Here is a 57,671-nt window from a genome sequence, read left to right as displayed (position 1 = left end):
TACTGGCTGACCGGCCGGCAACACGAAACAATATATCTTAATAAACAAATCGAATTATTATGTCTCGTATAGGTAAACAGCCGGTCGTTCTTCCCAAGGGTGTGACAGTGACCGTTAGCGCTGAGAATGTGATGACTATAAAGGGCCCGAAGGGTGAACTGAAGCAGAGCATCGACCGCGATATCAAGGTTGAAATAAAGGAAGGTCATCTGGAGATCGTCCGGCCTACGGATCAGATCCGTCACCGTGCGCTGCATGGTCTGTATCGCGCACTGGCTTCCAACATGGTGAAGGGTGTAACGGATGGCTACAAAAGACAACTGGAATTGATCGGGGTAGGTTTCAAGGCATCCAACCAGGGCAATCTCCTGGACCTGGCGCTGGGCTACTCGCACAATATCATCTTCGAAATTCCCAAGGAGCTGAAGCTGCAAACCGAGCAGAATAAAGGGGAGAATCCCAAGATCACGCTGGAAGGGACCGACAAGCAGTTGATCGGAGCGGTTGCCGCAAAGATCCGCAGTCTGCGTAAGCCCGAGCCGTACAAGGGTAAAGGTGTCCGTTATGTGGGTGAAGTGGTACGGAAGAAAGCTGGTAAGGCTGCTGGTAAATAATTTTAAACACTGTCTCCTGGCTGGAATCAGGGGAGTAAATAGAATATCATGGATACGAAAGCACTCAGAAGAGAGAAAATCAAGTTCCGCGTTCGCAAGAAGATTGCAGGATCGGCTCAGCGTCCCCGGCTGTCTGTGTTCAGGAGCAACAACGACATCTATGTTCAGCTGATTGACGATGATGGCGCCAAGACGCTGGCATCCGCCTCTTCCCGCGACAAGGACATTGCTGCCCAGAAGGGTACGAAGTCTGAGAAGGGTAAGATGGTTGGCAGTGCGATCGCCCGGAAGGCTGTCGAGCTGGGGCTGAAGGATGTGGTTTTCGATCGCGGCGGTTATCTGTACCACGGCCGGGTAAAGGCTGTTGCCGATGGCGCCCGTGAAGGTGGACTGAACTTTTAATATTTATAATAAGCTTCGTAAATAATTACAATGTCAAAAGTAATCTTAAACAGAGTTAAAGCCGGTGACCTGGAACTGAAGGAGAAGGTGGTTGCGATCAATCGTGTTGTAAAAACGACAAAAGGCGGCCGGGCATTCAGCTTCTCTGCATTGGTTGTAGTGGGCAATGAGAACGGGGTTGTCGGTCACGGTCTGGGCAAGGCAAAAGAGGTACAGGAAGCGATCACCAAGGGGATCGAGGATGCCAAGAAGAACCTGATCAAAGTTCCGGTGATGCATGGGACGATCCCGCACGACCAGCTGGCCAAGGAAGGTGCTGCGAAGGTGTTGATCAAGCCTGCTGCTCACGGTACGGGTGTGATCGCCGGGGGCTCTATGCGCGCCGTTCTGGAAAGCGCCGGGGTAACCGACGTTCTGGCGAAGTCGCTGGGTTCTGCCAATCCGCATAACGTGGTAAAGGCTACGGTCAAGGCGTTGGCTATGCTGCGTGAGCCGATCCAGGTTTCCCGCACGCGTCATCTCTCATTAAAGAAAGTTTTTAACGGATAAATTGACACGCGCCGCGGGCGAAAGCCTGCGGGGGAGAGTCCAAAAAATAAGTTATGGCAAAGATCAAGATCACGCAAGTAAAGAGCGGCATCGACCGGCCTGAACGTCAAAAGCAGACGCTGAAGGCTCTCGGGCTGAACAAGCTTCACGCTACGAAGGAAGTGGAAGCGACTCCGCAGATCCTGGGTATGGTCCGTAAGGTGGATCACCTGGTTAAAGTGGAAGAGGTAAAATAGTTTTTTGCGGGCCCTGAAGGGCCTGCTCGCGAGGGGCGATTCCCCGTAAGTCAAAATCAAAAACAATGAATTTACACACGATCAAGCCTGCAGAAGGCGCAACACATAAACAAAAGCGTTTGGGCCGTGGGGAAGCATCCGGTAAGGGTGGTACTTCCACCAAGGGTAATAAGGGTGGCCAGAGCCGTGCCGGTTATCAGCGCAAGATGGCTCACGAAGGTGGTCAGATGCCGATCCAGAGAAGGATCCCCAAGCGTGGGTTCAACAATATCCACCGGGTGGAGTTCAAGGTTTTCAACCTGGGTCAGATCGATCATCTGGCGGAAAAGTACAATATCACTGAGTTTTCGCCTGAGAATCTGTATATCAACGGATTAATTAGCCAAAGCGATGTCGTGAAGATATTGGCCAACGGCGAACTGAAGGGTAAGTTCAGTTTCCGGGTGCACGCCGTCAGCGAGAAGGCAAAAACCGCTATTGAAGGGGCGGGCGGAACAATAGAAATTCTGAAATAAATTTTCTGTAACTTGCATGGACGCATCTTTGAGTGCGTCCTTTGTCTTTTTGCTTATCTATTAATTGCATTGATCCGTGAAGAAATTAGTACAGACACTTAGAAATATCTGGAGCATCGAGGATCTGAGAAGTAAGATCCTCGTGACTTTCGGCCTGATCTTCGTTTACCGGCTTGGAACGTTTATCGTATTGCCCGGGATCGATCCGAATAAGCTTAGCGCGTTGAGCGGAGCTCAGAGCGGAGCCCTTGGACTGATCGATGCGTTTTCCGGCGGCGCCTTCTCCCAGGCTTCGATCCTGGCGTTGGGTATCATGCCTTATATCTCCGCTTCGATCTTTATGCAGCTGATGACGATCCTGATCCCGCAGATGCAGAAGATCCAGAAGGAAGGGGCCAGCGGTCAGAAGAAGATCAACCAATACACGCGTTATCTGACGGTGATCGTCACCTTTGTTCAGGCTTATGCTTATGTAACTTATCTGAAAGGACTTGGCAAGGATGCGATCCTCGACTCGTTCAGCGCTTATTTCTGGCTGGTGACGCCGATTGTGCTGACCGCGGGTACGCTGTTTGTCATGTGGCTGGGTGAGAAGATCACGGATAAAGGACTTGGCAACGGGCAGTCGCTGATCATCATGATCGGTATCCTTGCCCGGCTTCCCCGCAGCTTCGTGCAGGAGTGGAATGCCAAGGTCGCTACCGGCAGCGGTGGTATCCTTGTTTTTGTCATCGAGATAGCCGTTCTGGTGGCCATCATCATGGGGCTTATCGTCCTGATCCAGGGCGTTCGCAAGGTGCCGGTCAACTATGCCAAGCAAATCGTCGGCAGCCGCCAGTTTGGTGGCGCGCGGCAGTTCCTGCCTTTGAAGGTCAACTCTTCGGGTGTAATGCCGATCATCTTTGCGCAGGCGATCATGTTCCTGCCGACTATCTTTGCCAGCTTTGATTCCACGAAGGGGATCGCGAGACTGTTCTCCGATCCGCGCGACTATATCCATATGGTTATTTACGGCGTGATCGTTATCGGGTTTACTTTCCTGTATACGGCGCTGATATTTAATCCCAAGCAGATTGCCGACGATCTGAAGCGGAACAACGGTTTCATCCCGGGTGTAAAGCCGGGTCAGCCGACGGCCGACTATATCGGTTCGGTGATGGATAAGATCACGTTGCCCGGCGCCTTTTTGCTGGCTATCGTGGGTATCCTGCCCGGATTTGCGCAACGACTGGGGGTCACGCAGGGGTTTGCCTCTTTCTTTGGCGGCACGTCGCTGTTGATCATGGTGGGTGTTATCCTGGATAGCCTCCAGCAGGTAGAGACCCAGCTGCTGATGCGTCAGTATGACGGGTTGATGAAGAGTGGAAGGATCCAGGGGCGCGCGAATTCGGTTTCGAATGCGGTGATCTAGGGTTTGGGCCGGCGAGGATCGCCGGAACAGAACCGCGGGATCGTAAGAAAGAGCGAATAAACTTTTTACTATAGTGACCTGTTAGGAATTAGACCTCCTGACAGGTCTTTTTATAAGAGCCGCTGGAAGCGGCTCGACCGAAGGTCAGACGTTAGCCTTTTGCGCGAATAGGGCTAATTTGGCTTGCAGACCTATTCGCGCAATTTTACAAGTATGATACACTATAAGACACCGGCGGAGATAGAGTTGATGCGCGACAGCGCGCTGCTGGTCAGCAAGACGCTTACTGAAGTAGCTAAGACCCTGAAGCCAGGGACGACGACGTTGGAACTGGACAAGCTGATCGGGGAGTTTATCCGCGATCATGGGGCCATTCCTTCGTTCCTCAATTACCGGGGTTATCCGTTTAACTCCTGTACTTCGGTGAATGATGTCGTGGTGCATGGGTTTCCCAATGGGCAGGCGCTGAAGGAAGGGGATATCATTTCGGTGGATATCGGGGTGATCAAGAAGGGGTATCATGGGGATCATGCCTATACTTTTGCGATCGGTGATCCGGGGCCGGAGGTGACGCAACTGATCCAGGTGACCAAGGAATCCCTGTACAAGGGGATCGAGAAGGCCATTGCGGGCGGCAGGGTAGGAGATATCTCCTATGCGATAGAGGAGCATACGGCGAGGAAATATGGCTATGGGGTGGTCCGGGAGCTGGTGGGGCATGGATTGGGGAAGAGTCTTCATGAGGACCCGCAGATCCCGAACTATGGCCGCCGGGGTACGGGGGCGAAGCTAAAAGAGGGGATGGTGTTGGCGATCGAGCCGATGATCAACCAGGGGAAGCGGGACGTTTATACGGAGAGTGATGGGTGGACGGTGCGGACGGTGGATCATCAGCCTTCGGTGCATTTTGAGCATGATGTGGCGGTGAAGAAGGGGAAGGCGGATATCCTTTCGGATTATAGTATTATCGAGGCTGCGGAGAAGGCGAATAATCATCTATTTACTGGACAGGCAGCTGCGCTGCCGTCTTAAAGATACCGGCGCCCCTCTCCCGAGGGGCTTTTTTTATGAGTAAACAATTGATCGTTATTGGCGGCGGGGCCGCGGGGATCTTTTGCGCGGTGAATGCGGCGCGGATGAGTCCGGGGCTGCGTGTGACCGTGCTTGAGAAGAGTGGCAAGCTGCTCGGCAAGGTCAAGGTCAGCGGGGGCGGGCGGTGCAATGTGACGCATGCCTGCTTTGAGATTGCCGCGATGGCCGGCCGGTATCCGCGGGGGCAGCATTTTGTCCGCAAGGCTTTTCATCGCTGGTTTACGACGGATACGATCGAGTGGTTTCGGCAGAGAGGGGTGGAATTGAAGAAGGAGGAAGATGGGCGGATGTTTCCGGTGACGGATACGTCGCAGACCATTATCGACTGTTTGATGCGGGAGGTAAATGCCTATGGCGTGGAGATCAGGATGCAGGCGGAGGTGAAGAGGATCGAGATGGTGGGGGGCGGAGATGGGGCAATAGGGGGCGGGGGTGACGTGGATGCGGCAGAGCGGTTTCGGATCGGGCTGGCGGATGGCCGGGTGTTGCCGGCTGACTTTGTGTGTATCGCTTGCGGGGGATATCCCAAATCGGGAATGTTTGACTGGGTCCGGGCGCTTGGGCATTCGATCGAGGAACCGGTACCGTCCCTTTTCACGTTCAATATGCCGGGAGATCCGATTGTGGGGTTGATGGGCGTATCGATGCCGCGGGTGCAGGTGAAGGTCGCCGGGACGAAGCTGGTGGAAAAGGGGCCGGTGCTGATCACGCATTGGGGGCTTAGCGGCCCGGCGGTGCTGAGATTGTCGGCCTGGGGTGCGAGGGAGCTTGCGGAACGGGCGTACTCTTTTGGTATTCAAGTAAATTGGATCGATATGCCGGAGCAGGAGGCGCGGGACGTGATGCAGGATCAGCGGCAGGAGCGGGCGGGGCAAGCTGTTGTCAACCGGAATCCTTTTGGAGTTGCGCAGCGGCTTTGGGAATATTGGCTCGGGGTGGCGGGGATCGGGGCCGGGGTTCGCTGGGCCGACCTGCCGGCCCGGGAGCAGAACAAGCTGGTCACTCTGCTTTGTGCGGGGAGCTTTGCCGTGCGGGGGAAAACGACGTTCAAGGAAGAGTTTGTGACGGCCGGCGGGGTCCGGTTGGCGGAGGTGGATTCGGCAAGTATGCAGAGCCGGAAGGTGGCGGGGCTTTTCTTTGCGGGGGAGATCCTGGATGTGGATGGGGTGACGGGCGGGTTCAATTTCCAGCATGCCTGGACAAGCGGATGGGTAGCTGCGGCGAGTGTTGCGGCAGCCTGCGGCGGGGCGGCGGCCTGCGGTGGGGTGGCGGAGAAGGGTGGATGAAAGGGTGCCCGCCAGGTAGAAATTTCGTGATTTTTCGTATCTTTGCAACCCCGATCAAAAACCCGGGGTTTTATTATGTCTGAAAACAATATTGTTAACTCAAACGCTGAATCACAGGAGACTGCGGGAGTAGCAACGGCTGCACCGGAGGCTACAGCGTCAACAAAAGCACCTGTGCCTGTGCAAACTGCACATGATGATTTTGACTGGAGCATTGACAAGCGCAATGTGGCCGTCTACACCAAGGAAGAAAAATTGAAGTATGACAAGGTGTATGAGGGTACGTTCGTGGCTATCACGGATGGGGAACTGGTAAAAGGCCTTGTAGTAGGTCTGACCAAGACCGACGTGGTAGTGAACATCGGTTTCAAGAGCGATGGGCTTGTATCCCTGAATGAGTTCCGGGACCTCGCCAATCTGCGGACCGGTGATGAAGTAGAAGTAATGGTGGTTGAGAAGGAAGACCGGGAAGGTCATCTGCACCTCAGCCGCAAGCAGGCACGTATTACGCGCGCCTGGGAGAAGATCGTGGAAGTGCACAAGACCGGCGAAGTGGTTACGGGTACCGTTACCAGCAAGACCAAGGGTGGCCTTATCGTCGATGTATTTGGTATGGAAACCTTCTTACCTGGTAGCCAGATCGACGTGAAGCCGGTTACCGATTATGATCAGTTCGTGGGCAAGACGATGGAGTTCAAGGTCGTGAAGATCAACGAAGCCATCAAGAATGCCGTAGTTTCCCACAAGGCGCTTATCGAAAGCGATATCGAAGCACAACGTGCCGAGATTATCAGCAAGCTCGAGAAAGGCCAGGTGTTGGAAGGTACGATCAAGAATATCACCGATTTCGGCGCCTTTATGGACCTCGGTGGTCTGGACGGTCTGCTGTATATCACCGATATCAGCTGGGGACGTATCAGCCATCCGAGCGAGGTGCTGAAGCTGGACCAGAAGCTGCAAGTGGTGGTTCTGGACTTCGACGACGGCAAGAAGCGTATCAGTCTGGGTTTGAAACAGCTGACACCGCATCCGTGGGATGTGCTGCCTGAGACGATCAAGGAAGGTGAGATCGTTAAGGGTAAGGTGGTCAATATCGAAGACTACGGTGCATTTCTGGAGATCATGCCTGGCGTAGAAGGTCTGGTGCACGTGAGTGAGATCACCTGGGCCAATACGCCGATCAATGCGAAGGAATTCTTCAAACTGGGCGACGAGCACCAGGCGAAGGTTGTTACGCTTGACAAGGATGCCCGCAAGATGAGCTTGTCCATCAAGCAGCTGAGCGAGGATCCCTGGAATACGATCGAAACGAAATTCCCGCAGGGCAGCCGTCACAACGGTCTGGTGAAGAATATCACTCCTTATGGCGTATTTGTCGAGCTGGCTCCCGGCATCGGCGGTATGATCCATATCAGCGACCTGAGCTGGTTGAAACGTTTCAATCACCCCTCCGAGTATACGAAAGTTGGACAGCATATCGACGTGATGATCCTTGGCATCGACAAGGACAATCGCAAGCTGCAACTGGGACACAAACAACTGGAAGAAGATCCCTGGAATGCGCTGGAGGAAACTTTCGCTGTCGGCTCCGTGCATGAAGGCCTGGTCATCCGCAAGGATGAGAAGGGTGCTATCGTGCAGCTGCCTTACGGTCTGGAAGGTTTCGCTCCCAACCGTCACCTCAACAAGGAAGACGGCAAGCAGGTGCAGGCTGACGAGACGGCTTCGTTCATGGTGATCGAGTTTGATCGCAATGAGAAGAGGATCGTGTTGTCGCATACCCGGCTTTGGGAACAGTCCCAGCATCAGGAGCGTGAGGCTGTCAAGAAGGAAGCGAGGGTTGATGCCGACAAGACCCGCAAGGCTGTTAAGAACATCCAGCAGAAGGTTGAGAAGCCGACGCTTGGTGATCTGGGCGCCTTAGCTTCTATCAAAGAGAAGCTGAAGCAGGAAGAGAAGGATCAGAATGTTGGTGGTGAGGAGAAGAAATAGTAAGCGCTGAATGCGAAATATAAGGCTTGGTCTTGCGACCAAGCCTTTTTTTATTGGAGCTGTTTTAGATGTTGTTCGGTGAATTCGAGGAGGGAGCCGAGTTGGAGGTCGGCGGCGCCCCATTTTGGCAGGTGGGCCTGGTCATTGACGGGCACCACCACGCATTTCATCCGGGCGGCTTTGGCGGCGATGAGGCCGTTGAAGGAATCTTCGAAGGCGAGGCAGTGGAGCGGGTTGACGGAAAGCGCTTCAGCGCAGTCCATATACACCTGCGGATGGGGTTTCCCATAGGGCAGGTGTTCGGCGGAGGCGATGGCTTCGAAGCAGTTGCCGATCCCGAGTTTGTCGACCACCACCTGTACGAGCGAGAGGGGGGAAGAGGTGGCCAGACCGATGTGGAAGCCGCGGGTTTTGAAGAAATCGATGATGGGTTTGACACCCGGCATGGGCGCGGCATTGGCTTTTATCTTCCCGATAACGTTCCTGTGGAGCGCGGCTTCGGCTGCGGGTATTCCTTCTTTGCCGATGCCGAATTGTGAGAACCAATAATCCAGCCATTCGCGGGTGCGAAGACCGGTGGTGTGGTGGTATTGCACCTGCGAGAGGGTAACTTTGAATTCCAGTAAGGTTTCCATCCCGGCTTCCTGCCAGCAGGGTTCGGAATCGATGAGCAGGCCATCCATGTCGAAGATAACTGTGTTAAGCGCCATAGGGTGCAAAGTTACAGCATGCGGGGTGTCTTTGTTAAGGGTAATTGCGGATTCTTCCGTACATTCGAACCGGTAATCAGTCCTACATACTTTCTACAATGCCATTGAGAGAACGCTTGAAGAATTTCCGGCTGGTGCGGAAGCTGGTTTATGCTGTTGTAGGGATAATCTCCTATCCCGGGTTAACGATTGTGAACCGCCTCACCATCAGCGGAACGGAGCATCTTCGCCGGTTGCCCAAGGGGAACGTACTGTTTGTCAGCAATCATCAGACCTATTTCGCGGATGTGATCACCTTTCTGCATATATTCTGTGCCGTGAAATGGGGGAAGAGGGACAAGTTGGGCATTCCTTATTATCTTTTGAATCCTTTTACGAATGTGTATTATGTCGCCGCGGAGGAAACGATGCGGGCCACCTGGGTGAGCCGGCTGTTCACGATGGGCGGGGCATTAACGGTGAAGCGCACCTGGAACAGGGAGAGCAAGGAAGTGCGCAGGGGGCTCGATCCTTCGGATACGCGGAAGATCTTCCGGGCCCTGGAGAGCAACTGGGTGATCACTTTTCCGCAGGGTACTACCAAGGCCTTTGCTCCGGGCCGGAAGGGTACGGCGCATATCATCAAGCAAACCCGGCCGATCGTCGTGCCGGTGGTAATTGGCGGATTCTGGCGGGCCTTTGACAAGAAGGGGTTGAAGTTCAAGAAAAAGGGCATCCCGCTCTCCGTTACTTTTAAAGAACCGCTGCCTATTGACTACGACGCGCCGGTGGAACGTATCCTGGAACAGGTGATGGATGGTATCGAACAGAGTAAGAAGTTTATGCTGAAGGGGGCCCATCACTGGATCAAGGAACCTATCTAACGACATATGTTTCGACTATTGTTCGTGCTGCTTTTCTTATCCCTCAGTACGGGGACGCGGCAACCTGTTCCTTCCGGCTATGTAAGGAAGGGGGAGATCGTCGATTGTTCATCCGCCGCGGAGACGGACCCGTCGCCGGACGCAGCGGGCCGGGATTCGCCCATTTTTCCCGGATGGGGGCATTATCATTATCCCATTTCCACTACCAATGACAGTGCGCAATATTATTTTGATCAGGGGCTAAGCCTTTACTACGGCTATCACCTGACGGAGTCCCTTGCTTCCTTCCGGGAAGCCTCGTTGAGAGACAGCAGCAGCCTGATGACCTACTGGGGGCAGGCCCTGGCCATGGGACCTTATTATAACAGCACCTTTACTTATAAGATGCCTTCGTGGGTGTTGCCGGTGTTGAAGAAGATGAACCGATTGGCGGGTAATGCACCGCAAAAGGAGAAGGACCTGGCGGCCGTCATGGACCGGCGGTATTCCGATGATGTCTCAGACAGCCACCGCGCCGACCTGAACAGCGCCTATTCGGAAGCCATGAAACGGATGATCGCGAAATATCCCGGCGACCGGGATATCAAGGCATTGTATATCGATGGGGTGATGACCGAACATGCCTGGGATATGTTTGATCCGGCAGGCGAGCCAAAGCCCTGGACGCCCGAGCTGGTGCGGTATTGCGCGGAGATCCTTGCGGCCGATGCCAACCATCCGGCGGCTTTACACTATCAGATCCATTTGCTGGAAGCCTCGCGGCATCCGGAGGCGACGCTGGCCAGCGCAGAGAAGCTGCCTTTGCTGATGCCGGGTGTCCCGCATATGGTGCATATGGCCAGTCATTCTTTTCAGCGGACGGGTCTTTATGTGCGTGGGGTGGCCATTAATGATTCGGCGAGTGAGGCGCAAAGGGAATTCGTCCGGCTGGCGCCGAACCTGCATCTTGGGTCTTCCATTATCCATTATCATGCGGTGGAATCCTTCTGCGCCCTTACCGGCGGGATGTATGACGTGGCCATGCGGGAGGCGGAGGAATGCCGGCGGATAGCGGAGCCTAGGATGCGGCATGAAGAAACCTACCTGCAATACCTGTATACGATGCCGGTTTTTGTCGATATCCGGATGAGGAAATGGCAGTCAATTCTGGACCGGGCCGAGCCGGACAGCGCGTGGACGTATGCCTGGATACTCAACGAATTTGCGCGGGGGATGGCGTTTGTCCGCAAGGGGGATGTCCCGGCGGCGACGGCTTGTCTGGATGGGCTGCGGCTGAAGATGAAGGACCCGGTGCTGACCGAGAGGATCCGGCCACACAATGCGCCGATCGCGGGTGCTTCCGTTGCAGCGGCCCTCCTTGAAGGCGAGATCCTATTTGCACGGGGAAACAACCGCGAGGCGAATACCGCTTTTGAACAGGCGATCCGGCTCGAAGATGCGATGACCTATGGGGAGCCGAAAGATTGGGTTTTGCCGGCGCGGCATTTTGCGGGGGCTTGCCTGCTCAGGCAGAAAAATCCGGTGGAGGCGGAGAAGCTATACCGGGATGACCTGGTCCATAACCCGGGGAACGGGTGGTCGATGCTGGGGCTGGCGCAATGCCTGGAGGCGCAGCATAAGAACGGCGCGGCGGAGTACCGGGCGAAGGCAAACGCGGCGTTCGCCAAGGCGGAGGAGATGCCGGAAGGATCGGCGTATTGACTGCGGCACATCCGGGGCCGGCGGCGACGCGGGCAGGGAGGGCCGACGGGGCGAGGACAGTGGAGGGTAGGCGGTTCTATTTTCCGACGGTGAACGTGCTGACCGCATAGCCGGGGAGGCCATCGGCCGTGATCCCCTGAACTACCAGAACATATTTCCCTTTCCAATCGGAGGTGTACAGTGAGAGCTGTTTTTCGCCGGCGGCGTCGGTATCGACCTCGGGCGACCAGAGCAGCTGGTTGCGGAGATCGGGCAGGGGGCTTTGGTCGCCCGGCTGGTAGATGGGAGAATAGAATTCCTGGTGTTGCTGGAACCCATTATACTGGACCGCTACGGCGGAGGGATCCAGGGTATACCCACCGAGGTCTCCCTGGTAAGAAAGGAAACTGACGATACCATCGGTAAATGAGGGACCGTATTGATACCGGTGGGAGACGACGTCGATCTTATCGATCCTGAGCGGATCGATGGACATCATCTTCGCTCCGTCGAATACAGGAACGCCGTCGACGAGCAGCAGGGGATCGTCGTCAAAGAAATTGTTGAACAGGGCGTTTCGCACGCGGAAATAAGCGCTGCCGGAATTCCTGCGAACGCGTACATCCTGAATATATTCGCGGACCACTTCATCCATCGTTACAAACCGGGTATAGTCGTCGAGGTTATACCGGAGATCGGGATAGCCATAAAACCCTGTCGTGTCTCCCGGCGAGAGGGGCGACAGCCGATGTTTCTCCGCGGTGCGATAGGCATTTTCCGCCTGTACATTTATGCTGCGATACAGGAGTTGGTTCCGGGCTCCGGCGGGGATCAGGGAATCCGTTTCCGGTTGCCAGGCGAACCGGTCGGAGAAAGGGTTCGAGATCTCGATATGGAGATTGCTGTCCGCGCGGTTATCGGCCTGCACGATGATCTCCCTGCTCCCGTAGAAGGGGTTGACGTGAAACAGCAGGCTGCCATCGCTGCGACTGAGGGTCGTTGCCAGGCTAAAGCGTCTACCCGGTACCGAAAGATAGCCGATCGTCGGCGGGGGAGGCAGGTTTGTCCTTCTGTCTATAATCCTTCCGCTGATCTGCAGGCCATCCTTTTCCGGCCGGAAGTCCAGGTTTGACAGTTTATCCCGGAGGATATCCTCCCAGCGGAAGCGAGTCCATCCCTGTGTGAGCATCAGGTTGTCGAGGATGGCACTTGTTGCCGGGTCTGTGTTTTCGAAATAGGAAGCCGGGGATTCTATCCTTCCGCGGAGATCGGAGGTCAGCAGCAGATAGTTGACGATGTTCTCCTCCGGGATAGATTGCAGGGAATCAAGGAGGAATACGGACACGGACAGGTTGGCCCTGGCGGGGCGGTTGTCGGGCCGCGTCGTGGAGAGGCGGACCATTATCTTTTCGCGTGGGTTTGCCGCCGCGGTCATATTTACCCCGATGTGTAATTGCCGGCGGGGTGGTTTGCACCAAAGCCGTTCGCAGACCGGTTGCCGGTTGCTATTGAGGACGGTGAAATGGGATATCCCTTCGTCGAGGCTGTCCGGGTTGACGGAGAAGCTGACCTGGTTGTTATTGAGGTAGCCGGTCCGGACCATCTTTGCCTGGCCGCGGGTATGCACAAAAAGATACACCACCGGAGCGGTGGTGGCGGATGTTGCGGTTACGAGGATGCGAAGATCTTTTCCTTCGGGCCGATCGAGGTGCATTACATAGCCCTGGTCGAATGCCGTGGGGAGTTTTTCCGTCTGGACGGAAGAAGGGGTTTCCACGCGTGCATAGTAGCTGTTCCCTTTTGCGGGTGTCAGCGAGAAGTTTCCCATCCCCAGTTGGTTTGACTGAAAACGGGCGACCGTGTCCTGCTGCTGGGTGACGATCACGCCGTGACAGGTGATACCCCGGCCGGCGGCGTTGACTGCTTTGAAGGCGATGACGGAGGAGATGCCGTTCACGAGGTTACCGCCTTCGGGGAAGAAGCGGATATTATCCTCCCCATGGCGGGAGGAGTCGGGGCCTGCCGATTCGCTAAGGGTGTTGAGGATCGTCAGCTGTTGCTGGTAATACCCGTCGGGGCTAAAGTTCTTCATCCAGTTGGTATAGGCGCGGAAGACATAATGGCCGGAGGGAATGGAGGCGGGTATCCTGAAATAGCCGTCGCCTCTGGCGTTGTCGAGCGCCAGTTTTTCCTGCAACACGGCTTTCTGATCTTTATCCAGGACTTCCACGTAGACCCCGTTTGAGAGGGTAAGGGGAGTATCGGCGACCGCGTCGAGCGAATACAGCTTGAACCAAATGGTTTCCCCGGCGAGGTAAACCGTCTTATCCATGTGTACGAACAGCTTCTCCCGGGGGGTATGCGACTGGTACCGGACGAACGCGCTTTGCAGGCTATCTTTTTCGGCCTGCGCCCAGGCGGCGCCGCAAATGAAAAGCAAGAGGGTCGTAGTGATGATCCGCATATTACCAGAATGAAGGTTTTTGGTTTGTGCCGCCGAACAATCTGCAGTCCAGACAAAATTGTGGAGCCAGTATCAGGACCGTAAAGCCATGAAAATAATAGGGAGCGTAGCCGGAATCCTGCTTTGGTGGATTGAAAGCCGGGAACGTGGACGGATCATAGCCTAATTCGAGGGTATCACACTGATAAACGAGACTTTGGTGCTGCCAGTTGTTGAGCCAGGTCTGATAGACGAAGATCCTTTGTTGTTGTACCGAGGTGGCGCTGAGGAAGCCGATGACGGGTTCGGAAGAGTTGGTGATGCAGTGGATGTTGCTCACGAGTTGGGTGGGCTGGACGTCGAAAAGAGTTCCCAGGTTGTCGGAGGTCTTTTGAATGAGCAGCCAATAATTGTATGCTTCTTCCGTCAGGGCGTATTGGCGGACGAGGATACTATAGCGTTTGGTTATTTTGGAATCGCCGTTTGGGATGGTCCTGACGTTATATCCGGAGACGATGTCCTGCGAAAGTGCGGCATTATTGACCAGCTGGACGTTGGAAGAGTTGACGGTCGTCCAGCAAAACGTCGTTTGATCTGTCGTGTCCAATGCGATGATCTTGCCGTTGGCCACGCCCCAGGGCGTTGAAAAGGTGGCATCGTGCGCCCAGGTTTCGGTATAGTCGTACCGGTAGTAGCGGGTGTTGCCGGTGGGGTCATGAGAGGAAACATAGACGAAGAAATCATTGGGCTGGCGCCAGTAGACGCTGTCGAGCGGGGGGGACTGCTTACAGGGGACCGGGTCGGAAGCATATTTTCGGCCGTCGGAGGTCGTGATCGCGATGCTATAACGATGATTGATGTCGAGCGTGAGGGCAGCGCTGGTATAGGTGCCGTTGCCGGCGGTGTCGGTGAGGGACCAGGTGGCGCCATTGTCGCTTACGATGGAGATCCGGGCGTGCAATTCCGGGATGCCGGTGACGGTCGAGTCACCGAGATTTCTGGTCCGGTTGATCTTAAAGGTGGTGATGCTATTTGTCCCGGTGTTGATAAACCCATCCACCACCAGATAGCTGTTGACGGCCTGGATGGCGGGCGGGGCGTAGGTTTGTCTGCAGCGGATCCCGCCGGCGAGGAGCAGCAACAGGAAAGGGATGATATGTCTTTTTTGGATCCCCATTATTGCCAGAAAGAGGGTCTTTTATTGGAACCGCCGAAGAGCGTGCAATCCAGGCAGATGCGGGAGGCGAGCACCAGGGGACCATTCGTGATGAAATACCAGGGCGCATAGAGGGTATCCGGGTAGGTGTAGATAAGGGCGTCCGCTGGGTTTTTGGGAATACTTATCGAATCGCAGCCATAGGTCAGATCGTTGTGGGGCCAGCTGTTCAGATAATACCGGTAGATGAATATCCGTTGCTCCTGTACCGAAGTGGCGGAGAGATAGCCGATGACCGCTTCGGAGGGATTGCTGGTGCAGTGGATGTTGCCGAGCAACTGAGTGGGCTGCAGGTCGAACAGCGTACCGAGATTGTCGGAGGTTTTCTGAACGAGTAGCCAGTAATTGTAAGCGTCTTCCGACAAGGCGTAATCCCGGACGAGGATGGTGTATTTGATGTTGAACCGGGTGTCGCCGTAGGGGATGGTGGTCAGTGCAAAGCCGTTGATGACATCCGTGGAGAGGGCGGTGGAATTGGCCAGCAGGACATTGCCGGAGGGGACCGTGGTCCAGCACTGGGATCGCTGAGTGAGGGAGTCGGCGGCGGTGATCCTGCCGTTGACGACTATCCAGGGTGTTTGCAGGTTGGCATCGTGTTCCCAGGTTTCGAGATAGTCGAAGCGGTAGTACCGGGTATTGTTGGCGGGATCATGGGTAGTCGCATAGATCGTGAGGTCACCGGGCTGGCGCCAGTAGACGCTGTCGATCGGCGGGGTTCGTTTGCAGGAGACTGCATCGGAAGCATATTTGCGGCCGTCCGAGGTCGTGATCTCGAGGGAATAGCGTTGGTTGATGTCGAGGTTTAACGGGGCGCTTGTGTAGGTGCCGTTGCCGGCGGTATCGGTGAGGGGATAGCCGGCGCCGCCGGATGCTACGATGGAGATTTTGGCATGCAACTCGGGGATGCCCGAAGGTGTGGAGTCGTTGAGGCCTCTTGTTCTGTTGAGATTTATGGAGGAGACGGCGTTGGCGCCGGTGTTAATGAATCCGTCGACTACCAGGTAATTGTTTGTGGCTTTGATCGCGGGCGGCGCATAGACCTGTTTGCAGCGGATGACGACCACCAGCAGCGTCACCATCAATAGAGAAATATACAGGACCCGGAGCTTCATGATCAGAATTTTATGGTATAGGTGACGAAGGGTATGAGCGTGCCGAATATGGACAACTGGTAGCCCTTTACCAGGCCGTTCTCCTGGACGAAGTATACTGAGTAGGGATTTTTTCGTCCGGTGAGGTTGTATACGCCAAAGGTCCAGAAATTATGTGTGGCCTGATGGAGCCGGTGATTGCCGTCGATGATGACGGACAGGTCGGCGCGAAAATAGTCGGGTATCCGGTATTGGTTGCGCTGGGAATAATAGAGTCCCGGTGATCCGCCGAGGGTGAATACGGCCAGGGGGAGGGTGATCGGCCGGCCGGTGTTGTAGACGATGTTCGTCGAGATGCTGTAGCGGTGAGTGATGCGGTAATTGCCGACGAAATTGATGTTATGCGGCTTGTCGAAGCTTGCGGGGTAATACTTGCCGTCGTTTATAAGTTCGCCCGCGAGTGGATCGTCCTGTTTGAGAAAGGTTCTTGACCATGTGTAGCTGAGCCAGCCGTTCAGCCGGCCCGCGGGCTTCTTTAGCAGGAGCTCGACCCCATAGGCTTTTCCTTTTGTTCTCAGGACATCGGTTTCGATATGCGGATTCAGCACCAACTGGGCGCCGCTTTTATAATCCAGGTAGTTCTTTATCCGCCGATAGTAGACCTCGATGGATGCTTCGATGGTATTCGACTTGAGATTCCGGTAATAGCCGATGGAGACCTGTTGGCCCTGTTGGGGTTTGATGTTGGGGTCGCTTAGCTTCCAGATATCCGTCGGGGAGATGGCGACGGTGTTGGAGAGCATGTGGATGTATTGCTGGAGGGTATTGACGCTGGCCTTGATGGAGGAGTTATCGGAAAGCGTGTAGCGGGCGGACAGCCGGATCTCGGGTGCGCCATAGGTTTTTATGATCTTTCCTTTATTATAGACCGTGGTGTCGGTGATGGTTGTCACCTGTTTTGGAAGGCCGGGGACGTAATTGTAGACATCATGTGGCCCGAGATAACTGAATATGGAGTACCGGATGCCGGCATCGATGGAGAGTTTTGAATTGACGGTGTAGCGATCACCCAGATAGACGGCGTTTTCCAGTCCCTGCTCGGCGGCGAGTACGTTATTGACGACCCTGGAGTCCGCGCCGACCGGAGAGTAGTAACCGGGGTGCAGCGTATAATAGATGCTGTTGACACCATAACTGATCGAGTGCCGGTTGTTGGGCGTGTAGCTGAACTCGGCGCGGAACCAGGTTTGGTTGATGTCGAATCCCAGCTTAAACGCGTTGACCGTATCGTGGGGATCGGAGATTCCATACTGATAGCGATCGAGACCGGCTGAAAAAAGAGCGTAGGATTTATTGTTGAAAATGTGTTTCCATTTTATGTTGGCGTTCCTGTTCTTATAGCGATAGGTGGTGTCATTGTTCAGATTGAACCAATCGGAGCTGAGGTAGCCCATCAGATAGAGGCTGTTCTTTGGATCGATGACATGGGTGATACGGATATTCCCATCATAGAAATTGGCTTTGCTGTTGTTGTAGGCGCTGTTTGGGACGGCATTCAGCAGCCAGTCGGAATAGGTGGTGCGGAATGCCGCCACGATGGATGTTTTGTCTTTTTGGAGGGGCCCTTCGATCGCAAATTTGCTGGTCAGGGGACCGATGCCCGCGACGCCCGACCATTTTTTGCTGTTACCGTCCAGCATGGTCACATCCAGGACGGAGGACAGGCGGCCGCCATATTTGGGTGGGATGGCGCTTTTATAGAGTTCGACCCCTTTTACGACATCGGGGTTAAAGGCGGAGAAGAACCCGAAGAGATGGGAAGGGTTATAGACTGTTGCGTCATCGAAGAGGATCAGGTTCTGGTCCGTGGAGCCGCCCCTGACGTTGATCCCGTTGCTGGCTTCGCCTACCGAGGTGACACCCGGGAGGGTAAGAACGACCTTCATTACATCGGTTTCGCCAAAGACGACGGGCACCTGTTTTATCTGTTTTATGTTCAGCCGGTTTACGCCCATTTGCACGCTTTGGGTGTTGGAGGTCTTTTCGGCTGAGACGATGACCGTTGTCAGGGTGGTGATGGCATCCACCATATCGACGTCCAGTTTTCCGTCCGAGTGGAGATCGATGTGGCGCCGGGTATCTTTCAGTCCGGCATAGCTGATGTGGATAATATGGCGGCCTTTGGGGATGGTGAGCGAATAATAGCCGAATTGGTCCGTCGCCACTCCGAGTGCCGTCGTATCGGCATAGACGTTGACGCCGACGATCGGCTCGCCTGTTTTGCTATTCCGCACGTAGCCGGCGATGGTGGCTTTTCCGCCTGAGCGGCCGGTTCTGCTGCCGATCTCCAGCAACTGGTTTTCGACGAGTGCTTTTTTCAACCCCGAGCGCTCCTGCTGCGGCTGTTCTTCGCTGAGGATATTCTTCGATGAATCCGGCAGGCGGGTGGCGCCGCCGAGCCGCATGGGCAGGGTGGTGAGCAGGACGACGTGTCTGGTGATGAAGATGCGTCCCGAGGGATCGATGGTATAGTGAAGATCGGTATTCTGAAAGATCTGGTCCAGGATCTGGGAGAGGGTGGCTTTGTTGACCGACATTTCGATGGACATGCTGTCGACGTCCTTTGGATCGTAGTAGAAACGATAGCCGGTGATGCCTTCCAGGCGGGCGGCGAGGCGTTGGAAGGTATATCCTTCGAAGTTGCCGGTCACCCGCGGCCGGTCCTGTGCCTTGGTGTCCACTCCAGCGATGAGGAATAGAATAAGAAGGAAGATATGAAGCGGGCGGTGGGGCATGTCAGTTGGTTAATTTCAGATAATACGCCGTCGTGGATACAAGCGCTTTCTCAAGGTCTTTTTTGAAGCGGATGTTATTGTCACGGATGTATTTTTTCAAGGTGGGTTTTTTGTCTTTCAGTGGTGCGAGGAGGGAGGATTCGCCATCGACGGGAGTGTAGGCGCTGCCGATGCGGAGAAAGTAATAACTGCGCTGTTCATATCTTACCGGGTCTTCGGGCCTGGCCGGGAAGACGAGTTTTTTTTCGCGGTGGGCGAATAGGGCAACGGAGTCCCTGCCGCAAAGCTCTTCGTAGAAGCCTGCTTTGGGTAGCGATGAAGCGAGTGGGGTTTCCGGGATATAGCGAAAGGAATGATCCCCGATGAGAAAGTGGCCGATCTTGTTCGGGATAAGGCTGATCAGCGCCTTGCCCGTATAGTCGCGGATAATGAGCTCGTCGAGAACGAGGTCATATTGCATCGGGAGATTGGGGTATAGGATGCCGTCATAGACCAGGGTGCCCGGTTGCAGGCTGTCTGAAAGCAAGAAGGGAAAGCCTACCGCGTGGATGCCGTTTCGAATATATTCGTGGCCATTGTAAAGCCGGCTATCGGGGCCGGCGCCGTCCTGGGAGAGGGCGGGGCTCGCTGATAAGGCTAGCAGTATAAGCAGGATACAGCAGTTGATGAATCGCTTTTGGGAATTCATTAATGACAAGCTTTGGTGTGTGACGGGCACGGGATACCAGAAGCGACCTATCGTGTACTGTGGACGCTTTCTAAATATAGAACAAAAGCATGTCTTTAAAAAATAATCCTCGGCCTTAGCTTTTCATGAAGAAGGCTTTCAGTTCGCCGGCTTCTTCGGGTTGCATTTTTCCGCCGAGGATCAGGCGTAATTGCCGGCGGCGGAGTGCGCCATCGTATAATTTTTTTTCCTCGTCTGTTTCGGCGTTGACCTCGGGGACGGGGCGTGGTCTGCGGTTGGGGTCGAGGGCCACGAAGGTATAATAGGCTTCGTTGCTCTTGTAGCGATATTGCTGGGTGAGGTCTTCTCCCCAGACCTTCATGTGCACTTCCATGGAGCTTTTGAATGCGCGGCTGACTTTTGCCTCAATGTGCACCACATTGCCCAGTTTGATCGGGTTTTCGAAGGATATATTGTCGACGGAGGCGGTGACCACCGGGGCGTTGCAGTGTTTTCCTGCGGACAGGGCGGCGGCGATATCCATCCAGTACATCAGGCGGCCGCCCATCAGGTTGCCGAATACGTTGGTATCGTTTGGCAATACCAGTTCCGTCATGACAATGAGGGATTCTTTGGCCGTCTTTGCTTTAATTTGCATACTGCAAATATATACAGATGAAAGGACATATCATTTTCTTGCTTGGGCTCCAGCTTTTTGCGGGTGCGGCAGGCCGGGCGCAGAGCCGGGCGGTTGTTCCGGCGGCTGGCGCCGGGCGACCTAACATAATTTTTATTTTGTCAGACGATCATGCCTATCAGGCGATCGGCGCATATGGCAGCCGGTTGACTGCGACGCCCAATATCGACCGGATCGCCCGGGAAGGAGCCCTTTTTACGCGGGCGATGGTCACCAATTCCATTTGCGGGCCCAGCCGGGCGACGTTGCTTACGGGCAAATACAGTCATAAGAACGGCTATACGTTAAATGAGAAAAAGTTCAATACCAGTCAACCCGTGTTTCCGATGCTGATGCGGGGTAATGGCTATCAGACGGCATGGATCGGGAAATGGCATCTGGGGAATCTTCCCCGGGGATTCGACTATTTCCGTATCCTCAACGGGCAGGGGGAGTACTATAATCCCGATCTGATCGATTCGCGGGATACGACGCGGATGACGGGTTATGTCACCGATATCATCACGAAGCTGACGGAGGACTGGCTTGCCGCGCGGGATACGACGAAGCCCTTTATGCTGGTTGTGGGTGAAAAGGCCACCCATCGGGAATGGCTGCCCGATATCCAGGACCTGGGCGCCTATGATGGCCGGGATCTTCCGTTGCCGCCGACTTTTCATGATGACTATGCCGGGCGCAAGGCGGCGGCGGATCAGGATATGACGATCGCGAAAACGATGCGGCTCAGGGAGGACCTGAAGGTGCATGCGGACTACGAGCATAGCGGCATTTACAACCGGTTTACTCCGGAGCAGAAGAAGGCTTTTTACAATTATTATGAGAATACCGTCAGCCGGGAATTCGATGCGCGGAAGGACAGCGGGGAGGCGTTGCTGCGCTGGAAGTATCAACGGTATCTGAAAGATTATTTATCGGTGGCGAGGTCGCTGGACCGCAATATCGGCCAGTTGCTGGACTATCTGGACAGGAGTGGATTGTCGAAGAATACGATCGTGGTGTATACTTCGGACCAGGGATTTTTTCTTGGCGAGCATGGCTGGTTCGACAAGCGGTGGATCTATGAGGAGTCGCTCAGGACGCCGTTTGTGATGCGATGGCCGGGGGTTATCAAGGCGGGGAGTACGGTTCCGGCGATGATGCTCAATATCGACTGGGCGCCGACGATGTTGGATATTGCGGGGATCCCGGCTCCGGCGGATATGCAGGGAGTTTCTTTTTTGCCGTTGGTGGACGGCAGGCGGGGTGCGCGGTCGACTGCTGCCGCTGCCGCCGGCTGGAGGAAGGCCATGTACTATCATTACTATGAGTTCCCGCAGCCGCATCATGTCTATCCGCATTTCGGCATCCGTACGGAGCGATGGGTTCTCGCGCGATTCTATGGGCCGGGGAATTTCTGGGAGCTGTATGACCTGGAGAAGGACCCGCATGAGGTGAAGAACCTTTATGGTGATCCGGCGTATGCCGGGAAGATTGCCGAATTGAAGCAGCAACTGAAGCGGCTGATCCAGCAGTATGACGACCAGGAGGCGCTGAAACTGTTAGACTGAGGCGTGTTCACATTGCCGGAGGAAGGCTTCATCCGCGTCGGCGCCGATGCCGGGGGTATCCGGGGTCTCGAGGAAATAGCCGTTGTACCGAACGCCGCCAGTGACCGGGTCGGTCTTGTGTCCCAGCAGACAGGTATCCATATCGTGGAAGCGGATGTTGTCATGGGCGAGGGCGAAATGGGCGAAGGCGGTGAGGGCTACGCGGCTTTCCAGCATGCCGCCCATCATACAGGGTATCTGGTGTTCTTTACAGACGGCATCGATCTTTGTGGCTTCGAGGATGCCGCCCGATTTTGCAAATTTTATATTGACGTAGTCGCAGGCTTTGGCCGCCAGGAGGCGGGTTGCATCGGGATGATCGAAGACGCTTTCGTCGGCCATGATCTTTACCGGTGACTGGCTGCGCAGCAGGGGGAGGCGGTGGTCATCCCAGTGTCGCATAGGCTGTTCGCAGAACTGGATATCGAAAGGTCCTATTTTTTGCAGGGTGGTGCGGGCGGTTTCGAAGTCCCAGCCCTGGTTGGCGTCTATGCGCAGGATGATGTCCGGGCCGACGGCGGCGCGGATCCGGCTGATGCGATCGACGTCTTCGGGACCGTTTTTTCCGAGTTTTACCTTGATCATGCGGACGCCGTCGGCTTTGAATTCGACGGCTCTGGCGGCCATTTTCTCCGGGGTGTCGATGCCGATGGTGAGATCGGTCTCGATGGGTCTGTTCGCGATGGTTTTCCCGCTGCTGTTGTCGCTGGTGCTCCCGTTGCCGAGGAACTGGTAGAGCGGCTGTCCGGCGGCTTTTGCGGCGAGATCATGCAGGGCCATGTCGAAGGCGCTTTTGATGGTTGCGTTGAAGGCCGTGAAATCGTGGAGTTCCTGCATGCGGGTCGGCAGTGCGGCGGCGTCTTTTCCTTTCCAGAGGGCTGCGAAGTCTTTTGCCATCTCGAAGCAGGTGGCTTGTGTTTCGCCGACGATCATGGGGAAGGCGGAGCATTCGCCGACGCCGTAGTAGCCTGCGTCGGTGTGTATGCGGATGAAAATATTCTGGGCGTAGTGCATCGTTCCCGTTGCGATGGTGAAAGGGTGCATCGGGATGGAGAACTTATAGATATCGGTGTGAAGGATCGTCATGGTGCGTGTTGATTTCGCCGTTGGCGCGGCAAAGATAAGGGCTTGCGGGTTGAAATTAGCGGTGGGGGTCAGCCGGCTTTGTTCAGCCGGCTTTGTAGCCCGGGCCGAAAACGGCGCGGCCGGGTTTGGCGCCGGTATGTGTTCCTGCTTTGAGGACCTGGGCGCCGTTGACGAAGACGTCCTCTACGCCGGTGGCCAGCTGGTGGGGTTTTTCGTAGGTGGCATTATCTTTTACCGTGGCCGGGTCGAAGACCACGACGTCGGCGTAGTTACCGGTTTTTAGCGTTCCTCGTTTGTTCAGCTTCAGCCAGCCGGCGGGCATTCCGGTGAGTTTGTAGATGGCTGTTTCGAGCGGGATCAGTTTTTCGTCGCGGACATAGTGGCCGAGGAGCCGGGCGAAATTGCCATAGGCGCGGGGATGGCAGCTGCTTTTCAGGAATACTCCTTCGGGCGCCATGCTGGCTTCGTCGGAGCCGAAGGCCATATAGGGAAGGGCGATCTCTTTTTTCACGTTTTCTTCGCTCATCAGGAAATAGATGACCTCTACCCGTGAGTGGTCGGCGATGACGAGATCGATGATGGTCTGTTCGGGGGTAGTATGCCGCATTTTTGCGATCTCGCTGAGGCGTTTGCCGGTGAGGTACTTCAGGGAGTCCTGTTTGAAGCCGGTGCAGATGATGTTGTCTGCGCCGGCGCCGAGGTAGAGATTTTCCCAATCCTTTGACGGCGTGCGCATCTCTTTTATCACCTGCTTGCGGATGACCGGGTCTTTCAGGCGCTGGATCCATTTGTCGAGCCCGCCTTCCTGTACGGCGGTGGGCATGGAGGCGTCGAAGCCGGTGGCGCCGGCGGTGTAGGTATACATGCAGGCGGTGATGTCGAGGCCGGCCTTGCGGGCGCTGTCGATCTTTGCGATGAGGCTGTCCATCTTGTTCCAGTTGGGTTTACCGGCTGCTTTGAGGTGGTAGAAGATGGCGGGGATATGGGCTTCCGCGGAGATGTGAATCAGTTCGTCAGCGGCTTCCAGCAAGCGGTTCCCTTCGCTGCGGATATGGGAGATATAGACGCCGCCATAGGGCGCCGCTGCCTTGCATAGCTGGATGAGCTCAGGGGTCTTTGCATAGGCGCCGGGGGCATAGATGAGGGCGGAGCCGATGCCGAGGGCGCCTTCTTCCATGGCTTTGCGGACGAGCCCGTTCATCCGGTCCTGCTGCGCGCTGTCGGGGGCGCGGTTGGCGTAACCGAGCAGGTTCTCGCGGATAGTGGCCGCGCCGACGAAGGAGGCGACATTTGTCGAAACGCCGTTTTTTTGCAGGTGCAGGAGATATTCTTTCAGGGTGGACCATTCGACAGGGTATTTGATATCGCCCTGGTCTTTTTGTTCGGTCTGCCGCATGGTATCGGTGAAAGGTCCTTCGGAGGAGCCTTCACCGAAGATCTCGAGGGTGACCCCCTGTTTGATTGCGCCGAGGGAGCGGCCATCCTGGAGGAGGGAGACCATGGACTGGCTTTGGAGATCGATAAAACCCGGGCTGACGGCCTTGTTCTTTGCGTCGACGATAGTGGTGGCCGTTGCTCCGGAAAGGTCGCCGATGGCAGCGATGGTGTCGCCCTGGATGGCAATATCGCCTAAAAAGGGCCTGGCGCCGGTGCCGTCATAGACGGTGCCGTTCTTTACAATCGTGTCATAATGGGGGGTAGGGTGGCAGGCAAGAAAAAGCCCCATCAGGGGCCAAAGGGGCGCGCGTTTTCTCATGAGCAGACGATTTAATCCGAAAATACGGTGAATTTTTGCAGCAATCGCTAATTTTGCGGCCAAATTATCGATTGTCAATGAGTACCACCCCCAAATCTGTTTCTTTTGAAAATACCGCGAATGCATTTGAATACAAGTCCAACAAAGAACTAAAAAAGGCCGAGTTCCTTTTTCGAAGCATGGGTTTTTCCGCGCTGGTGAAGATCGGGACGCGGGTTACGCCGTGGATGATCCGGTCGGGTTTTCCGGTGAGGAGTATCATCCGGGAAACGATCTTTAATCAGTTTGTAGGTGGGGAGACGTTGGATGAAACGGCGGATGTGGCGCGGAAGCTGGGTGAATACCGGGTGCAGGTGATCCTCGACTATGGAGTGGAGGGAGGTGAGGATGGGGAGGAAGGTTTTGACCATGCGTGTAAAGAATTCATCCGGGTGATCGACTATGCGGCCACGCAGGCGAATATCCCTTTGATGAGTATTAAAGTGACGGGGTTTGCGCGTTTTGGCCTTTTGGAAAAGCTGGATGCGGCGATGGCCGGCATCGAGGGATCGTTGATGAAACGATATGCCCGGGCCTTGGAACTGTTGACGCCGGAGGAAACTGCCGAGTGGCAGTCGGTGAGCCGGCGGATGCAACAGATCTGCCGAGCGGCGGCCGATCGAAAGATCGGGGTGCTTGTGGATGCGGAGGAGACCTGGATACAGGACCCGGTGGATGCGCTGACGATATTGATGATGGAGCAGTTCAACAGGGGCAGGACGGTTGTTTACAATACGATCCAGCTTTATCGCCGGGACCGGCTGGCCTTTTTAAAAGATTCGTTTGAAGCGGCCGAGCAGCGGGATTTTATCCTCGGGGCCAAACTGGTTCGGGGCGCCTATATGGAGAAAGAGCGGCGGCGTGCGTTGGAGAAGGGTGTTGCGTCGCCTATTCAACCCGATAAGGAATCGACGGATAAAGATTACAATGCGGGGGTGGAGTTTTGTATCGCGCATCTGGATCGTGTCTCAATGATCGTTGCGTCGCATAATGAATACAGCAATCTGCTTGCGGTGCGGCTGTTGCAGGAAAAGGGGGTGGCGTTGAATCATCCGCATGTTCATTTCTCGCAGTTGTATGGCATGAGTGACAATATCACCTTCAATCTGGCCAAGGCCGGCTGTGCGGTGAGTAAGTACCTGCCGTTCGGGCCTTTGAAGGATGTGATCCCTTATCTGATGCGGCGGGCGCAGGAGAACAGTTCGGTTTCGGGGCAGACGGGCCGTGAGCTGGGGCTTATCCGAAAAGAGCTGCGGCGTCGGGGTTTATAAAGGGGAAGGACTTGCCGACGATGGAGTGGGGGGTATGCGGGAATTTTGCGACGAGGGTTTCCTGGTGGATGATGAGGCAGGAGATGTCGATGGTCCGGCCATTTTCAAAAAATATTTCCACTCTTGTCAATGCGGGGTAGCCGCCACGCTGGCGGCGGCCATAGGTTGTTATCTGCCGGATGTCTTTTTTGTTGTAAGTATTCAGCGAAAAGGGATTTCCGAATGAGAATTCATCTTTTCCTTTTGAGAGAATGAGGAGTTTGTCTTTTGCGGAGCGGTAATGGTTGGCGGCCAGGGCGGCGATCCGTACCAGGAGGATAATCATCGCTGCGGGGAGTATCAGGAAGGCGATGGAGAAATGCGTCAGCGCGAGAAAGCCGAGGGTCCAGACTGTGGCGACAACAAGCAGGAACAGTGCTGCGAGGACAGGACCGATGAGGCGGGCGGGGGTCAGGGCGTAATGGAATTCCTGGGTTTTAAAGTGGATAGAGTTGGACTGTAGCCAGGTGGTTTCTTTTTTGAAGCCGGCGGGATCGAAGGGATGGACCCCGAAAAAGGACTGGATGACCGGATCGACGGTGGAAATCGTGTCGAACGACCGGGTAAACAGGTGGTGGTCCTTATCAAAATAATGCAGGACAAATTTGCCGTTGTAATAAGGGGATAGTTTGAGAAAGTCGTTGTCGGGTCCCTCGATGGTAATGGAGGGGTTTGTGAGGCCGATGGAGATATGGTCACGTTGCTCTTCCCAGGGGTAGTTGGCGATCAGCCGGATGGTTTCCGCGGCGTCGCAGGGATGGATTGCGGTGAATTCGCCTGCTTCATAGTCCCGGTATTGGAGTTTTACGATCAGTTTGTCTTTGGGGGTTCCTTCCATTTGTTCCCGGCTTTAAGGGTAGGGTTGGCTAAAAATAAAAAAATCAGGGGGTATTTGGGCGGGGGATTTTGTTAATTGGGGATTTTAATGAAAATTTGCAGTTCGAATGCAGCCGGACTGGTTGTATACGGGTTGTTAGCTCAGTTGGTTAGAGTATTACCTTGACATGGTAGGGGTCACTGGTTCGAATCCAGTACAACCCACAAGGCCGGCCAGACGATAAGTCTGGCCGGCTTTTTTGCTTGGGAGCGGTAGCAAGCTTGCTTGCGGACGCGAACAAGTGAAAAAGCCGCAGCCCGCGGTAGCGGGCTGAGAGGCCTTGGGTAAGGGGGCCGCCGGAGGCCATGGAGCAGCGAAGCTAATCCAGTACGACTGAGGTAGCGGGCTGAGAGGGCTCTTTTATGAGGCATCGGAATAGTACATGATGCCGATGAGGACGGCGAGGAGCAGGGCGGCGCCGATGAGGCTGATCCCGACGGCGCGCCAGGGGTTATAATATTGTCCGCCGTTGGCGCCGTGTGCGCGGAGGGCATTGCCCTGATATTTTTGTACGAGGACCCGGGTGATGGTGGAGTAGAGGAGGGGGATCACGAAGGTTGGGAGGTTTGTGATGCCGGGGACGAGGAAGACGGCGCTGAAGATGAGGAGGGTGGAGACGATGCCGATGATCCAGGCGTTTCGTGCGCCGCGCGGGGCGCCGAGGCGGTTGAAATTTTCTGCGGCCAGGTAGCCGCCGATGAGGGGGCCGCCCAGGAAGGTAGCGATGCCGATATGGCTATCCTTGTATAGTTTAAATGCGGGTGGCTGGGTGAGGATGTCTTCTGTTTGCTGGTATTCCATGTGGGGGTGTTTGATCTAGTTTTTATTTGTGGCGACGAGGAGCTGGGCGAGATCCTCGCCCCAGATGGCGGGCAGGGAATTGGTGCCGTGGCCGACGGTTTTTTCGGTGATGGGAAGGAGGATATATTTTCCTTTTGGTACTTTTTTGATCTCTTTCTCCATAATGCCGAGTTCGGGCGGGTTGATCTGGTCGTCGGCGGAGTTGATGGCATAGACGGTGGCCTTTATTTTCGATAACCAGGGGGAGGGGTCGTAGTCGCGGGAGGCATCCAGCTGGTAGATGAGATCGTTGGCGTCGAGGGAAGAGAGATACCCCTTCTCCATGGCGGCCAGAAGTTGATCGGCTGCTTCGCGGGTGGGCGCTTTCTTTTGTAGTTGCAGCGGGCTGCTGTTCATAAAGAAAAGGGAGGAGGACGCGCCTGCGAGGCCCTGGAGGGGTTCGGCACTGTACTCGCCATTTTTCCAGGCGGGATCCATTTCGATGAGGCGGATCGCCTGTTTGCGCATCATGCGGTTGCGGCCGGCGATGGCGACGGGAAGGCTTGCCAGCGGAAGCAAGGCGTCGCAGTATTTCGGATAGGTATAGCCGAACATCCACGCGTGCATGGCACCCATGGAAGTGCCGAGGATCAGCCGGAGATGATCGACATGAAGATGGCGGGTGAGCAGCAAATGACAGGCCTTCACCATGTCATCGTAATTGTAATGGGGGAATCGCATATGAAGACTATCGCTGGGTTTGCTCGAGCCGCCATGGCCGATGCCGTCGGGCAGGATAATGTAATATTTGTTGGTATCGAGCAGTTTTCCGGGGCCGAAGAGCACGCCGGCGAAAGAAGGGGTAAGAAAGTTACGGCCTCTGCTGCCTGTACCATGGAGAATGAGAACGGCGTTACTCACCTGACCCTGTTGATTGTTTCGCGGTTGACCAAGCGTGACATAGTGGAGCTTCAGGACCGGCAAGGTCGTTTCACCCGTGTGAAAAGTGAAGCCGGGGATCGAATAATCGCCGGAGACGGTCTGGGCGATGGAGGTGCTGCAAATAAAGACCGCAGGGAACAGAAAGGATAACAGTCGGATTGACATTTGAGAAAGGATCGTTTGAATTAAAATTAGCTTAAAACACAACTTAAAACCCCTTGTGCACGTATTAATCTTAGGAATTCGTTAACAAAGTCCGGATAAACTTTAACAAAGGCGGAGGTTCCAAGCCGCCGAAATCCCTGGTTATGAAGAGATATTTTGCTTTAATCCTAATTGCCTTTACCCTGTTATCCGTTGCCTGTCATAAGAAGACCTCCGGTCCTAATCCGGGTTATGGGGCGAATTCACTTTTTCCATTGACGGCGGGGAATACCTGGTACTACCAGGATTCGGCGTTTACGGATTCCGGCGCGGTGGAGGCGTACCTTGATACGATGGTGGCGACCAAGACGACATGGACCGATCCGGGTTCGGGGACCATCTTCCTTGGTCTTCAGGATGGCCAGTATGGCTGGTTTGATAGCGCCTTTATCGCGGTCGATCCTTCCAATTTTGCGGTCTACGAAGCGGATGCACCGTATTTTCAACCCTATACTTTCTTTCAGACGGTGAACCAGGATGGGGCGGTCGGTACCGGCGGGGACTATTCGAATCCGGCGTGTCCGATCTCATCGGTACAATATGGCTATGCTGCGCCGGCTTCCATCTATGGATACCAAGCATATAAGAATGTCGAAGTGATCACGGACTGTCATTCGACGATACTGGAAGAAGTTGTCTCTTATCTCAGTCCCGGAGTCGGGCCGGTGAGAATGGAAGACTGGCGGACGGATACTACGGGAGGTAAGAACATTTTCTATGAGGATTTCTCGCAGACACTGGTGAGTAAGAACCTGCATTAGAGGCCACGCAGAGGCCGGCTGAGAGGCGCGCAGGGACCAGTTGAGGGCCGCGGGGAGGCGCGTTGGATCACACTAAAAAGGCTGTTTTTTCGTTATGGCTGTCAAAGCCAGTACCATGCGAAAAACCATCGGTTTCCTAGTCCCTATTGTGTGTATATTGATCGTCGTTTCCTGTAAGAAATCCGGTGCCCTCACTTCCCAGGGGCTTGGCGGAACCTGGGCCTTTCTTGGGATGAGCGCACAAACGCAAACCACAGCGGATACGACCGGTGGGGTCCGGGTTGTTACATCCGCCTCTTTTGTTACCAAGAGCAATGTCGGTACGATAAGTTTCAACACGGATTCGATGGCCGTTTCCGGCCTTGGATATACGGTAGATACTTCTTTTACAACCTACTTTTCCTTTAACAGTGTGGTGTATGACTCCGTCAAGCAGGCGCTGAGTTACACGATACCGCCCACATCGGTTTCCGCCAAATATACGATGGTCGGCAGCGACTCGCTTTACTTCCCCAGCGGCGGGATCCTCGCGGCGTTGGATTCCACGTCCAAGGGGCAGGGCTCTACGTATGTGCTGAAGGGAGACAGTCTGACGCTGACCTCGCAAGGCTTCGACACCAGCGGCGCGGCGGTCACTAACATCCGATCGGTGATCTACCTGAAGAGACAGAAATAACACCCCTCCGGACGAGTTGCGGGAGAGGGGTCACGGCAAAATACAATCGATTGCAGAATCTTTTGTATATTGAAGCTGCGTAGCAAATCTGCGCGGCTTGTATATGAAAAATTCCCGGCGTACTTTTCTTCAGCAAGGCTCGGCCCTCGCGGGTGGAGCGATCCTTCTTTCGGCTTTTAGTTCCCATCCTTTTTCTTCTTTTAGCGGTGTTTCACCTTCCGACCAGATCAATGTCGGGGCGATTGGCCTGAACGGCATGGGTTGGGCCGATCTTTCGGCTGCGATCAAGTTGCCGGGTGTCAATGTCGTGGCGCTTTGTGATGTCGACAGGAACGTCCTTGACAAGCGGATGAAGGAACTGGAGTCCAAGAAGGTGGATACGGGTAAGATCAAGACCTATGGGGACTACCGGAAGCTGTTGGAGCAAAAGGATATCGACGTGGTGATCATCGGTACGCCCGATCATTGGCATGCCCTGATCATGATGGAGGCCTGTATGGCGGGCAAGGATGTCTATGTGGAGAAGCCGGTTGGCAATTCCATTGGGGAATGCCGGGCGATGATGGCTGCGCAGAAGAAATACAACAGGGTGGTGCAAGGCGGGCAGTGGCAACGCAGCCAGCAGCATTTCAAGGATGCGGTGGATTTTGTACAGTCGGGACAGCTGGGGAATATCCGGACGGTGAAAGTATGGTGTTATCAGGGTTGGATGAAACCCGGACCGGTCGTGCCGGATACGGCGCCGCCCGCGGGCGTGGACTATGCGATGTGGCTGGGCCCGGCGCCTACGAGGACGTTCAATGCGAGCCGGTTCCATTTCAACTTCCGTTGGTTTTGGGACTATGCCGGCGGCCTGATGACGGATTGGGGTGTGCATCTGCTGGATTATGGGTTGTTGGGGATGAAGGCGCAATATCCGAAGACGATCGCGGCGCTGGGAGGCAAATTCGCTTATCCCGACCTGTATGAAGAAACGCCGGATACGCTGACGACCCTTTATGAGTTTGATGGGTTTAACCTGGTGTGGGACCATGCGATGGGCATCGACAACGGCAGTTATGGCCGGGATCACGGCATCGCGTATATCGGCAATAACGGTACGCTGGTGCTTAGCCGGGGCGGATGGGAGGTGATCGAAGAACGGCAAAGCAAGAACAAGGTGAGCAAGCCTTTTGTGAAGTCATCCGACAACGGCCTGGACAATCATATGGCTAATTTCATTGGCGTTGTGCGTAACCGTAAGATGGAGGAACTGCATTGTTCGATCGAGGATGGTTCGCTGGTGGCTACGGTTGCCCAGATGGGAAATATCAGTCTGCGCAGCGGGCAGCGGCTTGCCTGGGACAAGGCGGCGGGGAAGTTCACCGATGAGGGGGTCAATCAGCAATACCTAATGAAGGAATATCACAACGGTTATAAGTTGCCGACGATATAGGGATGATGGGTGCATTCAAAGGCCGATGGCTTCAGAATGTCGCCAGTATGTTTACAGAAAGGCTAGCTAAAACGATTTTCTGTTAAGTTTCTTAACCAAAATCGGTGTTAATTCCGTGCGCGCGGTGTCGCAAAAGCACCCTTTTGCCCGGATTTTCCAAAATTTCTTTTGATTTTTGTCGTTGAAGAGAGGTGCAGGGATAGCCAAGTTCCCCGAGACATGGAATGCCGTTCAAAACTAAACATTAAAGAATACATCACTATGATTAAACTCGTAACCGTAGCAGTATGCCTGACCTGGGTGTGCCAATTGGCGTCGGCACAGAATTTAAGAGAGAATGAAGGGTCAGTCGTCCCGGATACGATCAAGGAAGTGAGCATTACCCCGACCTGGGGATCGGCGCGCGACACGGTGCCCCATAAGATCGACTGGCATCTGGCGGCCACGTACAAACAGCCCTTTCCCTTTCATAGTCTTTTTCTGCCTGCGGCGATGATCGCGTATGGCGCGACGGCGGTGCATAACGGAACGTTGCAAAAGGTGAACGGGGAGGTGAAGGAACAGGTCTGGGAGGACAATCCACACAAGCCTTTTCACCTGGATAATTATCTGATGTTTGCGCCTACCTTATCGGTGTATGCGTTGAATGCGGCGGGTATTCATGGAGCGCATAATTTCAAGGACAGGACGATCATCCTGCTGATGGCGAATGTTATTGCAAACGGAACGGTTTTCTCGGTGAAGGGCTGGTCGCATGAGATGCGGCCTGATGGGTCGGATCGGGCTTCGTTTCCGTCGGGGCACACGGCGGAGGCATTTGTGGGGGCGGAGTTCATGCGGTTGGAGTACAAGGATGTCTCGCCCTGGTATGGTATCGCGGGTTATGCGATGGCGACGGCCACGGGGATGTTAAGGATGTACAATGACAAGCACTGGATGAGTGATGTGATAGCGGGTGCGGGTGTGGGTATTGCGTCTACGCGAATCGCCTATTGGCTGTATCCCAAGGTGCAGCAGCTGTTTGGCAAGAATAAGAACCCCGAGGTGGTGAATGTGGTCATGCCGACCTACAATAACGGGTCGTTCGGGCTCTCTTATGTGAAGAGATTTTAGCTATTTTTTCCCCATTGCATATTGGATGCCGCCCAGCACATGGTGCAGGAACATCGGGTCAGACCAGGCTTCGTCGGTGTGGCCCAATGCGGTATAGAAGGATCTGCCGCCTTCGAAGGGGTGATACCAGGCCATGGGATGGTTTTCGCCGTTCTCGCCGCCGCTATAGGAAGTCTCGTCGATCTTTATGAGGACCTTGATGTCCGGCGCATAATACTTGTAGTTGTACAGTTCGTCGAAATGCGTCCAGGGGTTGGGTAATCCCTGTGTAGCGGGGTGGTCTTTGTCGACGATGATGAATTTTGCTTCCTGTGGGCGGGGGTGGGACTTGAAGTAGCCGCCTACCAGATCTCCATACCATTGCCAGTTGTATTCGCAGTCCGCGGCGGCGTGGATGCCGACGAATCCGCCGCCCTGGTGGATATAGGCCTGGAGGGCTTTTTCTTCTTCGGGGCCGAATACGGTGCCGGTGGGGCTGAGGAAGATGAGTGTCTTGTATTTTTTCAGGTTCTTTTCCCGGAACCGCGTTGAGTCGGTGGTGCTGTCGACGGCAAAGCCATTTTCCTGTCCCAGTTTAGTGATGGCGGCGATGCCGGTGCTGATGCTGGCGTGATGATAGCCATTGGTCTTGCAAAAGATGAGCACGCTCGGTTTGGCAAAGCGGTCGGAGTGGGAGCGGTCGCAGTAGCTGCAGACGATGGTGCAGATGGTGAGGCCGAGCAGGAGAATGCCAAGCCTGTGACGTGCTAATCTTTTCATATCGGTGAACCTGTTGTTTTTTCGACTATTATTTTAAGGTCAGGATGTAGGTAACCATGGTCTTTACATCTTCCGGTTTCAGGGTTGGGTGCGGGGTCATGGGAACGGTGCCCCAGATGCCGCTGCCGCCTGTGATGACTTTTTTTACGAGCCGGTCGACGGTGGAATCTGCCGCGGGGTTGTATTTTGCTGCGACGTCGCTATAGGCCGGGCCGATGGATGCGCCGCCGACATTCTTGTTCAGCCGATGGCAGGTGGTGCAGTCGCTGGCGCCGATGAGATCGAGGGCTTTATCCGCGGCCGCGTTTGTGGTTGTCGAACTGGAGGGCGTGGTGGCGCTGTCTTTTGCCGTTGCATCACTTGCTTTCTTGTCTCCTGAACCGCCGCAGGCGGCCATGAGGATGGCGCAGGAGAGGGCGGCTACTAGCTGTTTAGTCATGATTTAGTTTCTTTGGTGAGCCGAAGTTAGGCAGGTTTATTTCAACCCGAGCACAGAACGGTTAAATTTTTCGTCGCTGCCGGTGCCGGCGAAGTCGTCGAAGGCTTTTTCGGTGACCCGGATGATGTGTTCTTTTATGAATGGTGCGCCTTCTTTTGCGCCGTCTTCCGGGTGTTTGAGGGCGCATTCCCATTCCAGTACGGCCCAGCCTTTATAGTTGTATTGCGTCAGTTTGCTGAAGATACCTTTGAAGTCGACCTGGCCGTCGCCGAGGGAGCGGAAGCGGCCTGCGCGTTCGACCCATCCCTGGTAGCCGCCGTAGACGCCCTGTTTACCGGTGGGGTTGAACTCTGCGTCCTTTACGTGGAACATGCGGATCCGTTCGTGGTAGTGGTCGATATATTCCAGGTAGTTGAGGCATTGCAGGACGAAATGCGAGGGATCGTAGAGCAGGCAGGCGCGGGGGTGGTTGTTGGTATGTTTAAGAAATATCTCGTAGGTGATCCCGTCGTGGAGGTCTTCGCCGGGATGGATCTCGTAGCAGAGATCGACGCCGTGCCGATCGAACTCGTCGAGGATGGGCAGCCAGCGGGCCGCCAGTTCTTTGAAGCCTGTTTCCACGAGACCGGCGGGGCGCTGGGGCCAGGGATATACCGTGGGCCAGAGAAGGGCGCCGCTGAACGTTGCATGGGCATTGAGGCCGAGATTCTGCGAAGCTTTTGCCGCGTATCTCAATTGCTGGACGGCCCATTCCTGGCGGGCTTTCGGGTTGCCATGTACGGTGGCGGGGGCGAAGCCGTCAAAGAGACTGTCATATGCGGGGTGGACGGCTACGAGTTGTCCCTGGAGGTGGGTGGACAGTTCGGTAATCTGTAGACCGGCGTTTTGTACGATCCCTTTTATCTCGTCGGCGTAGGTTTTGCTTTCTGCGGCCTTTTGCAGATCGATAAGGCGGCTATCCCAGGAGGGGATCTGAACGCCGATGTAGCCGAGAGAAGCCGCCCATTTGCAGATGGAGGCGAGGGAGTTGAAGGGGGGCTGGTCACCCATGAACTGGGCGAGGAAGATGCCGGGTCCTTTTAATGTTTGCATATGACAATTATTTTTTGAGAAGCATTGTGTTTATCAGATGGTGAATGGTGTCCATTTCTCCTTGCTTTCGTTGCTGCGGATGAGGTTGTCGATAAAGGCCATGCCGCGAACCCCGTCTTCCGCCGAGGGGAAGTCGAGGGCTTCTTTTGGCGGGGTGGCGCCGTCGATGCGGGCCATGAGGGTGACGGCAAAATTGCGGTAGAGATTGCCGAATGCTTCGAGATAGCCTTCGGGATGCCCGCCGGGGGTCCGGGTATTGAATTTGGCATAGGAGCCGAGGTAGCCCATGCCGGCGCGATAGACCTGTGTGGGCTGGTCGAGCCATTTTACCAACAGGGTGTTGGGTTCCTGCTGTGCCCATTCGATGCCGCCGTTCTCGCCGTAGATGCGGATCTTCAGTGCGTTCTCTTCGCCGGCTGCGACCTGTGAGGCGAAGAGGACGCCAGTGGCGCCGTTGTCGAAGCGCAGGAGTACGCCGCCGTCGTCATCGAGGGCGCGGCCCGGGACCATGATGTTGAGATCGGCGCAGAGCTGGCTTATTTTCAAACCGCTGATATATTCGGCGAGGTGGGCGGCGTGTGTTCCGATGTCGCCCATGGCGCCGCTTTTGCCGGAGCGTTTCGGGTCGGTGCGCCATTCGGCCTGTTTGCTACCGTCCTTTTCGGAGAGCCGGCTGAGCCAGCCCTGGGGGTATTCGACGTAGACCTTTCTGATCTTTCCGAAGACCCCTTCCTTTATCATCTGGCGGGCCTGTTTGACCATGGGATAGCCGGAATAGGTATGGGTCAGACAGAGGAGAAGACCGGTGTCTTCCACTTTTTTCTTTAGTTGTTTTGCCTCGTCGAGCGAAAACGTCATCGGTTTGTCGAGCACTACATGAAAACCTTTTTCGAGGGCGAGCATCGCCGGGGCGAAGTGCAGATGGTTGGGCGTTACGATGACTACGAAGTCCATCCTTTTATCCGCGGGGAGCTTGCTTTCCCTGTCCATCATCTCTTCGTAGGAGAGATAGATGCGGTCTTCCGGGAGGAAGAGGTCTCTTCCGGACGCGCGTGCGTTATCGGGATGGCTGCTAAAGGCTCCGCAAACCAGCTCGATGAGTCCGTCCATATTGGCCGCAATGCGATGAACGGCACCTATGAAGGCGTTCTTTCCGCCGCCGATCATTCCCATTCTTAGTTTTCTGTTCATATGAAATTGATTGCAAATGTGTGTGTGAAGCCGATTGCAATTTTAGGATACATTTATTAAAAATAAAAAATTACATTTACATTGTGTCCAGTTGACAAAAAGTGCTGGTGGCAGGCGCAAATCGCCCCGTCGCAAAATTAAAAACTGATCTTGCCATGCGTGAAATCCACACCAATAAGCTATTTACGGCCAGCTGTCTGGCATTGCTTGTAACTTCTCTTTCTTTTGGCATCCGGGCCGGTATCCTGAACATGCAGGGCGTTCATTTTCATCTTGATGCTTCCCAACTGAGCACTATCGCCGCGACCGCTTTCTGGGGTTTTCCGCTGGCAATTGTCATCGGCGGGGTCATCGTCGATATCATCGGGATGAAGAAACTGCTTGTCGGCGCCTTTATCTTTCATCTTGCGGGTATCCTGCTGACGATCTTCGCGAACGGATACTGGACCCTTTTTCTGTCGACCCTGCTGATCGGGATCGCCAACGGGACGGTGGAGGCGGCTTGTAATCCGCTGGTAGCCTCGCTTTTTACAAAGAACAAGACTACGAAACTGAACCATTTCCATCTTTGGTTCCCCGCGGGCATCGTGATCGGGACGCTGGTGGTTTTTGGACTGAACAATATGCTGGCTGCGGGAGCCGCGGAGTTGCCCTACTGGGTTTCCCAGGTGGAGGTAGCGGTGATGCTGATCCCGACGCTGATCTATGGTTACCTGTTTGCGAAGCTGGAATTCCCTGTGACCGAGCGGGTTGCCGCCGGTGTCAGCACCAATGAGATGTACAAGGCGCTGTTCAATCCGCTATTCCTGTTTATGATCATCTGTATGTTCGGGACTGCGATAACGGAGTTGTTTACCAATCAATGGACCGATGTGCTTTTCCGGACGGTGACGCAGAATTCGCTGTTGATCCTTACGTTCGTGGCTTCGATGCAGGTTTTGGGCCGGGCTTTTGCGGGTCCGGTGGTCCATCGGCTTGCGCCGCAGGGGGTATTGTTGTTATCGGCTATTTTTTCGGCTCTTGGCATCTATATGCTGATCCATTTAACGGGAACGGCCATTTTTGCCGGCGCCGTGATCTTTGGGTTGGGGGTTGCGTTCTTCTGGCCCTGTATGATCGGCTTTGTAGCGGAGAACATGCCCCGTACGGGTGCTGTCGGGTTGAACCTGATGGGTGGGGCGGGGATGTTCGGGGTTTCCATTTATATGATGTTCATGGGGGGGTATTATGACCGGCTGATGATCGGTAAGCTGCCGGCGGGCGCCAGCCTGGATACCTATCGTTCCGCACCGGCCGGGACGGATCTGGCGAGGGCCTATGATGCGGCGAGGTCGGCTGCAGGACCGGAGGTGCTGCAGACCACGATGGTCATTCCCGTGGTGCTGATCCTTGCCTTTGCGATCCTCGTGTTCTATATGCGCAACCGGAAAAAGGCCGGTGGACTCGAGGCGCTGGCTGTTAATCAATAACATTTCGTAAATTCCTTCCTTAATAAAATTCAGACCGACCTATGGCGGAAAAATCTTCAAGGCGTAAAGCCATCAAAACGATCGTTGGAGGGGCAGCGGTCGTTGGTGCAGGCGGCGCCGCAGTCTCCCTGTTACTGTCACATAAGAAGCCACACGATATGAAAGCACTGAAACTAAAGGGTACGATCAATCATTCTGTCTGCCGTTGGTGTTATGGCGACATCCAGCTCGATGATCTTTGCGTTGCCGTCAAGCAGATAGGCTTTAGTGCTATCGACCTGGTGCCGCCCGAGAATTGGGCAACGCTGCAGAAGCACGGCATTTACTCTTCGATGTGTAACGGTGCGGAGATCAGTCTGACCGAAGGCTGGAACCACACCGAGTATCATGCCAAGCTGATCGACAATTACACCAAATATCTGCCCATGATGACCACGGCGGGGTATAAGAATGTGATCTGTTTCAGCGGCAATCGTGCCGGTATGGATGACGAAACGGGATTGAAGAACTGTGTTACCGGGTTGAAGAATATATTGGGCGATGCGGAGAAGCGGGGTATCACGGTGTATATGGAATTGCTGAACAGCAAGATCAATCACAAGGATCAGATGTGCGACAACACCAAATGGGGGATCGAGCTGGTAAAGCGGGTGGGGTCGGAGAACTTCAAATTACTGTACGATATCTATCACATGCAAATAGATGAAGGGGATGTGATCCGGACCATTACGGACAACCATCAATACTTCGGGCATTACCATACCGGCGGCGTGCCGGGACGTCATGAGATAGACGAGTCCCAGGAGTTGTTCTACCCCGCGATCATGCGGGCGATCGCCGCTACGGGTTATAAGGGGTTCGTCGCGCAGGAATTCATACCGGCGAAGGCGGATAAGCTGGACTCTCTTGAGGCGGGGGTGAAGATCTGCGATATTTAATAAAACATCAAAACAATAAGTAACGATTATGGCTGACAATACGTATGACGCGATCGTCATCGGCAGCGGCATCAGCGGAGGCTGGGCTGCCAAAGAGCTTACCCAAAAAGGATTGAAGGTGATCATGCTGGAGCGGGGACGGCATATCGAACACGTTAAGGATTACCCGAGTGCGAACAAGGAGGCCTGGGATTTTCCGCATCGCGGCAAGGCGACGGAGCAGATGAAGGCGGATTACCCGGTGCTGAAGCGCGACTATCCGTTGAACGAATGGAACCTGGATTTCTGGTGCAAGGATAGCGAAAGCCCTTATACAGAGACCAAGCGATTTGACTGGTTTCGGGGTTATCATACGGGCGGCCGGAGCCTGATGTGGGGCCGTCAGAGTTACCGGTGGAGCGATTTCGATTACGAGGCGAATAAGCGCGAAGGGATTGCGATCGACTGGCCGGTTCGTTATCACGAGATCGAACCCTGGTACACTTATGTCGAGAAATGGGCCGGGATCAGCGGGTCGAAGGAAAATATCGCGCATCTGCCGGACAGTCATTTCCTGCCGGCTTATGATATGACCTGTGTGGAGAAGGATGTCTCGGCGAGACTCAAGGATCATTACAAGGGTATGCGGCATATGATCATCGGGCGGGTAGCCAATATCACGGTGCCGCACGAAGGAAGGCCGGGCTGTCAGTTTCGGAACAAGTGCTGGCTGGGTTGTCCGTTCGGCGGCTATTTCAGTACGCAGTCATCGACGCTGCCGGCCGCGCAGGCGACGGGTAATCTGACCTTGCGTCCCTGGTCGATCGTTACGAAGATCCTGTATGATAAGGATACGAAGAAGGCCACGGGTGTGGAGGTGCTTGATGCAGAGACCAACAAGACCTACGAATACAAGGCGAAGATCGTTTTCCTGAATGCTTCGACGCTGAACAGCGCCTGGATCCTGATGAATTCCGCCACCGATATCTGGCCTGACGGGCTGGGCAGCAGCAGTGGGGAACTGGGTCATAACCTGATGGACCATCATCTTGGTGTCGGGGCCAGCGGTCATGTCGAGGGGTATGAGGATAAGTATTATTTCGGGCGCCGGGCAAACGGCATCTATATCCCGCGTTTCCGGAATATCAACGGGGACAAGCGCGATTATCTGCGGGGCTTCGGTTATCAGGGTGGGGGCGGCCGTGAGGGCTATAATCACCAGATCGCCGAGTATAGCATCGGGAAAGAATACAAGGAGGCGTTGACGGAACCCGGTTCCTGGACGATGAATATCGGCGGGTTCGGCGAGATACTGCCTTATCATGAGAACAAGGTGACGCTGGACAAGACGAAGAAGGATAAATGGGGGCTCAATGTCCTGAACATCGATTGCGAGCTGAAGGAAAATGAGTTGAAGATGAGAAAGGATATGGAGGCCGATGCGGTGGAGATGCTGGAAGCCTGTGGGGTGAAGAATGTAAAGAGCCGGAGCGACAATCCTTATCCCGGCCGTGGGATCCACGAGATGGGTACGGCAAGGATGGGGAGGGACCCGAAGACATCGGTGCTGAACTCCTGGAACCAGCTGTGGGATGCGAAGAATGTCTATGTGACCGACGGTTCGTTCATGGTCTCGGCCAATTGTGTGAATCCTTCGTTGAGTTATATGGCGTTTACGGCAAGGGCCGTGGATCATGCAGTAAGTGAACTAAAAAAGGGCAACCTGTAAGTCATGGGCGGGGACACGCTAAATATCAACAACCGGGCGGATGAGCAGAACCGTTATGACGCCATTGTTATCGGCAGCGGGATCAGTGGCGGCTGGGCGGCAAAGGAGCTTACCGAAAAAGGGCTTCGGACGCTTATGCTTGAGCGTGGGCCCAACTATGAGCATATAAAGGATTATAAGACGGCGAATATGGACCCCTGGGACTTTCCGCACCGGGGCAAGGTGACGCAGCAGGAGTTGAAGGACCGGCCTTATATGGCCAGGACCTGGGGGGCTACCGAGGCCGTGATCGATTCCTGGGCGAAGGATGTGGATTGTCCGTATTCGGAAGTAAAGCCTTTCAACTGGTGGCGTGCTTACCGGCTGGGAGGGCGATCGATCCTTTGGGGAAGGCAGAGCTACCGGTGGAGCGATCATGATTTCGGCGCCAATGAAAAAGACGGCTGGGCTATCGACTGGCCGATCCGCTATAAGGATGTTGAATCCTGGTACGACTATGTGGAGCGGTTTGCGGGTGTCAATGGCAGTAAGGAAGGGTTGCCGCAGTTGCCGGATGGCCATTTTTTGCCGCCGATGGAGATGAACTGTGTGGAGAAGGATGTGGCGGCCCGGATCAAGGAACATTTCAAGGGGCAGCGGCATATGATCATCGGCCGCAGCGCCAACCTGACGGCGCCGATCCCCGGGAGGACCCAGTGTCAGTTCCGGAACCGTTGCTGGGAGGGTTGTCCGTTCGGCGGGTATTTCAGTACGCAATCCTCGACACTGCCGGCTGCGCGGGCGACGGGAAAGCTGACGGTGAGACCGTACTCGATCGTGACCCGTGTCCTTTATGACAAGGATAAGCAGCGAGCTACGGGAGTGGAGGTGTTGGATGCCGAAACGAACAAGACCTATACCTTCTCTTCGAAGATCGTTTTTGTCAATGCCAGTGCGCTGAACAGTGCCTGGGTGTTGATGAACTCGGCCACGGATGTCTGGCCGGGCGGGCTGGGCAGCAGCAGCGGGGAACTTGGGCACAACATCATGGATCATCACTACAATCTCGGTGCTGCCGGGGTGATGGAGGGATATGAGGACAAGTATGTGTATGGCAGGAGACCAAATGGAATATATATTGTCCGGTTTGCGAACCTGTTTGGCGATAAACGCGATTATTTGCGGGGATTTGGTTATCAGGGAGGAGCGAGCCGGGAAGGCTGGCAGCGGAATGTGGCGGAGATGAGCGTGGGCGCTACGTTGAAGGAGACGTTGACGGAGCCGGGGCAGTGGACGATCGGCATCACGGGATTTGGAGAGCTGCTTCCTTATCATGAGAACAAGATCACGCTTGACAAGGAGAAGAAGGACAAGTGGGGTTTGCCGATCCTGTCGATGGATGCGGAGCTGAAGGACAATGAGAAGAAGATGCGGAAAGATATGCAGTCGGAGGCGGTGGCGATGCTGGAGGCGGCCGGGGTAAAGGGCGTTCATTCGTGGGACCGGGGACATCCGGTGGGTGACGGCATCCATGAGATGGGTTCGGCGCGGATGGGGCGTGATCCGAAGACCAGTGTGCTGAACGGGCATAACCAGGTTTGGGATGCGCCGAATGTTTTTGTTACGGATGGGGCTTGTATGGCCTCGTCGGCCTGTCAAAATCCTTCGTTGACCTATATGGCCCTTACGGCGAGGGCGGCGGATTTTGCCGTGACTGAATTAAAAAAAGGAGACCTTTGACGAGCCACAGGCTCGTCGGCCGAAGGCCCATCATAAGCCGTGCACCGGGGATGGGTTATTTTCGGTGAAACCCATCCCGGGGCACAAAAAAAATCAACATTATGAATAGAAGAGACGCATTGGCCCGGGTTGGGCTGTTACTGGGTGGAACCATTATCGGCGCCGAGGCCTTTCTGTCGGGATGTACCAATTCGCCGGAGAAGCGTGTCGGCGGAGCGGGTACCAACTTCTCCAACGATGATATCGCTTTCCTGGACGAGGTTTCGGAGACCATCCTGCCGGCAACGGATACCCCGGGCGCCAAGGAAGCGAAGGTGGGTGAGTTTATGGGCAGGATCGTGAAGGACTGCTATACAGAGGCAGATCAGAAGATATTTCTCGATGGCATGCTGAAGCTGGAAGCCGCCTGCAAGGCGAAGAACGGCAAGTCCTTTATGGAGTGCACGCCGGAGCAGCGTCATAACCTCCTGGTCGATCTGGACAAGGAGCAAAAGGAGTATACCGACAAGAAGAAGAAGGACGACCCGGCGCATTACTTCCGCATGATGAAGGAATTAACGTTATGGGGGTACTTTACTTCGGAGCCGGGTGCGACCAAGGCTTTGCGTTATGTCGCCGTGCCGGGCAAGTATGAGGGGTGTGTCGATTATAAGAAGGGTGAAAAGGCCTGGGCAACCAGCTAGCGAATGAAATGATCACGGATGGCATTGTTTAACAATGCCATCCGGTTTATCTGAGGACGGTGGTAAAATCCTTCGACACTCTTCCTCTTACTTTTCCGGTGGTATCGGAGCCATTGGTTCGCTGGAGTTGTATCGTAAACTCACAGTCATAGTATTTGACATCTTCGAAGTAGATCACGTCGATGATCTTAAAATGCAGTGGAGGCGCATTGGGCGGCCGTTGTTTTTGCAGTTTTTCCGCCATCGCTTCCTTGAGGTGATCTTTTATTTCTGCTGCCGACCTCTTCCTTTGGCAGCCTGCCGCGGTGACCAGGAGCAGTGCTATCGACCAGGCAATCTTTTTCATAGTAATGAAGATACTTCAAAAAATAACAGTCGTTTGCCTGTTTCTGTCCTCCTGTCGATCCCCTGCGCATAATTCGGCCGGTTTGGTGATCGCGGATTCTTCCATCCGGCATGGCCGTGTGCTGGCGTCGCTTTACTGTAAGTCATGTCATGTGTTACCAGTGCCTGAATTGTTAAACAAGAAGACCTGGGAGGCGGGGGTCTTGCCGGCCATGGGGCCGAGGCTGGGTATCTTTCAATACAAGAAGGAGCGGTATCCTTCCTATCTTTTCGATCCGTATGTCGGGACCGAGGCTTATCCGTCGAGGCCGTTGATGACGGACCGGGAATGGCAGGACATCATCGATTATTATTCCGGGATGTCACCGGATTCGATGCCGCCGCAGCCGGATCATGTGCCTATCCGGGACAGGCCGGCCCTTTTTCAACCGGTATGGATCAAGGACGGAACTGCTCCCGTCACCTGTTTTGTGCATATCGACACGATGGGGAAGAGGCATCAGATCCTTGGGGGCAGGGTGTTCCCGGGTGTGGTCTCCCGGTATGATCCCCGGGGGAGTAAACTGGACTCGCAGTTTGTCCGCGGCGGGATCGTCGATATGCAGATTGGCGATACGGCCGGGGTTGCGTGTGATATCGGTAACATCAATCCCAACAATGCCCGGCTTGGTAATGCCTATAGGGTGCATATTGACGGGGTGGGGCGGATGCGGATGGACAGCATGCCTTTTCTGCGGGATCTTGCGCGGCCGGTCCAGGTGACGGGGGCGGATATGAATGGGGATGGGCGGACCGACTATGTGGTTTGTGAATTTGGCAATCTGCGAGGGGCATTGACCTGGATGGAAGATAACGGCAAGGGCGGATTTATCCGGCATGTGTTGCGGGCGCAGCCGGGTGCGATAAAGGCGTATGTCCAGGATGTCAATAAAGATGGGCGTCCCGATATCTGGGTGTTGTTCGCGCAGGGGGAAGAGGGGATCTTCCTCTATACTAATAAGGGGCAGGGGCGGTTCGAGGAGCGGGAGGTGTTGCGGTTTCCGCCGGCTTATGGGTCGTCCTCGTTCGAGCTGGCCGATATCAATCGGGATGGCCACCCGGATATTATTTATACCTGTGGGGACAATGCGGACTATTCTGTTGTCCTGAAACCTTATCATGGGGTGTATATCTTTTTAAATGACGGGAACAACCGGTTCTACCGGAAGTTCTTCTACCCCATCAATGGATGTTACAAGGCGATTGCCCGGGATTTTGACGGGGATGGGGACCTGGACATTGCGTTGATCGCGTATTTCGCCGACTACCGGCGGCGGCCGGAAGAGGGCTTTGTCTATTTGGAGAACCGGGGAGGCCTGAACTTTACTCCGTATTCGGTACCGGCTGCACGGAGCGGGCGGTGGCTGACGATGGATGCGGGGGATGTGGATGGAGATGGGCGAATGGATCTGGTGCTGGGAAATTTTTCGGTGGGGCCATCTTTGAGCAAGGACACGGTCGACTGGAAGAAGGGGCCGACGTTGTTGCTTTTGAAGGGACTAGCAAGAGAAAAGTTAAAGGAACATTAAAAATAGTACAAGGATTTGTTAAAATAATATCAATTTTTTGTTTACATTGGGTGTAGTTTCGACGAAGATTTTAGTAACCATTCAAAAACTACTCACGAAGTTATGCCATCCAAAACTAACGGAGCTTGCAAAGGCTATGGCCTTGTCGTCCTTGCTTTGCTTATAAGCTGTAGTCTTTTTGCCCAGACGACGATCACCGGAAGGGTCATTGGTAAGTCGGACAATCAACCGGTACTGGGTGCGACGGTACAGGTAAAAGGCACTAAGACTGCCACATCCACCGGGGCAGACGGAACATTCACACTAAAATTACCAGGAAACGATGCGAACCCGACGCTGATCATCACAGCGATCGGGTTTGAAGGTTTTCAGATCCCTGTTGCGGGCAGGACGAGTATCGGAGACATCTCCCTTGCTCAGAGCAACAGCACGTTGAATGACGTGATCGTCACCGGTTACACGGCGCAGAAGAAGAAAGATATCACCGGCGCCGTTGCGGTGGTGGATATCAAGAACATGAAGAGTGTGCCCGGATCGACAACGGAGAGCCTGCTGCAAGGACAGGCTGCGGGGGTGACGGTCATCAACTCGGGCGCGCCGGGTGGTGGAAGTAACATCCGGATCCGGGGTATCACCTCGATCGGGAGTGTCGATCCGCTGGTGATCATCGACGGGGTGCAGGGAAGCCTGCATGACCTCAACCAGGCAGATATCGAATCGATCCAGGTGTTGAAGGATGCCGGCGCCGTCGCTATCTACGGAGTGCAGGGATCCAACGGGGTTATCGTCGTGACGACGAAACGCGGTAAGGGCAAGGCCACGATCACCTATGATGGGTTCTATGGTACACAACGGCCGTTGAAGAATGGTTTCCGCCTGGGCGGCAGTCAGAACTACGCCGATGTGCTTTGGCTGGAGTCATATAATGACGGGAATACCCCGGGAAATCTTTGGTTTGGCAAGGGTGGCGGCAGTTATGCACCTCCCACATTGCCGGATTATCTGACGCCTACTCCTTACATTTCGGATCCGACATTAGGGTTGCTTGTGAATCCGGATTATGCGTCGCAGCAAAATCCTTCGACCTATGATATCGTGGACAACAAGATCACGAAGACCAATAAGATCGGCACCGACTGGTTCCATGAGATCTTCAAACCGGCGCCCTGGCAGCAGCACAGTATTTCGGCCAGTGGAAGCACGGACAGGTCAAGCTACTATTTCTCCTTCAACTATCTGAACCAGGAGGGTACGCTGATCGACACCTACAGCAAGCGCTATGCGGTACGGGCCAACACGGTGTTCAATGTAAAGAATCATATCCGGGTCGGGGAGAATGCCTATATCTTCTACAAGGACAATCCACAGATCACCAACCAGAATGAAGGGAACGCCATTTCCTATGCTTATCGCATCCCGCCGTTGATCCCTGTATATGATGTCATGGGTAACTATGCGGGTACACACTCGTTCACCGTCAACAACTCCAATAACCCTGTTGCGGATCAGGAGCGTAAGAAGAACAACAAGGGGAATGACTGGCAGATAAACGGTAATGTTTTCGCCGAAGTAGATTTCCTCAATCATTTCACGGCACGGACGAGCATCGGCGGTACGGTGGACAATTACTATTACAATTCCTTCTCTTATACTCCGTATGAGAATGCCGAGGGCAGTACGGCGGCCAACAGCTATACGGAAGGTGCGGGTTTTAACAGCACCATGATCTGGACGAATACGTTGAATTACAACCAGACCTTCGGTGACCATAGCATCAAGGTGCTGGTCGGTACGGAGTCCAAGAAATTCTATGACCGTGGGCTGCAGGCCAACCGGTCGAACTATTTCTCCACCGATCCTAACTTTTGGACGTTGAATGGCGGTGCACCCAATTCCCAGGCCAATACGGGCCTGACCTATGCTTATACCGGCGGTCTGCCGGCCCAGAGCTCGCTCTGGTCGTATATCGGCCGGCTGGATTATGCGTTCAAGGACAGATACCTGTTGAGTGGTACGTTGCGCCGGGATGCTTCGTCGCTGTTCGCGCCGGGCAAACAGGTTGGTTGGTTCCCCTCGGTGTCGGCCGGCTGGCGCATTTCGCAGGAAGCCTTCATGAAGGATGTCACCTGGATCAATGACCTGAAACTGCGCGGCAGCTGGGGTAAATCGGGCAGTCTTTCGAACGTTCCCAATACGAACCCCTACAATTTGTTCAACCAGAATGCGTACATGAGTTACTATGATCTGGCCGGGGCAAGCACCAGCAGCATGCAGGGCTTCTATTCCAGCCAGATCGGTAACTCGAATACCACCTGGGAGCAGGACATTCTGACGGATTTCGGGGCCGACCTCAGCATCAAGCATTTCGATATCACGGTGGACTGGTTCAAGAAGGCGGTCAGCGGATTGCTTTACCGCGCTCAGCTGCCTAACACGGCAGGCGGCGCGTTGGCTCCGTATGTAAACTTCGGGGATATCCAGAATACCGGTTTTGACGGATCGATCACTTATCATGGATCCGTGAACAGGGATTTCCATTTCGATATCACCGGTACGTTCACTCATTACAAGAGCAAGGTGACCGACTTGCCGGCCGGGATCAAATATTATGACAACTTCACCAATGCCGGTTCGAACCGTATCGGGGCCTTTACCCGGGTGCAGAAAGGAGCATCCGTCGGCCAGTTCTTTGGCTATAAGGTGGATGGTTACTTCAAGGATCAAAATGACGTAGACAAGTCGCCCACCCAGCAGGATGCCGCGCCGGGTCTCTTCAAATATGCCGATGTCAATCATAGCGGAGCGATCACGGACAGCGACCGGACCTGGATCGGTGATCCCAACCCCAAGCTGACCTATGGTCTGAACCTGGCCGCTACCTACAAGGGATTCGATTTCGCCGCCTTCTTCTATGGCAGCTACGGTAACGATATCTTCAACTATGTAAAATACTGGATCGACTTCCCACAGGTGTTTCAGGGGAACGTCAGCGCCGATCTGATCCAGAACAGCTGGTCGCCGACCAATCTCAATCCGAAGTATCCGAAGATCTCCGGTTCACCGGGATTCAGCAGCACGAACGCCATCAATTCCTGGTATGTGGAGAAGGGTTCGTACCTGCGCCTGAAGGCACTTACGGTGGGTTATACGATCAACCCGGACCTTCTCAAGAAGGTGGGTATCGACAGACTGCGGATCTATCTGCAGGGCGCCAACCTGTTCACGGTCACGCCGTACAAGGGTCTTGATCCGGAATTACAAGGTTCGAACCTGGACGATCAGACCAACTTCGGGATCGACCTGGGTAACTATCCCGCCAATCAAAAAACCTATGTACTCGGTTTGAGCCTCACGTTCTAAAAAAGGATCTATTACCATCCAGAAAAAATACATGCTGTATGAATAAGCTTCAGAAAAAAATAATGCTAATAATCCCGGGGGTGTTGACGCTTGTCATCCTGCTCAATGCCTGCGGACACAAATTTCTCACCAAGCCGCCCATCGGTACACTTAATCCCGAGATCGTCACTACCAAGGATGGTGTGACGGCTATCCTGGTCGGCGCCTATTCCGGGCTCGATGGGGAGGGACTCAACAATTCGGGCTGGGGATCTGCGGCCTCGAACTGGACCTATGGGGATGTATGCGCTGACAATGCTTATAAGGGGTCGACCCCTTCCGACCAGGGGGATATCGTGCCGATGCTGCAGTGGTCGACCACACCGACCAACAGTTATCCGGGCAACAAATGGGCGGCTATGTACGATGCCATCCAGCGTAGTAATGACGTTATCCGGGTTATGCGTCAGGTGAAGGATATGTCTGCGGCGGACACGGTCGAGTTCAAGGCAGAGGCTTTGTTCCTGCGGGCCTTCTATCATTTCGAGCTGCGCAAGGTGTTTCATTATCCGCCTTATGTCGATGAGAACATAACGGTGCCGAACAATAATGTCAATGTGCCGAACGTCGATGGATCGGGGAATTTCATCGAGATCTGGCCGAAGATCGAAGCTGATTTTCAGTATGCAATGACCAATCTCCCCGCTACACAGGGTAATCCGGGCCAGGCCAATAAATGGGCTGCGCAGGCTTTCCTCGCAAAGGTGTATATGTACGAGGGCCAGTATGACAAGGCGAGGCCTTTGCTGGATGATCTGATCACCAATGGGGTCACGGCTACGGGAGAAAAATATGCCCTGCTGGATAATTACTCGACAAATTTTGATCCCGACGCACATGCTAAAAATAGTTCGGAAAGTGTATTTGCCGCTCAGATGTCGGTAAATGACGGCTCGGCCAGCGATGCCCTGGGCTACAACGGTAACGGTAACTATGGGGATGCCCTGAACTTCCCGTATGGGGGTGGTCCCGGAGCCTGCTGCGGATTTGACAATCCCAGCCAGGACCTTGCCAATGCCTATAAGACGGATGCCACCGGTCTTCCTTTGACGAACTATACCTGGCAGGCGGGTCTGGGGGTGAGCGATCCCGACCACGGCGCTTATGTCGGCAACCTGGATCCGCGAATCGACATCGCGATCGGCAGGGCGGGAGTTCCGTATCTGGACTGGGGTCCGCATCCCGGCGACAGCTGGATCCGCAGCCCGGCAGATGACGGTCACTTCAATGCCAAGAAGAATGTGTATGCCAAGGCGCAGCAGGGTACGCTGTCCGATAACGAAAGCTATTGGGCCAATGTGGAGCTGTCGTCCAATAACGTGAACCTGATCCGGTTTGCCGATGTCCTGCTGTGGGATGCCGAGTGTTATGTGCAGGGATCGGCGCCTGACCTGGTGAAAGCGGAGAACCTGGTCAACCAGGTGCGCACCCGTGCCGCCAAGACGTCCTGGTGGGTCTACAAGGACGGAACGTTCGATCCGGGTACGTATACCTATAAGAACGGGACGGTCCCCGCGGACAGCTACAAGGTGGCGGCTTACCCGGCCGCGTATTTTACCAGTAAGACGACGGCCATGTATGCGATCATCATGGAGCGCCGGCTGGAGCTGGCCATGGAAGGGCACCGGTTCTTCGATCTGCAGCGCTGGCAGGTGCAGACGCCGGGTTACATGACGACGGTGTTGAACACCTATGCGACGAAAGAGGCTACGCTGCATCCGTCGATGTACAAGAACGTCCATTTTACGGAAGGCAAGACGGAATACTTCCCGATCCCGCAGCAGCAGATCGATGCTGAGAATTCGCTAGGGACGATCTATTTGAAACAGTTGCCCGGATACTAAGACGGGTACATTTATACCAATCATTCCAACGAGGCCGTCTATTCTATGACGGCCTCTTTTTTTGAGGCAGGCGGGGCAAATGAGGCTGAGTTGACAAAGGGGCGGCGGGATTAATGAGGCAGGCCGGACAAAGGAGCGGCGAGACAAAAGAGGCCGGCCGGGTAAATTGATTTTTTAGTGTTGTTTTTTTTCTTGAAATTTCTTTCATGATCGCATTTGAAAAACGGCTCGCGCAGGCCGCGGCGGCCTTTTGTATCCTTGTATTTGCAGCGTGTAAGGGCCATAGCCCCCTGTTGAAACGGGTGGACCCTAACGAGTCCGGGATCCATTTCAATAACAAGATCGTCGAGAACGACAGTGTCAACCCGATGGATATGACCAATATCTACAATGGCGGCGGGGTTGGCATCGGTGATCTCAATGGAGATGGGCTGCAGGACATTTATTTTACGGGGAACATGGTCCCGAATAAGCTGTATCTGAACAAGGGTAATTTCCACTTCGAGGATATCACAGATGTTGCGGGAGTCGGCGGTAATGGGGAGTGGTTCAGAGGCGTATCGATCGTCGACATCAACAATGACGGTCTGCCGGATATCTATCTCTGTGCGAATATGAAGCCGGATCCACGGCAGCGGACCAATCTGCTTTATGTCAACCAGGGAGTGGATGCACAGGGGGTGCCTCATTTCAAGGAGATGGCGGCGGAATATGGCTTGGCCGACACCCTCTATTCCACGATGGCTGCCTTCTTCGATTATGATAACGACGGCGACCTGGACATGTATCTAACGGTCAATGAGATCCCGAAGGGATACAATGCCAATGTTTTCCGGGCGAGGATCACGGACGGGAGTTTTCCGAGCACCGGCCGGTTGTACCGGAATGACCGGAATGACTCCCTGGGACATCCGGTGTTCCATGATGTAAGCCGGCAGGCGGGGATCACGATCGAGGGATTGGGGCATGCGGCCACCATTGCCGATATCAATGGAGACGGATGGAAGGATATTTATGTGACCAATGATTTTATCGGCGACGATATCCTGTACATCAACAACCATGACGGGACGTTTACCGATGAGGTGAAAACCTATTTTAAACATACGTCTGCCAATGGGATGGGGCAGGATATCCAGGATATCAACAATGACGGATTGCCCGATGTAGTGGAGTTGGATATGAACCCGCCGGATAACTACCGGAAGAAGATGTTCCTCAACGCTTCGAATTATCTTATTTATCAAAACACCGACAACTATGGCTATCAGTATCAATATGTCAGGAATAGTCTGCAGTTGAATCAGGGGAGGAGGGTCAATGGTTTGGATTCGATCGGCGACCCTGTTTTCAGTGAGATCAGCTGGTTTGGCGGGATCGCCGAAACGGATTGGAGCTGGACGCCGCTGGTTGCCGATTTCGACAATGACGGCAAGCGGGATATCATCGTCACGGGCGGTTATCCGAAGGACATCACGGATCATGACTTTGTCATGTTCATGAAACAGTCCAACAACCTGGCGTCGAAGCAGTATATCCTCGATCAGATACCACAGGTTCGCATCCGGAATTTTGCATTCCGCAACAATGGAGATCTGACCTTTACCGATGTATCCCGCGACTGGGGGCTGTCGACGCCGGGATTCTCCAATGGCGCCGCTTATGCGGACCTGGATGGGGATGGGGATCTCGATGTCGTCATCAACAATATCAACGACGAGGCGCAGGTGTACCGGAATATGGCGAGGGAGAAATCGCCGGATGAATCGCATTTTCTGGAGGTGGCCCTTACCGGTGACAGCCTGAACCGGAAAGGATTTGGGGCGGTGGTGGAACTCCACTATGATCATGGCCGGCAGCAGGTGTATGAGAATAACCCTTACCGGGGATATTTATCGACGATCGCCGACCTTCCGCATTTCGGGCTTGGCCGGATAGGAGTGGTGGATTCGCTGGTCGTGAAATGGCCGAATGGTAGGATGCAGCTGATCCGAAGCGTGCCGGTGGACCAGGTGGTAAAGGTGGATATAAAAAATGCGGGGATGCCGTATGAGGCGGATAAGCCGGGTCTTGCTTCCGGGGCATTGTTCCGGAACATTACCGACAGCCTTGGCATTCATTACCGGCATGAGGAGCGGGATTATATTGATTTTAACGTTCAGCGACTGTTACCCCATAAATTTTCCGAATACGGCCCCGGTATCGCCGTTGGCGATATCGACGGCAACGGACTGGAGGATATGATCGTGGGCGGATCGGCCGGGCACAGCGCGCAGGTGTTCCTGCAGGGACAGGGCGGGAACTTCGTGCAATCGAAACTCGTGGAGGACCCTGTTGCGCTGGCGAAGACCTGTGACGATGAAGGTCTGCTGCTCTTCGATGCCAATGGCGATGGGTATCCCGACCTCTATATTGCCGGCGGCGGCTATGAGAATGAGGAGAACAGCAAGGCTTACCGGGACCGGTTCTATCTGAATGACGGCAAGGGGCATTTTGTGTTGCAGCCCGATGCGTTGCCGGAGAATTTTACGAGTAAATTCTGTGTGCGTGCGGCCGATTACGATCATGATGGCAAACCCGATCTTTTTATCAGTGGCAGGGTGGACCCGGGACATTATCCGCGGCCGGTGTCGAGCTTTGTATACCGGAATGAATCGCAGGGCGGGCATGTCCGGTTTACGAATGTAACGGCCGGTGTGGCGCCCGGGCTGCAATCGATCGGCATGGTCTGTGACGGGCTCTGGACCGATGTCGACAATGATGGCTGGCCCGATCTTTTGCTGGCAGGGGAGTGGATGCCGCTGACCGTGTTCCACAATGATCATGGGGTGTTGAAGAACATCACCGCCGGGACGGGGGTGAGTGAGGAGAGGGGATGGTGGAACAGCATTGTCGCGGGAGATTTCGATAATGATGGGGATATCGACTATGTTGTCGGTAATCTTGGGTTGAATTCCTATTACCGGGGGACGAAGGAAAAACCTGTCAGGGTATATGGGAAGGATTTCGACAAGAACGGCGTCTATGATATGATCCCGTCCCTTTATTTACCCGATCAGCAGGGGAACTCCCGTGAATTCCCGGCTATCTCGAGGGATGATCTTCTTCGCCAGATGACCTCTATGCGTACGCGTTTCCCCACCTATAAATCCTATGCGGTGGCGACGATGGATGAGGTCCTGACGCCGGAGCAGCGGCAGGGAGCGGTTGTGCTGGAAGCGAATCAGTTTCGCAGTTGCCTGTTCCGGAACGATGGCGGCGGCAAGTTTACGATGATCCCGTTGCCGATGCAGGCGCAGTTGTCGGTGCTCAACGGGATGGTGGCAGGCGATTTCGATCACGATGGGAACCTGGATATCGTTATTAACGGCAATGACTATGGTACGGACGTCAGTTCGGGCCGGTATGATGCTCTGAACGGACTTTTCCTGAAGGGGGATGGCAAAGGCGGGTTCAGTGCGGAGACGATCGTGCAAAGCGGGATCTATATTCCGGGGGATGGGAAGGCGCTTGTGAAAATCAGTGGGGCGGGGGGGCATGTGATGTTGGCGGCGGGGCAGAACAGGGGGCCGTTGATGGTTTTCGGCGAGCGGAAAGGAGGCAGGCTGATCCCATTGCTGCCGGGGGATCAAACGGCGGCCGTGCGGCTTCGGAATGGGAAGGTGCGAAGGGAGGAATTCCATTATGGGGAGTCCTTTCTGTCGCAGTCGGGCCGTTTTGTGGAATGGAGCGATCCGGTGGTATCGATCGAGATCACGGATGAAAAAGGAAAAAAGCGGATGATAAAATAGATATTACGAGGAGGTGGATAGACCCTGGGGCCTGTTTGGGTGGAAAATTATCACCAAAAAGCCGGGAAAATGGTCGCCAGACGGGAATATCTCGTTATTTTTAGCGAAGAACCCCTTATTACTATGTTGACAATTGAAACCCTTTTCGTGTCCGGGAATTGCTTTACCTCCAAATCAACATCGAAGAACCGTGCCTTTTGATGAAATCCATAATGAACCAGAACTGCTCAGGCAGATATCCCAGGGGGATCGGGATGCGTTCAGGATCTTTTATACCCGCTATTACGGTTATGTCCAACGATACATTGGTCTATTCGAGTCTTCCGGTGACGGTCTGGCCGAGTTGACCCAGGATGTATTTGTCCGGATCTGGGAGAAGCGCGGGCATCTGGCGAAGGTGGAATCGGTGAAGAGTTATCTTTTTCTTGTCACCCGGAATGTGGTCTTTAATTATCTGCGGAGTTTGAGGGTGCAGCAGAAGGTGAAGGAACTGGAGGCGTTGCCGGAGCAGGCGGGGGATGACCTGGAGAGTGAGATCTTGTTCAAGCAATATTACCGGATCGCCCAGGAGGCGATCGATAAGCTGCCGCCAGGGCGGCGTAAAGTGTTGAAAATGAGCATAGATGATGGTCTCAGCCTGGATGAGATCGCGACTCAGCTGAATATCTCCAGGGCTGGGGTGAAGAAGCAGTTGTATGCTGCTACGGCGTTTGTGCGTCAGTATTTGAATGAACATGGGGAGATGACGGTGCTTTTGTTCGTTTTTCTTTCTCTTTTCGAGTTTTGAGACCTTTCAGGTTGCGGGCTTAAAAAAATCTTAAAAAAATTTGTGGGTCGAGGTATCCCCGGAGGTTCGGGAAGTGTCTTTATATAGTAACACCTTATGTTATGAATTTAAAGGAAGCCAGGCAATTTGTCGCTCATTTCGTCAAGGGGGATTATACCCCGGAAGAATATGCGATTTTTTTGCAATGGCTGAGAGGTGCGACGCTGGAGGAGTTGAATGAGATCGCGGATGAGCATGAGGCGTTGCATGAGCAGTGGGATGTTGCGGGATTGACCCCTGCGGCGGAATGGAGGAAGCAATTGGAAGGAAAATTGGATCGTGCGGCGAAGGGAGAAGAAATGCTGATCGGGGTGACTGGGGAGAATCGGTCTATTCTGCGGCGTTTGAGCCGGGGTAAGACAGTTTCTATGGTTGCGCGTAAAGCATGGATCGCTGCGGCTTCGGTTGTGGTGTTGTTGGGAGCGGGGGCGATATGGTATACACAGCAGGGTTCGTCGAAGATAGCGCATAACCGGCCTGAATTGCCGGCGATGACGAAGACGGTGGTGAATCCGAGTGGAGGCGCGCAAAAGGAAGTGGTTCTTGCGGATGGAAGCAGGGTATTGTTGAATTTGGCTTCCATCTTGAAATATCCGGAGACCTTTAGTGGCTCCGAGAGGGTAGTGGAGTTGTCGGGCGAAGCTTATTTTGAAGTTTCACCGAAAGGCGGGCGGCCTTTTCGGGTGCTGATCAAGGATGCGGAGGTGAATGTGTTGGGTACGAACTTCAACGTAAGAGCGTATGCCGATGAGCCGGTGAGCAGGACGACGCTGATCGATGGCTCTGTGGAGATGGAAATTGGATCGAACAAGGCCATTTTAAAGCCTGGTCAGCAGGCGGTGATAGCTTATCCTTCAACGGGAGATATCGATGTTCGCAAGGTTGATGTAGATGAGGTGATGGCGTGGAAGAAAGGATATTTCCGGTTTACGAATGAGTCCATGTATGTGGTGATGCGCGTTTTATCACGGTATTATAACGTTGAGATACAATGTGATCAAAATGCTTCGAGCGCGAAAGTGTCGGGGTCTGTATCGAGAGAGAAGGGTTTGAGCGAGAATTTCAGTCAGTTTCAGCCTTTAGGTTTTAGATTCAACGCAGTTGGAAATGCGGGTAGTTCCCAAATAGTAAAAGTCACACGTTAGAGCATATTGTCCATAACCATTGAACCGAGTCCATCAGTTACAGCCTACTGTCCTGGGTAAATAAGAAATAAGTATTTATTTTATATTTATTCATGATTTGTAGGCTGTAACTTTAGTTATATAAACCAACTCGGTTAATGAGGTCGCTGAAACTGACTGTCTGTCTACTCTTGCCATTCCTGATTAAAAGCCGACTAGCCTATTGTCAGTCTGCTATTCGCATTTCTTTAACCGAGAAGAATGCTCCCCTTCAAAAAGTACTGGATGATATTCACGACAAGACGGGATTTACGTATGTCGGTGAGGGTGATTGGCCGCAGATCAGCCGGCCGGTAAGTTTTTCCGTCACAAATGAGACGATCCAGGTGGTGTTGGAGCTTTGTTTCAGGGATCAGCCTTTGTTGTACGAGCTGAATACGGCGAATCATTTTATTTCCATTAAACCGAAGGCGAAGGAGGACCGGCAGGTGCATGGCTGGGTCTATGATGAGAACCGGGATCCCATGGGTGGGGTGTCGATCCATGTTGTGGGGGAGGGTGATGCGGTGAGCAGGGACAATGGGGAGTTTGATATCCGGGTCCGTTATGCGGGTGCGCATCTGGTGTTTAGCATGGTGGCTTATGAGGACAAGGAGATGGCGTTGCCGGAGCCGGGGAAGGATATCACGGTTCAGATGCAGTCGCGGGCGGGGACGTTGGAGGCGGTGGTGGTGCATACGGGATATCAGGATCAGCGGAAGCTGCGGACGACAGGGTCGTTTGATGAAGTCGACAATGATCTGTTGAATCGCCGGGTGGCGCCGAATATTCTGGATCATATTGATGGGGTGACGAGTGGGGTGATCTTTAATAAGAATCTATCGACAGGGAATAATTCTGCCAGCATTTCCGTCCGCGGCCGGAGTACGATCTATGGCAATCCCAATCCACTGATCGTGGTGGATAATTTTCCGTATAACGGCGATATCAACAATATCAATCCGGCGGATGTGGAGAGTATCACGATTTTGAAGGATGCGGCGGCTGCCGCGATCTGGGGGGCGTTTGCGGGCAATGGGGTGATCGTGATCACGACGAAGAAGGCGAAGGCTGGTGAGGGGAAGCGGATCAGTTTTACGACGAGTCAGACGGGGAGTCAGCGGGTGAATTTGTTTTACCTGCCGATCTTATCGTCGAATGATTATATTGATATCGAGCAATTCCTGTTTAATAACGGCTATTATACCGGATATCTCTTGAATCCGCAGTATCTGGCGGTAACCCCGGTGGTGGAGTTGTTGAACAAAGCAAAGCAGGGTATGCTTACGGAGGAACAAGCCAATTCGCAGATATCCATGTTGCGGCGGATAGATACGCGGAATGATCTGAACAAATATTTTTACCGGCGCGGACTGAACAGCCAGTATGCATTGAGCTTTTCCGGGGGCAATGAAAAGGACCAGTATTACCTGTCTGCGGGCTATGACCGGAATCTGACCAATCTGACGCATAACGATTATGACCGTATCACGCTACTGGGAAATAATAGTTATACGCTGGTGCCAAAGAAACTGGAGCTGACCACCAGCCTGGTTTTTGCCGGCAGCACTACTTATTTGAATAACCCAGGCATCAGCGACGTTACGTATCCCTATGCTCAACTGGCGAATGCCCATGGAGCTCCACTGCCTGTGGCCAATGGACTTCGAATACCCTATGCTGATACAGTGGGTGGTGGACAGTTGCTGGACTGGCATAACAGGCCCCTGGATGAGCTGAGGAATGCGGATAATGTCGTTCATCTAAATGACTACCGGATCAACCTAGGGCTGCGCTACTGTATCTGGAAGGGATTGGAGGCTCGGGCGTATTATCAGTACAGCCACACCGATTCTAACTATTCGCAATTTTACAGTCTAAAAACTTATTATGCGCGAAACCTGATCAATTCT

46 protein-coding genes and 1 tRNA gene are annotated in these 57,671 nt (G+C 54.3%); 30 read left to right on the top strand and 17 right to left on the bottom strand.

What is annotated here, in order from left to right; translation table 11 throughout:
* Nucleotides 1-59: 59 nt before the first annotated feature.
* The 9 genes from rplF (at nt 60) to rpsA (ending at nt 8,097) form a co-directional block, all read left to right on the top strand.
* On the top strand, nt 60-614 hold the full coding sequence (rplF, locus tag VGM48_RS14970; RefSeq protein ID WP_331580472.1) for a 50S ribosomal protein L6: 555 nt from the start codon (nt 60-62) through the stop codon (nt 612-614).
* A gap of 48 nt (nt 615-662) precedes the next feature.
* Nucleotides 663-1,016: a 50S ribosomal protein L18 gene (gene rplR, locus VGM48_RS14965; RefSeq protein WP_331580470.1), complete on the top strand. Its 354-nt coding sequence runs from the start codon at nt 663-665 to the stop codon at nt 1,014-1,016.
* Between the two features lie 30 nt (nt 1,017-1,046).
* Nucleotides 1,047-1,565 carry a 30S ribosomal protein S5 gene (rpsE, locus tag VGM48_RS14960; protein WP_331580468.1) on the top strand — a complete coding sequence of 173 codons (519 nt, stop codon included), beginning with the start codon at nt 1,047-1,049 and terminating at the stop codon, nt 1,563-1,565.
* Nucleotides 1,566-1,618: 53 nt separating this feature from the next.
* Complete coding sequence (rpmD, locus tag VGM48_RS14955) at nt 1,619-1,801, top strand: 50S ribosomal protein L30 (protein ID WP_331580466.1); 183 nt, start codon at nt 1,619-1,621, stop codon at nt 1,799-1,801.
* A 65-nt stretch (nt 1,802-1,866) separates the two neighbouring features.
* Nucleotides 1,867-2,316 (top strand): 50S ribosomal protein L15, encoded by a 450-nt coding sequence (gene rplO / locus VGM48_RS14950; RefSeq protein ID WP_331580463.1) that lies wholly within the window; start codon nt 1,867-1,869, stop codon nt 2,314-2,316.
* 76 nt (nt 2,317-2,392) lie between these two features.
* A complete protein-coding gene (gene secY / locus VGM48_RS14945; RefSeq protein WP_331580461.1) occupies nt 2,393-3,727 on the top strand; it encodes a preprotein translocase subunit SecY in 1,335 nt (444 codons plus the stop codon).
* A 213-nt stretch (nt 3,728-3,940) separates the two neighbouring features.
* Nucleotides 3,941-4,759, top strand: coding sequence for a type I methionyl aminopeptidase (gene map / locus VGM48_RS14940; protein ID WP_331580459.1), 819 nt, complete (start codon nt 3,941-3,943; stop codon nt 4,757-4,759).
* A gap of 35 nt (nt 4,760-4,794) precedes the next feature.
* Nucleotides 4,795-6,105: an NAD(P)/FAD-dependent oxidoreductase gene (locus VGM48_RS14935; RefSeq protein WP_331580457.1), complete on the top strand. Its 1,311-nt coding sequence runs from the start codon at nt 4,795-4,797 to the stop codon at nt 6,103-6,105.
* Nucleotides 6,106-6,285: 180 nt separating this feature from the next.
* Entirely contained in the window at nt 6,286-8,097 is a 1,812-nt protein-coding gene (gene rpsA / locus VGM48_RS14930; protein ID WP_331580455.1) for a 30S ribosomal protein S1, read from the top strand.
* A gap of 50 nt (nt 8,098-8,147) precedes the next feature.
* Here rpsA and hxpB read toward each other — a convergent pair whose 3' ends face one another.
* The gene (hxpB, locus tag VGM48_RS14925) at nt 8,148-8,807 is read right to left on the bottom strand and encodes a hexitol phosphatase HxpB (RefSeq protein WP_331580453.1); all 660 of its coding nucleotides are present in this window, start codon (nt 8,805-8,807) and stop codon (nt 8,148-8,150) included.
* 98 nt (nt 8,808-8,905) lie between these two features.
* Between hxpB and VGM48_RS14920 the strand changes: the two genes are divergently transcribed.
* Both VGM48_RS14920 and VGM48_RS14915 read left to right on the top strand, forming a co-directional pair.
* The gene (locus VGM48_RS14920; RefSeq protein ID WP_331580451.1) at nt 8,906-9,670 is read left to right on the top strand and encodes a lysophospholipid acyltransferase family protein; all 765 of its coding nucleotides are present in this window, start codon (nt 8,906-8,908) and stop codon (nt 9,668-9,670) included.
* Between the two features lie 6 nt (nt 9,671-9,676).
* Nucleotides 9,677-11,371, top strand: a complete 1,695-nt coding sequence (locus tag VGM48_RS14915) for a hypothetical protein (protein WP_331580449.1) — start codon at nt 9,677-9,679, stop codon at nt 11,369-11,371.
* A gap of 76 nt (nt 11,372-11,447) precedes the next feature.
* Here the strand turns inward: VGM48_RS14915 and VGM48_RS14910 are convergent, their stop codons facing one another.
* The 6 genes from VGM48_RS14910 to VGM48_RS14885 form a co-directional block, all read right to left on the bottom strand.
* Entirely contained in the window at nt 11,448-13,814 is a 2,367-nt protein-coding gene (locus VGM48_RS14910; protein WP_331580447.1) for a hypothetical protein, read from the bottom strand.
* 1 nt (nt 13,815) lies between these two features.
* Nucleotides 13,816-14,970 carry a DUF4249 domain-containing protein gene (locus VGM48_RS14905; RefSeq protein WP_331580444.1) on the bottom strand — a complete coding sequence of 385 codons (1,155 nt, stop codon included), beginning with the start codon at nt 14,968-14,970 and terminating at the stop codon, nt 13,816-13,818.
* The gene (locus tag VGM48_RS14900; RefSeq protein WP_331580442.1) at nt 14,970-16,121 is read right to left on the bottom strand and encodes a DUF4249 domain-containing protein; all 1,152 of its coding nucleotides are present in this window, start codon (nt 16,119-16,121) and stop codon (nt 14,970-14,972) included. The genes VGM48_RS14905 and VGM48_RS14900 overlap by 1 nt, the downstream gene beginning before the upstream one ends.
* Before the next feature lie 2 nt (nt 16,122-16,123).
* Entirely contained in the window at nt 16,124-18,895 is a 2,772-nt protein-coding gene (locus VGM48_RS14895; protein ID WP_331580440.1) for a TonB-dependent receptor, read from the bottom strand.
* A gap of 1 nt (nt 18,896) precedes the next feature.
* Nucleotides 18,897-19,583, bottom strand: coding sequence for a hypothetical protein (locus VGM48_RS14890; protein WP_331580438.1), 687 nt, complete (start codon nt 19,581-19,583; stop codon nt 18,897-18,899).
* Nucleotides 19,584-19,698: 115 nt separating this feature from the next.
* Entirely contained in the window at nt 19,699-20,220 is a 522-nt protein-coding gene (locus VGM48_RS14885) for an acyl-CoA thioesterase (RefSeq protein ID WP_331580436.1), read from the bottom strand.
* 17 nt (nt 20,221-20,237) lie between these two features.
* Here VGM48_RS14885 and VGM48_RS14880 point away from each other — a divergent pair, with 17 nt between their 5' ends.
* On the top strand, nt 20,238-21,806 hold the full coding sequence (locus VGM48_RS14880; RefSeq protein WP_331580433.1) for a sulfatase: 1,569 nt from the start codon (nt 20,238-20,240) through the stop codon (nt 21,804-21,806).
* Here VGM48_RS14880 and VGM48_RS14875 read toward each other — a convergent pair.
* Entirely contained in the window at nt 21,798-22,931 is a 1,134-nt protein-coding gene (locus VGM48_RS14875; protein ID WP_331580431.1) for a dipeptide epimerase, read from the bottom strand. The genes VGM48_RS14880 and VGM48_RS14875 overlap by 9 nt on opposite strands.
* A gap of 82 nt (nt 22,932-23,013) precedes the next feature.
* Entirely contained in the window at nt 23,014-24,687 is a 1,674-nt protein-coding gene (locus VGM48_RS14870) for a D-aminoacylase (protein WP_331580429.1), read from the bottom strand.
* Between the two features lie 77 nt (nt 24,688-24,764).
* Here VGM48_RS14870 and VGM48_RS14865 point away from each other — a divergent pair, with 77 nt between their 5' ends.
* Nucleotides 24,765-25,997, top strand: coding sequence for a proline dehydrogenase family protein (locus tag VGM48_RS14865; protein WP_331580427.1), 1,233 nt, complete (start codon nt 24,765-24,767; stop codon nt 25,995-25,997).
* Here VGM48_RS14865 and VGM48_RS14860 read toward each other — a convergent pair.
* Complete coding sequence (locus VGM48_RS14860; RefSeq protein ID WP_331580426.1) at nt 25,963-26,874, bottom strand: hypothetical protein; 912 nt, start codon at nt 26,872-26,874, stop codon at nt 25,963-25,965. The genes VGM48_RS14865 and VGM48_RS14860 overlap by 35 nt on opposite strands.
* A gap of 129 nt (nt 26,875-27,003) precedes the next feature.
* Here VGM48_RS14860 and VGM48_RS14855 point away from each other — a divergent pair.
* Nucleotides 27,004-27,077, top strand: a tRNA-Val gene (locus VGM48_RS14855).
* Between the two features lie 196 nt (nt 27,078-27,273).
* Here VGM48_RS14855 and VGM48_RS14850 read toward each other — a convergent pair.
* Both VGM48_RS14850 and VGM48_RS14845 read right to left on the bottom strand, forming a co-directional pair.
* On the bottom strand, nt 27,274-27,714 hold the full coding sequence (locus VGM48_RS14850; RefSeq protein WP_331580424.1) for a hypothetical protein: 441 nt from the start codon (nt 27,712-27,714) through the stop codon (nt 27,274-27,276).
* 15 nt (nt 27,715-27,729) lie between these two features.
* Entirely contained in the window at nt 27,730-28,800 is a 1,071-nt protein-coding gene (locus tag VGM48_RS14845) for an alpha/beta fold hydrolase (protein ID WP_331580422.1), read from the bottom strand.
* 143 nt (nt 28,801-28,943) lie between these two features.
* On the opposite strand from VGM48_RS14845, the gene VGM48_RS14840 reads away from it, so the two are divergent.
* From VGM48_RS14840 to VGM48_RS14825, 4 genes are all read left to right on the top strand, one after another.
* Nucleotides 28,944-29,600 carry a hypothetical protein gene (locus VGM48_RS14840; RefSeq protein WP_331580420.1) on the top strand — a complete coding sequence of 219 codons (657 nt, stop codon included), beginning with the start codon at nt 28,944-28,946 and terminating at the stop codon, nt 29,598-29,600.
* A gap of 115 nt (nt 29,601-29,715) precedes the next feature.
* A complete protein-coding gene (locus VGM48_RS14835; protein ID WP_331580418.1) occupies nt 29,716-30,276 on the top strand; it encodes a hypothetical protein in 561 nt (186 codons plus the stop codon).
* Between the two features lie 103 nt (nt 30,277-30,379).
* Entirely contained in the window at nt 30,380-31,711 is a 1,332-nt protein-coding gene (locus VGM48_RS14830; protein ID WP_331580416.1) for a Gfo/Idh/MocA family oxidoreductase, read from the top strand.
* Nucleotides 31,712-31,972: 261 nt separating this feature from the next.
* On the top strand, nt 31,973-32,824 hold the full coding sequence (locus VGM48_RS14825) for a phosphatase PAP2 family protein (protein ID WP_331580414.1): 852 nt from the start codon (nt 31,973-31,975) through the stop codon (nt 32,822-32,824).
* Here the strand turns inward: VGM48_RS14825 and VGM48_RS14820 are convergent, their stop codons facing one another.
* From VGM48_RS14820 to VGM48_RS14805, 4 genes are read right to left on the bottom strand one after another with little or no spacing between them, the layout of a single operon-like run.
* On the bottom strand, nt 32,825-33,583 hold the full coding sequence (locus VGM48_RS14820) for a ThuA domain-containing protein (RefSeq protein ID WP_331580412.1): 759 nt from the start codon (nt 33,581-33,583) through the stop codon (nt 32,825-32,827).
* A gap of 28 nt (nt 33,584-33,611) precedes the next feature.
* A complete protein-coding gene (locus tag VGM48_RS14815; protein WP_331580411.1) occupies nt 33,612-34,022 on the bottom strand; it encodes a c-type cytochrome in 411 nt (136 codons plus the stop codon).
* A gap of 36 nt (nt 34,023-34,058) precedes the next feature.
* Nucleotides 34,059-35,114 (bottom strand): sugar phosphate isomerase/epimerase, encoded by a 1,056-nt coding sequence (locus tag VGM48_RS14810; RefSeq protein WP_331580410.1) that lies wholly within the window; start codon nt 35,112-35,114, stop codon nt 34,059-34,061.
* A 33-nt stretch (nt 35,115-35,147) separates the two neighbouring features.
* Nucleotides 35,148-36,305 (bottom strand): Gfo/Idh/MocA family oxidoreductase, encoded by a 1,158-nt coding sequence (locus VGM48_RS14805; RefSeq protein WP_331580408.1) that lies wholly within the window; start codon nt 36,303-36,305, stop codon nt 35,148-35,150.
* 155 nt (nt 36,306-36,460) lie between these two features.
* Between VGM48_RS14805 and VGM48_RS14800 the strand changes: the two genes are divergently transcribed.
* The 5 genes from VGM48_RS14800 (at nt 36,461) to VGM48_RS14780 (ending at nt 42,822) form a co-directional block, all read left to right on the top strand.
* Entirely contained in the window at nt 36,461-37,774 is a 1,314-nt protein-coding gene (locus VGM48_RS14800) for an MFS transporter (RefSeq protein ID WP_331580406.1), read from the top strand.
* A 158-nt stretch (nt 37,775-37,932) separates the two neighbouring features.
* A complete protein-coding gene (locus VGM48_RS14795; RefSeq protein ID WP_331580404.1) occupies nt 37,933-38,712 on the top strand; it encodes a hydroxypyruvate isomerase family protein in 780 nt (259 codons plus the stop codon).
* A 28-nt stretch (nt 38,713-38,740) separates the two neighbouring features.
* Nucleotides 38,741-40,420, top strand: a complete 1,680-nt coding sequence (locus tag VGM48_RS14790) for a GMC family oxidoreductase (RefSeq protein ID WP_331580402.1) — start codon at nt 38,741-38,743, stop codon at nt 40,418-40,420.
* A 3-nt stretch (nt 40,421-40,423) separates the two neighbouring features.
* Nucleotides 40,424-42,139: a GMC family oxidoreductase gene (locus tag VGM48_RS14785; RefSeq protein ID WP_331580400.1), complete on the top strand. Its 1,716-nt coding sequence runs from the start codon at nt 40,424-40,426 to the stop codon at nt 42,137-42,139.
* A gap of 101 nt (nt 42,140-42,240) precedes the next feature.
* Nucleotides 42,241-42,822 carry a gluconate 2-dehydrogenase subunit 3 family protein gene (locus tag VGM48_RS14780; protein ID WP_331580398.1) on the top strand — a complete coding sequence of 194 codons (582 nt, stop codon included), beginning with the start codon at nt 42,241-42,243 and terminating at the stop codon, nt 42,820-42,822.
* 46 nt (nt 42,823-42,868) lie between these two features.
* On the opposite strand, the gene VGM48_RS14775 is transcribed toward VGM48_RS14780, so the two are convergent.
* A complete protein-coding gene (locus VGM48_RS14775; protein ID WP_331580396.1) occupies nt 42,869-43,168 on the bottom strand; it encodes a hypothetical protein in 300 nt (99 codons plus the stop codon).
* Nucleotides 43,169-43,172: 4 nt separating this feature from the next.
* On the opposite strand from VGM48_RS14775, the gene VGM48_RS14770 reads away from it, so the two are divergent.
* From VGM48_RS14770 to VGM48_RS14740, 7 genes are all read left to right on the top strand, one after another.
* Nucleotides 43,173-44,735, top strand: a complete 1,563-nt coding sequence (locus tag VGM48_RS14770; protein ID WP_331580395.1) for a VCBS repeat-containing protein — start codon at nt 43,173-43,175, stop codon at nt 44,733-44,735.
* A gap of 102 nt (nt 44,736-44,837) precedes the next feature.
* Nucleotides 44,838-48,095: a TonB-dependent receptor gene (locus VGM48_RS14765; RefSeq protein ID WP_331580393.1), complete on the top strand. Its 3,258-nt coding sequence runs from the start codon at nt 44,838-44,840 to the stop codon at nt 48,093-48,095.
* 62 nt (nt 48,096-48,157) lie between these two features.
* The gene (locus tag VGM48_RS14760; protein ID WP_331580391.1) at nt 48,158-49,978 is read left to right on the top strand and encodes a RagB/SusD family nutrient uptake outer membrane protein; all 1,821 of its coding nucleotides are present in this window, start codon (nt 48,158-48,160) and stop codon (nt 49,976-49,978) included.
* 206 nt (nt 49,979-50,184) lie between these two features.
* The gene (locus VGM48_RS14755; protein ID WP_331580389.1) at nt 50,185-53,769 is read left to right on the top strand and encodes a VCBS repeat-containing protein; all 3,585 of its coding nucleotides are present in this window, start codon (nt 50,185-50,187) and stop codon (nt 53,767-53,769) included.
* A 190-nt stretch (nt 53,770-53,959) separates the two neighbouring features.
* Nucleotides 53,960-54,556 (top strand): RNA polymerase sigma factor, encoded by a 597-nt coding sequence (locus VGM48_RS14750; RefSeq protein ID WP_331580387.1) that lies wholly within the window; start codon nt 53,960-53,962, stop codon nt 54,554-54,556.
* Nucleotides 54,557-54,657: 101 nt separating this feature from the next.
* Nucleotides 54,658-55,740 carry a FecR family protein gene (locus tag VGM48_RS14745; RefSeq protein ID WP_331580385.1) on the top strand — a complete coding sequence of 361 codons (1,083 nt, stop codon included), beginning with the start codon at nt 54,658-54,660 and terminating at the stop codon, nt 55,738-55,740.
* A 170-nt stretch (nt 55,741-55,910) separates the two neighbouring features.
* A partial coding sequence (locus tag VGM48_RS14740; RefSeq protein ID WP_331580383.1) for a TonB-dependent receptor plug domain-containing protein occupies nt 55,911-57,671 on the top strand: 1,761 nt, incomplete at its 3' end.

Origin of the sequence: Puia sp., assembly GCF_036500295.1 — a bacterium.
Classification (GTDB): Bacteria; Bacteroidota; Bacteroidia; order Chitinophagales; family Chitinophagaceae; genus Puia.
This window is presented reverse-complemented; position numbering and strand designations above follow the sequence as displayed.

Coding starts and splice junctions, on each gene's coding strand:
- VGM48_RS14810 (WP_331580410.1), bottom strand. CDS start 35,114: ATGCAAACATTAAAAGGACCCGGCATCTTCCTCGCCCAGTTCATGGGT.
- VGM48_RS14760 (WP_331580391.1), top strand. CDS start 48,158: ATGCTAATAATCCCGGGGGTGTTGACGCTTGTCATCCTGCTCAATGCC.
- VGM48_RS14785 (WP_331580400.1), top strand. CDS start 40,424: ATGGGCGGGGACACGCTAAATATCAACAACCGGGCGGATGAGCAGAAC.
- VGM48_RS14820 (WP_331580412.1), bottom strand. CDS start 33,583: ATGAAAAGATTAGCACGTCACAGGCTTGGCATTCTCCTGCTCGGCCTC.
- VGM48_RS14790 (WP_331580402.1), top strand. CDS start 38,741: ATGGCTGACAATACGTATGACGCGATCGTCATCGGCAGCGGCATCAGC.
- VGM48_RS14780 (WP_331580398.1), top strand. CDS start 42,241: ATGAATAGAAGAGACGCATTGGCCCGGGTTGGGCTGTTACTGGGTGGA.
- VGM48_RS14875 (WP_331580431.1), bottom strand. CDS start 22,931: ATGACGATCCTTCACACCGATATCTATAAGTTCTCCATCCCGATGCAC.
- VGM48_RS14795 (WP_331580404.1), top strand. CDS start 37,933: ATGAAAGCACTGAAACTAAAGGGTACGATCAATCATTCTGTCTGCCGT.
- VGM48_RS14800 (WP_331580406.1), top strand. CDS start 36,461: ATGCGTGAAATCCACACCAATAAGCTATTTACGGCCAGCTGTCTGGCA.
- map (WP_331580459.1), top strand. CDS start 3,941: ATGATACACTATAAGACACCGGCGGAGATAGAGTTGATGCGCGACAGC.
- rpsE (WP_331580468.1), top strand. CDS start 1,047: ATGTCAAAAGTAATCTTAAACAGAGTTAAAGCCGGTGACCTGGAACTG.
- rplO (WP_331580463.1), top strand. CDS start 1,867: ATGAATTTACACACGATCAAGCCTGCAGAAGGCGCAACACATAAACAA.
- hxpB (WP_331580453.1), bottom strand. CDS start 8,807: ATGGCGCTTAACACAGTTATCTTCGACATGGATGGCCTGCTCATCGAT.
- VGM48_RS14865 (WP_331580427.1), top strand. CDS start 24,765: ATGAGTACCACCCCCAAATCTGTTTCTTTTGAAAATACCGCGAATGCA.
- VGM48_RS14935 (WP_331580457.1), top strand. CDS start 4,795: ATGAGTAAACAATTGATCGTTATTGGCGGCGGGGCCGCGGGGATCTTT.
- VGM48_RS14840 (WP_331580420.1), top strand. CDS start 28,944: ATGAAGAGATATTTTGCTTTAATCCTAATTGCCTTTACCCTGTTATCC.
- VGM48_RS14850 (WP_331580424.1), bottom strand. CDS start 27,714: ATGGAATACCAGCAAACAGAAGACATCCTCACCCAGCCACCCGCATTT.
- VGM48_RS14860 (WP_331580426.1), bottom strand. CDS start 26,874: ATGGAAGGAACCCCCAAAGACAAACTGATCGTAAAACTCCAATACCGG.
- VGM48_RS14905 (WP_331580444.1), bottom strand. CDS start 14,970: ATGGGGATCCAAAAAAGACATATCATCCCTTTCCTGTTGCTGCTCCTC.
- VGM48_RS14880 (WP_331580433.1), top strand. CDS start 20,238: ATGAAAGGACATATCATTTTCTTGCTTGGGCTCCAGCTTTTTGCGGGT.
- VGM48_RS14870 (WP_331580429.1), bottom strand. CDS start 24,687: ATGAGAAAACGCGCGCCCCTTTGGCCCCTGATGGGGCTTTTTCTTGCC.
- rpmD (WP_331580466.1), top strand. CDS start 1,619: ATGGCAAAGATCAAGATCACGCAAGTAAAGAGCGGCATCGACCGGCCT.
- VGM48_RS14830 (WP_331580416.1), top strand. CDS start 30,380: ATGAAAAATTCCCGGCGTACTTTTCTTCAGCAAGGCTCGGCCCTCGCG.
- VGM48_RS14835 (WP_331580418.1), top strand. CDS start 29,716: ATGCGAAAAACCATCGGTTTCCTAGTCCCTATTGTGTGTATATTGATC.
- VGM48_RS14815 (WP_331580411.1), bottom strand. CDS start 34,022: ATGACTAAACAGCTAGTAGCCGCCCTCTCCTGCGCCATCCTCATGGCC.
- VGM48_RS14765 (WP_331580393.1), top strand. CDS start 44,838: ATGCCATCCAAAACTAACGGAGCTTGCAAAGGCTATGGCCTTGTCGTC.
- VGM48_RS14915 (WP_331580449.1), top strand. CDS start 9,677: ATGTTTCGACTATTGTTCGTGCTGCTTTTCTTATCCCTCAGTACGGGG.
- VGM48_RS14895 (WP_331580440.1), bottom strand. CDS start 18,895: ATGCCCCACCGCCCGCTTCATATCTTCCTTCTTATTCTATTCCTCATC.
- VGM48_RS14805 (WP_331580408.1), bottom strand. CDS start 36,305: ATGAACAGAAAACTAAGAATGGGAATGATCGGCGGCGGAAAGAACGCC.
- VGM48_RS14885 (WP_331580436.1), bottom strand. CDS start 20,220: ATGCAAATTAAAGCAAAGACGGCCAAAGAATCCCTCATTGTCATGACG.
- VGM48_RS14755 (WP_331580389.1), top strand. CDS start 50,185: ATGATCGCATTTGAAAAACGGCTCGCGCAGGCCGCGGCGGCCTTTTGT.
- VGM48_RS14900 (WP_331580442.1), bottom strand. CDS start 16,121: ATGAAGCTCCGGGTCCTGTATATTTCTCTATTGATGGTGACGCTGCTG.
- VGM48_RS14775 (WP_331580396.1), bottom strand. CDS start 43,168: ATGAAAAAGATTGCCTGGTCGATAGCACTGCTCCTGGTCACCGCGGCA.
- VGM48_RS14770 (WP_331580395.1), top strand. CDS start 43,173: ATGAAGATACTTCAAAAAATAACAGTCGTTTGCCTGTTTCTGTCCTCC.
- VGM48_RS14890 (WP_331580438.1), bottom strand. CDS start 19,583: ATGAATTCCCAAAAGCGATTCATCAACTGCTGTATCCTGCTTATACTG.
- rplF (WP_331580472.1), top strand. CDS start 60: ATGTCTCGTATAGGTAAACAGCCGGTCGTTCTTCCCAAGGGTGTGACA.
- VGM48_RS14910 (WP_331580447.1), bottom strand. CDS start 13,814: ATGCGGATCATCACTACGACCCTCTTGCTTTTCATTTGCGGCGCCGCC.
- VGM48_RS14745 (WP_331580385.1), top strand. CDS start 54,658: ATGAATTTAAAGGAAGCCAGGCAATTTGTCGCTCATTTCGTCAAGGGG.
- VGM48_RS14920 (WP_331580451.1), top strand. CDS start 8,906: ATGCCATTGAGAGAACGCTTGAAGAATTTCCGGCTGGTGCGGAAGCTG.
- VGM48_RS14825 (WP_331580414.1), top strand. CDS start 31,973: ATGATTAAACTCGTAACCGTAGCAGTATGCCTGACCTGGGTGTGCCAA.
- VGM48_RS14845 (WP_331580422.1), bottom strand. CDS start 28,800: ATGTCAATCCGACTGTTATCCTTTCTGTTCCCTGCGGTCTTTATTTGC.
- rplR (WP_331580470.1), top strand. CDS start 663: ATGGATACGAAAGCACTCAGAAGAGAGAAAATCAAGTTCCGCGTTCGC.